Origin of the sequence: Nitrosovibrio sp. Nv6 (genome assembly GCF_900110495.1) — a bacterium.
Taxonomy (GTDB): Bacteria; Pseudomonadota; Gammaproteobacteria; order Burkholderiales; family Nitrosomonadaceae; genus Nitrosospira.
The window spans coordinates 344,575-402,245 of record NZ_FODX01000002.1 but is presented as its reverse complement, the minus strand read 5'-3'; the positions used below and the strand labels follow the sequence as shown (position 1 = coordinate 402,245).

Below are 57,671 nucleotides of genomic sequence, written 5' to 3'. Positions count from 1 at the left end.
AACGTTCGGGGCGCAGCGATCCCTGTGCCGTTATGATCCCTTTACTATCACGAACCACGCTGTCTGGTTGTGTCAACGCCAATAAGCCCTTCGCACGGGCTTCGCTATTAATGGCATAGGTGCGCGCGCCGCTCTCCTTCCTTATTTCCAGCGTGTCATAAACTTCTCCTTCGAGTCCGCCGGAGGTTATCGAATAACTGATATCGACGCGAGGCGGGACATCGGCCGCGCAGGCAGAGAAGGCAGAAAAAGCAGCAAGACCTAAGCCCCCTGCCAAAGCTATAAGTGATTTTTTCATCTATTTAATCCAGGTGAAGGTGAATATAAAACTGCGTCATCAAACCGGGCTTTGCTCACGTTTACATGATTTTCCGAGAGCGTGAGCCGGCCTTCAATAAACCAGCGCACGGCTTCTGGGTAAATGCGGTGTTCCTGTTGAAGCACTCGTGCCGCAACCGTTTCTTCGGTGTCATCCGGCATTATCTGAACTGCGGCCTGAATAATGATCGGGCCACAGTCCATTTGCACGGTGACAAAATGGACCGTACAGCCATGTATTTTTACGCCGTCCCTCAAGGCCTGCCGGTGGGGATTCAAACCCGGAAAGGCAGGCAGCAGAGACGGATGAATGTTCAGTATTTTTCCCTGGTAATGATTAACAAAATCATCTCCAAGAATGCGCATGAAGCCGGCAAGTGCAATCAGATCCGGGCTATATGCGTCGATTGTTTCCATCAACGCAACATCGAACGCCGCGCGCTCGGGGTAGGACCGCTGATCCAGCACGATGGTTTCACAACCGTGCATCTTTGCGATTTCCAATCCCGGCGCATTAGGCCTGTTGCTGATAACCGCGGCTATCCTGGCCGGCAGTTTTGCTTCGATCAGCGCTTGCATGTTGCTGCCGCGACCGGAAATGAGGATGACGATGGATTTCATGGTGTCAACAGCGGGATCCGGGTTACCTGGACGCAGTTTATTTTTACCTGCTCCGCCAATCACTCAATGATTGTTTGAGCTTCGTCTGCGTTGCGCCGTCGAATCGCGCCTATGCGCCGCACAGTTTCCCCCGAAGACTGCAAAAACCGCATCGCGCTGTCGGCATTTTCCGGTGCTACGATCAGCACCATGCCGATCCCGCAATTAAACACGCGGCGCATCTCACTATCAGCCACGTTGCCTTGCTGTTGCAGCCAGCGAAAAAGAGGCGGCGCCTCCCATGCCTCTGTTTTCAGTACCGCGGTGACACCATCGGGCAGGACACGCGGGACATTTTCCACTAAACCGCCGCCTGTGATATGCGCCATCCCTTTAACCGGCAGAAGCTTCATGAGTTCGAGCAACGGCTTTACATAAATCCGGGTCGGCCTCATGATCACATCAACTAACGCTTCACCATGGAAATCGGTGGACAAGTCCATGTTATTTTTTTCGATGATCTTGCGAATCAACGAGTAACCGTTGGAATGGGCGCCGCTGGAAGCAAGTCCTAATACCGCATCGCCTTCCTGAATGGTCAGGCCGGTAATGAGATTCTCTTTCTCGACCACGCCTACCGCGAAACCTGCAAGGTCGTACTCTCCTTCCGGGTACATGCCTGGCATCTCGGCGGTTTCGCCGCCGATCAAGGCGCATCCCGCTTGTTCGCAACCTGCCGCGATACCCTTCACCACCCGGGTTGCCGTATCCACGTCCAGTTTCCCGCATGCGAAATAGTCCAGAAAGAATAGCGGTTCCGCGCCCTGTACCAGAATGTCGTTGACGCTCATCGCCACCAGATCTATACCAACGCCATCATGCTTGCCAGACTGGAATGCAAGCTTCAACTTGGTACCCACGCCGTCGGTCCCTGACACCAGCACCGGATTGCGGTATTTTTTGGAAATTTCGAAGAGGGCCCCGAAACCGCCTATGCCGGCGAGCACCTCCGGACGCATGGTACACTTGGCATGGGTTTTGATATTCTCCACCAGGCGGTCACCCGCTTCAATGTCCACACCCGCCGCGCGGTAGGAGAGAGGGATGGAGCCCGGATTTTCCTGTCTGGATGAAGTCAAGTTGAGTTCTCGCCTGGTTGCGGTTAGAGTGCGATTTTCAAAAATGGCAATTTTACCGTAAATGTATGGCTGCGCATGAACGCAAGCGATACCTAGGCAATAATCATTCATAAATGAAGCAACTCTTGCTGGACATCGCCCCCCCGGCACAACCCACTCTCGCTAATTTCGTGCCGGGACGCAATACCGAACTGTTGCAGACCGTCAGTAACATTCTTGTCGGACGGGAAGACGAACGCTTTGTTTATCTATGGGGAGGGTTGGGATGCGGCAGAAGCCACTTGCTTCGCGGCGTAGCGGGAGCATGCGCGCGCAACAAATTGAACACAGCGTTTTTTGCCTGTGATGAAAATACCCATTTTGTTGACGGCAGCGAAGCCGATTGCGTGATAGTGGATGATGTGGATCGTCTCGATGCCGAAGCCCAGATCGGTATGTTTAATCTCTATAATCATATTCGCGACGAGGGTCGTGCGTTTTTGTTGGTGAGCGGTCCTGCCGCTCCCGCGCAATTGAAGCTACGCGAAGACCTCGTCACTCGACTGGGATGGGGTTTGGTGTACCAGGTTCATGAACTGACTGATGAGGAAAAAATGGAAGCCATGAAAAGCCATGCAATCAGCCGCGGACTCGATTTGTCGCAGGAGGTATGCGAATACTTGCTGCGGCATGAGCGACGCGACTTGCCCTCCTTGATGGCAACGCTTGATGCCCTTGACAGCTATTCGTTGGCCAATCAGCGTAAAGTCACCGTTCCCCTGGTGCGCGAACTATTGCAGGCAGCCTCATGAATCTCGCGCTGTTCGATCTCGATAATACGGTTTTGGCCGGCGACAGCGACTTTCAGTGGGCGCAATTCCTGATAGAGCAGCGCGTGCTCGACCGAGAAGTTTACGAAGCCCGAAATGTGGAATTTTACGAGCAGTACAAAGCCGGCACCCTCGATATACACGAGTTTCTGGATTTTCAGTTAAAGCCACTTTCCCGTCATCCCCGGGCACAACTGGATGCCTGGCACCGCGAATTCATGGAAAAAAGGATTCTGCCGTTGATTACGCCAAGCGCGCGGGAATTGATTAACAGCCATATGCTCAGCCGTGACCTTTGCGTCATCATTACCGCGACCAACAGCTTTGTGACCGCGCCGATCGCCAGGGCGCTCGGAATAAACCATCTCATTGCCACCGAACCGGAGCAAAAGGACGGCGAATTCACGGGCCAGGTTTCCGGCTTGCCATGTTTTCGAGAGGGTAAGATAGCACGATTGGAAAGCTGGCTGGACAAGCACAATCTGACCTGGCTGTCGTTCCTGGAAAGCTGGTTCTACAGCGATTCATTGAACGATCTGCCGCTGCTCAATAAGGTCACCCGCCCGGTGGCGGTAGATCCTGATCCAACACTTAAGGCGCATGCGGAAAAAAACAAATGGCCGATCATCAGCTTGCGCTAGTGTTGGCGGCTGTTCTGCTCAATCTGACGCAGATTGACAAGAGTTGGCGAAAACGGCAAATGCGATAACATGCTGTCGCGTGTCGACCTGCGGCCCGGGAATATGAATGTTTGCCCATTGGCGTGACTTCCGCCAGATATCCCTTATTATTGCTGATTCTCTTCAGTCTGCTGGCTCTTGGCAGTCTGTTTACCGGATTGCTTTTCGGCAGCGTTGACATTCCTGTTTCCGGCATTATCCAGGCACTGCTGTCGCACGTGGACAGGAACGATAGCATCGTGCATCAAATTATCTGGCAGCTTCGCTTGCCGCGTGTGCTGGCTGCGTTTGCCTGCGGCGGTCTGCTGGCTCTTGCGGGGTCGCTGTTACAGGTATTATTACGTAACCCGCTGGCTGATCCTTATATCCTGGGGGTATCCGGCGGAGCCGCAGTTGGTGCGCTCCTCGCGATGCTGCTGGGATGGGGGCTCATGCTGATCAACGTCGCCTCCCTGGCTGGCGCATTGACGGCAATTGCCATTGTATTTGGCTTGAGTTATCGCGCCGGCGACTGGAATCTTTATCGACTGCTCCTGACAGGCGTAGTGTTGTCCGCTGGTTGTACCGCGTTGACCACGCTTATCCTGACCCTGGCGCCAGCCAGCGATGTAAAAGGCATGCTGTTCTGGTTGATGGGGGATATTTCCCGCGCAGAAGAGTCGCTGTCTGCCTGGACAACGCTGATTCTCGTAGCGAGCGTGAGCTTGCTCTTTTCCGGCAGTCTCAATGTTTTGAGCCTCGGCCAGATGAAGGCAAAAACGCTGGGCGTTGCAGTATTGCCGTTGCAGGTCGGGATCTATTTTTGCGCATCACTGGCGACCGTCGCGGCGCTGATGCTGGCAGGCGCAATCGGTTTCGTCGGTCTGATTGTGCCGCATGCTATCCGCCTGCTGGGCATCAATGATTTTCGCTGGCTGCTACCCTTGTCAATACTTTTGGGAGGCAGCTTTCTTACACTGGCTGATACTTTGGCCCGCACGTTGTGGGCGCCCCAGCAATTACCGGTAGGCGTACTGACAGCCTTGCTGGGTGTGCCGACGCTGTTGGTGCTGCTATCGAGAAAACGTTGATAGATTTATCCTGGACCGGCGCCAATAGCGGGCCCCGTGTTAACCGCGGCGTACGTTCATCGTAACCTGCTATCGTTTTTTATGCCAGTTCAAAAATGAGCGTTTGGGTTATTGATCGACCCAACGCCCGATCTTGCGATAGCCATACCGCATCCGCGCCATTGCCAACTCTTTCATGTATGGCTGCAGCGCCGTTTTGCGGGTCTTGCAACCGGCATGCCAGCCCCCGCTTCCTTCAGTACCGCAGCAATCTGCTCCACGCTGAACCGTTTCGTCTTCATACAAAACTCCTTTCTTCAAAAGTAAGTTTCGCTTAAGACTGACATCGTCGCTGGCTACATTTTTGCAGAGCCGGTCACCCTTCAGATTTGTACACCAAGGCCGTAAAACATCTAAGGATCCTGTAAGGATTCTGTTTTCCGACTTGACAATCTCGCAACAGCTTGCCCCGTGCACTGCATGGCTTTACAACCAGGGAGCGCATTTTGAATTAATTAACAAAAAAAAGTTTCAATCATTATTGCTGTGGCATTCGTTGCAGGCTGCGCCGATAGAGGGCAAATCCTGTATCTGTTAATACTTATAAAGACCTCTTGTGAAAGGATAGACAAAGTGTTCAGAAAAAAAAAGCTCAGTGAACCGCAAAACCAGATAACCGGACTCGTCGGTGTAGATACCCAAGTCCACGGCGATATCAACTTTCAGGGAGGGTTGCGAATAGATGGCCGTGTAATCGGAAACGTTACTGCATTAGGCGACAAGCCCAGCACGCTGGTAATGAGTGAGGGAGGGTTTGTTCAAGGTGCGATCCAGGTTTCGCACGCGATTATCAACGGTACTGTGATAGGTCCTATCCATACAGATGAGTATCTTGAACTGCAAGCCCAGGCCAAGGTCTCGGGAGTAGTGTCTTACAAAAACATGGAAACTCAGATGGGAGCAACGGTCAACGGCATGTGCCATCATCTGGATAACCCAAAACCCGGCAGTAATGTAGTGACTTTAATTCCCCCCAGCGAAGGCGACTCACCTTCGCTCCTGCGCTTTACGCTTGAGTTGGACGACCAATAAACGAGGTCCTTCCGGCAAAGCGCATGAGCGTGCACATACGGACTACAATCCCCAGAAGAACGCAAAATCGCTGCCTCAGGATTCCTGCATTCAAGGCAGGTGCTGTGCTTAAGGCCACGGATGCCCTGAATCAGTGTTACAGGCGCAAAACCGTATCGGGATTCTCGTCACCACTTTCGAGACCTCGAGGCCACGTGCCGGGAAAACATGTCACCCTGCTCCACCGTCAGGTGGAGAGATATGACATGGCGCAGGCGAGATGATAACCAGATGTAGGGTAGCAATACGCCTTCCCCGCAGCAAAACGAAACAAACCCAGTAACCCTTACCCTTAAAAGAGGAGAGACCATGAACAGGAACGAACTCATTGATGCAATGGCGGCGAAAACCGGCTCCACCAAAAACGATGCCAACCGCGCCGTGATGGCGTTGACCGAAATCATTGCGGATACTCTGAAAAAGGGTGATTCCGTCTCCCTGATCGGCTTTGGAACCTTCGAGATCCGTGAGCGCGCAGCGCGCACCGGCCGCAATCCCAGGACAGGTGAAGAACTTAAAATTGCCGCATCAAGGGTTCCGGCATTCAAGCCAAGTGCTCCACTCAAGGCCGCGGTCAACGGCGGATAAAGGGGGAGAGGGTATTTCGTATATGCGAAAATACCCTCTGGCCACTTCAGCAGTCCCTTCCATATCGATTCACGCCACCTTCTGCTCGCCTCTTTCCCTCATCATATCCATGAAGTAGGCGGTGCGTCCTGCCGGCTTGGCTGGCGGCGTGAAGTGCCACGTTTGACTAGCGGATTGGCGACAAACCCTAAGGAGCGCGAAACGTTCTCGAACGGCTGTTCTTCAGGGATAAGGTTCAGCCGCGCTGGATTATGCGGCATAATTCACCCTTTTCAGTTTCGCTGTAATGAATGCTGTCCAGTTATCGTCATGGCATCCCGCGCCGTCGTCCGTCTCAACCCGCGCTCGCGGCTGGTTGCAGAATCGCGGTTCGCTTACCCAGCTCATCCAGCAGCGCTGCTGTAGAGAGTTTAGCGTTAAACCTGTATTCCAGTCGCTGGCCAAAGTATGCGGAGACGAACTTGCCGTGATGAACTTGCGCCGGAATGAACTGGCCCTGGTACGGGAGGTATATTTGTATTGCGGCAGCACGCCGGTGGTATTTGCCCACTCGGTAGTGGCGAGGAAAGATCTGCGGGGCGCATGGCGCGGATTGAGTGGTCTCGGTAACAAGTCGCTAGGCACCGTATTGTTTACCAATCCTGTGATAAAACGCACACCGCTTCGATTCAAAAGATTGAATTCAGCGCATCCGCTTTTCACCCGTGCCTGTCGGGGTTTGCAGGCAAAACCGCCCGGTCTGTGGGCGCGGCGCTCCTTATTCAGCCTGCATGGGCAATCCATACTCGTTACCGAAGTATTTCTTCCTTCCATTCTGGAGTTGGCATAGTGACGTTAACACAGCGCCTGGGTCATTATGAAAAGCTGATGCGCCTGGACAAGCCCATCGGTATATTGCTGCTGCTGTGGCCGACATTATGGGGCCTGTGGCTTGCCGCCGGCGGTATACCCAACACGGATATTCTGGTGATATTTGTGCTGGGCACGGTACTAATGCGCTCCGCCGGCTGCGTCGTCAACGACTATGCCGACCGTAATTTCGATGCGCATGTCGAACGCACCAAAAATCGTCCCCTGGCCACCGGCAAGCTGAGCTCCAAAGAAGCCCTGCTGCTAGCTGCCGGATTAAGTCTGTGCGCGTTTCTGCTGATACTGCCGCTCAACCGGCTCACGCTTGAGCTGTCGGTGCTTGCACTTTTTCTCGCCGCAAGCTATCCATTCACCAAGCGCTTCTTCGCCATGCCCCAGGCGTATCTCGGCATTGCCTTCAGCTTCGGCATCCCAATGGCTTTTGCCGCGCAAACAGGGGAAGTACCCTGCATGGCCTGGCTATTGATGGCGGCGAACCTCCTTTGGGTAATCGCCTACGACACAGAGTATGCAATGGTGGACAAGATCGACGATCTCAAGATTGGCATCAAGACTTCCGCCATTACTTTCGGCCGGTTCGATGTGGCGGGCGTGATGCTGTGTCATATCATTTTTCTTGGCATGATGACCGCGATAGGAGTTATCCATCAACTGGGCGTTATTTACTATGCGGGTCTAGCGGCTGCGCTGGGACTGATACTTTATCAGTACCGCCTGATTCACGACCGCGACCGGGCGCACTGCTTCAAGGCTTTTCTTCACAACAACTGGGTGGGCGCAACGATATTTGCCGGCATTGCGTTTGATTACCTTCTAACGGCAACCTTATAAGCGATCCCCATGAAATACAAGGATCTGCGCGATTTCATCGCCCAACTGGAAAATCAGGGCGAACTGAAACGCATAAGCGCCGAAATCGATCCCCATCTGGAAATGACCGAAATCTGCGACCGGGTATTGAAAGCAGGCGGTCCCGCCATTCTGTTTGAAAAACCCAAGGGGCATACCATCCCCGTGCTCGGAAATCTGTTCGGCACACCCCGGCGTGTGGCGATGGGCATGGGGCAGGATTCGGTTGGCGCGCTGCGGGAAGTCGGAAAACTTCTTGCCTATCTGAAAGAGCCCGACCCGCCCAAAGGCTTGAAAGATGCATGGGATAAATTCCCCGTGCTGAAGCAGGTACTCAATATGGCGCCGAAAGAGCTTTCGCGAGCCCCGTGTCAGGAAATCGTATGGGAAGGCAAAGACGTGGATCTCGGCAGGCTGCCAATCCAGACCTGCTGGCCGGGAGATGTGGGCCCGCTGATCACCTGGGGGCTGACCGTCACCAGAGGCCCGCACAAGACGCGTCAGAATCTGGGTATTTACCGGCAACAGGTGATCGGGCCCAATAAACTGATCATGCGCTGGCTGGCCCATCGGGGCGGAGCGCTGGATTTTCGCGATTTTTGTCTTGCTAATCCCGGACAGCCTTACCCCATTGCCGTGGCGCTGGGGGCCGACCCAGCGACCATACTTGGCGCGGTAACGCCGGTGCCGGATAGTTTGAGCGAATATCAATTCGCCGGTTTGTTGCGCGGCGCGAAGACTGAAATCGTCAAATGTCTGAGCCATGATCTACAGGTTCCAGCCAGTGCCGAGATTGTGCTGGAAGGATACATCTATCCCAGCGAGACGGCTGTGGAAGGCCCGTTCGGGGACCACACCGGCTACTACAACGAGCAGGAAACCTTTCCTGTATTCACGGTGGAGCGCATCACCATGCGGCGCGACCCGATCTACCATTCCACCTATACCGGCAAACCGCCCGACGAACCTGCCATACTCGGCGTGGCGCTCAATGAAGTATTCGTGCCCTTGCTGCAAAAGCAGTTTACGGAAATCGTAGATTTCTACCTGCCGCCGGAAGGCTGCTCCTACCGCATGGCGGTGGTGAGCATGAAAAAGCAGTACCCAGGCCATGCCAAGCGCGTCATGTTCGGCGTGTGGAGCTACCTCAGGCAGTTTATGTACACCAAATTCATTATTGTCACCGATGATGACGTTAATATCCGTGACTGGAAGGAAGTCATCTGGGCCATTACCACGCGGGTCGATCCTGCGCGTGACACGTTGATTGTGGAAAATACGCCGATCGATTACCTGGACTTCGCCAGTCCGGTGTCCGGCTTGGGTGGAAAAATGGGGCTGGATGCTACCAATAAGTGGCCGGGGGAAACCGATCGCGAATGGGGTGCGCCGATTGTGATGGATGCGGTGGTGAAGACGCGGATTGATGGAATGTGGGAAGGGCTGGGATTGTGAATAACAATAAGGATAAGATTATCAAGCCGAGCATTACAATGCATAATTTATTTGTCGTACAGAGTAGGTTTTATGCTGTTATTCAATAATACAGTAATTGCGAATCCGAAAAGGCCCGGGAGAGCGTCTACTCTCCGCTCTATTTTCCCTTATTACGCTGGCTATTCGACTCAATTTGCAGAGCAGCTGTTAAATTCTTTAGAGTTGCAAGCTGACTCGGTAGTTTTGGATCCTTGGAATGGCGGTGGTACAACAACACATGCCGCGACAAAATTAGGATTTTCAAGCATCGGATTCGATTTAAATCCCGTCATGGTCATAGTTGCTAAGGCAAATCTTTTGCCGGCACATGAGGCAAGTAGTTTAATGCCTATTGCACAATCTATCCTTAAACAAGCCCTAGCACATCAAAATGATCATGCAGGTGAAGAGCCTCTTCGAGAATGGCTGTCGCCAGAAAGTGCCCGATGTGTGCGTCAGATCGAAGTAGAAATAAATAAAACATTAGTTTCGTACTCAGACCATAAATCGGTCCAGACAAGCGAAGGATTAAACGCCCTTTCCTCACTTAGCGCTTTTTTTTACGTTGTACTATTTAGAACAACTCGGAGGCTTTTGATAGATTTCGTTCCGAGTAACCCTACTTGGATAAAAAAACCAAAAAGCTTATACCGACGGAAGCGTCCCACATTTGAGAAGATACAAGCAGTATTTCTCAATGAAATAGATCAGATGGGCATGATGCTTCAAAAAATAGCCTGTTTTCCTAGGAAATATAAAGTGCCAATAATGCTAGGCTTGGGAAACGCCGAATCCCTAGCTCTAACATCTAATAGTGTGGATGCTGTAATTACTTCTCCACCTTATTGCACTCGTATTGATTACGCGGTTGCAACAGCAATTGAGCTGGCAGTTTTGAGGTTCTCTAATCAAAATTTCCAAGTACTCAGGAAATCGTTAATGGGCACTTCAACAGTTGAAGCCAAAAATATCAAAATTTCTGCCTTGTGGGGGAATACATGTGCCCAGTTTTTATCTGCAGTTTATTGTCATTCTTCAAAAGCTTCTCAAACTTATTATTATAAAAATCACTTACAGTACTTCAATTCTCTTTTTGAGAGCGTAAAGGAAATATCTAGAGTCTTGAAACCTGAAGGAGCGTGTTTCCTTGTTGTACAAGATTCTTACTATAAGGATATTCATAATGATGTGCCGACAATTACCTCAGAAATGGCTGCCGTTTATGGGCTTGACTTGCTCAGAAAAGACAATTTTGTATCAAATAGATCAATGGTGGGTTTAAATCACAAAGCAAAAAAATATCTTAAAACGCGGCAAACGACCGAAAGCGTTCTCTGCTTTAGAAAAACTTGAATGGGAATAAATATGGCAAGCCAACCTCAAGCTAGTGAAGTAGTAGAGCTAATTCAAGACGTCGATCTGCAATTAAGAAATGTCCATACTCAAAGTCTGGATATCTCATTTAATGAATTGGCAAGTATGGTTGCTGAGGGTGAGTTGGATATAAGCCCAGACTATCAAAGGCTATTTTTGTGGACAGAGGGTGCGCGATCAAGGTTTATAGAATCTCTATTGTTGGAAATGCCTGTACCACCTATTTATGTAGTTGAAGAAGATGATGGGAAGAAACTGCTTATAGATGGACTCCAAAGATTATCTTCATATCTTCATTTTAGAGGGATGCTTGACGCACCGCATTTAAAACCGCCAGTCGTCCAAGGTCAGCAATTAGAGCTACAAGATTGCGACATAATTAAAGCGCTGAACGGAAAGACATATGACGATTTAGGGACGGCATTACAAATCAAGCTTAAACGTTCATTTGTTCGAGTGGAGGTTGTAAGAAAAGGCAGTAACCCGAAATTTAAATATCATATGTTCAAACGACTAAACACTGGAGGTGAAGCACTAACACATCAGCAGCTGCGAAATTGTACAATAAGACTGTTAGACCCAAATTTCAATGACTTCATAATTAATTTAGCTGATTCAAATTCTGATTTTAAAGAATGCATTTCGACTATATCAGAAGTGCAATGGTATGGAGCTTATGATAAGGAGTTAGTTCTACGATTTTTTGCCTTTAAAAATTGGCGAGCCCAATTTAGGCATGATGTTGCGGATTTTTTGACAGAATATATGGAAGCTGTTTCTGATCCGGAGCATGCTGAGCCATTTGATTATCTTAGAGAGGGGCAAGTGTTCGCGAAGACGTTCCGAATACTTAAACTTACGCTTGGTGATAATTCCTTTAGCCGAGCAAATGGTAATTTGACAGCGCTCGTTAGAGCTTTCGGCGTCTACCATTACGAAGCTTTTACAATAGGTATCCAAGCGGTGATCGATGGGATAAATGAGAATGATCCAGAGCAAATAGGTAAGCTGACGAAGCTGCTAACACAAATCAAATTAGATCCCGTTTTTGTTGGATTAACAACGGGTGGTGGCAAAAATAGCCCTGGCCCTCTGAACGATAGAATCGCTTTCGTAGAGAAACGATTACAAGTCGGGCTATGAATATCGAAAGCTTCCGTGCTCAACTCGAGGGTGAGTTGACCTGGCGCACTCAAGAAATTTTATTTTTTCAAAACCAATGTGAAAAGTTAGATAGCGCGGAAGAAAAGGACAAGTTTCGTCGAGCATTAATTCTACTGCTTTATTCTAATTTTGAGGGATATTGTATATTTGGGTTTAGTTTATACATCAGTGCAATCAACGAGGCTCAGTTGGATTGTAAGGATGCAAACTACTCACTCGTGGCGGCTACACTGCATGATGTGTTTGTTACATTACGCGGAGTAAAAAAAGCTAAAGAATTCAAAAATACCGATCCAGATGACTCACGGTTACATCTCTTTGCCCGGGAGCGAGATTTTGTCGAGCACTCATCTGAAATCTTCAAACGCAAAGTTCTAATTTCAGATGATGTCGTAGATACTGAATCTAATCTTGGTCCCGTAGTCCTCAAGAAAAATCTATTCAAACTGGGCCTACCATATACAGAGTTTGAAGAGTACGAAAAGGAAATAGATCAGCTGCTGAAACTTAGGAACAAAATAGCTCATGGTGAGACGAAACAAGGTATTTCAGTAAAGCTGTATGAAACAATAAGAGCTTCCGCATTTAAAATAATGAGTGGAATAACAACTAATTTAACAAATGCAATTGGAAGCCAAATGTATTTATTGCAAAACGTAGTAGGACATGACTACCCTGGTTTTCGGGGATGACGTCACTGCCAGAAAGTTCTACTTTTTGCTTGTCTCTTAAATGGGGAAGCTTACGGGGTAGGGTCAGTAGCAGATTGCGGGGCGCGCTAAAGAGTAGGTGGCATCATTCCCCGATGAAATATCCATGCAACCCCATAAGCAATCGGGGCGATGATCCCGAACAAGGCAATCGCATAAAGCAATGCCAGTTTACCCATTCCTCTGAGTTTGCTGAAATCGGTTATGACGCCGATGCTGAGGAAGGTCAGCATGAACATCATGGTACGCATTGGCCCCTCTACCGCAGCCGACGTTTGATGCAAAGTTTTGGCAGTTTCAGGTCCGGTGGAAGCAATCATGATGTATGAAATCCACACTAGGAGATAGCCCAATACGAATTTGGGAAACCGGTGCCAGATTTCCATGAGTCCAACTTTGGATTGCCCCGGCTGGCGCTCCACTTTGTATACCCATACAAGCGCCAATACAAAAGCCCAGACGCCAATAAACATGTCAATCCAGATTTTAGTGGTCAGTGAAGCCATTAAAATCCAGCCTTCCTTCCATCTCACGCCCAGATTAGTTTCGGCATTTGCCCGCATCAATTCGTCAAGCATCGCGCCGGCTGCTGCATCGGCGCCATCGGTTTTGACCGTCAATCCCAGCGCAGACCCGTTAACGATGGGCTGATTTGGGGCTATTGCGGTATAAAAGCCGGGCAGGATGATGAGCTCGAACATGGCGAAGATCACAACCAGTATCGAGACGACGACTGGAATTACCGGACGGGCGCGGATGGCGCCGGCAGTGGCTATTGCAGCCGATACGCCGCAAATGGAAATGCCGGAAGCGAGTACGGCCGAAGCATCACGTGACAGATGGAACACTCTTCGGCCGAGAGCATAGACAATTGGCCAGAACAGCATATAGGCAACAAAGGTAGCCGCAACACCGGTTATGACCAGTTCTTTAATGAAACCGGCCGCCTCCATGGACATGATGCCAATCTTGATGCCCAGAAACACGATTGCCGTTTTGATGAACCATTCCGGTTTCGCGGCTTCACTGAGAAAACTTGCAGTACCTTTGAAAAAATTACCGATAATCAGCCCGATCACGAGGGCCAGCAGATAAGAGAAACCACCCCCAAGAGACAATCCCCAGGATAAGCCGAATTTGTCGAACTCATTAACAGGTACCTTGAAATGGGCTTCCTGTCCAATGATCCATATGGCCCAGGTCATTACAAAAAGTACGGTCCATCCGGCAAGGAACCGTTTCAGGTCGAATTTCATCGCTGATGCCGCCAGGCAGGTCAGCGTGGTGAATACCAGATAGGTTACGAGCCAGGACGATATTGGATGCCACCCCTGTTTGGCACTCGGTTTCAATGCGGTTTCAAGCGAAAATTCACCCCATACCCAGGTGCCGGGTTTTGCCATCCATCCAGTCAGATCCAATCCCCAGAGTGAACCGACGCTTGCAACGAACATTGTGAGCCCCAGCCAGACAGCCCACCAGTCCTCCGTTCTTGTCATGCCGGAATACCACTTTCTGTTCATTTGGCTTATTTCCTGCTCCTGTTTACTGCATTTTTAATATGGGTGATTTCAAATTCAACCGGACGTAACGATTGAAATAATGATAGGCGTACTGCCGTATCCAGGTCGGGATACAGCTATAGTCAAAAGCCATGAATACGGTAACGTGAACATTCTCGGGATATAATTCCCTATCCAGCAGGCATCTGGTCAGGTCCTGGTCCAGCTCCAGCAAAGTCTCTCCACAAGCTTCGAAACTTGGGTGGTAAGCGATCCACTTGATACCGTCATGTATCAACCGAACCTCCAGATCGGCTTTCATCCGTTTATCCGGGGAGCAGGAACAAGTCTACTAAAACACCCAGGATTAGAAGTCCCGCGAGACCGATACCTATACTCCACAAGCACAGCTGGGTTTCCCACTTTTCCCATGGCTCGGGTTCCCCCAGAACGGATCGATTGGATAATAACTTGCCGACATCTTCAAGGGACTGATTGTCAATCCCGTTCTTCATACCGTTTGTTGTCATCTTTTTCTCACAGATAAAGGGTCTGCTTCCATTTCTTCTAGACGAAATGAGTTCCCATCCCCGAGCATTACCGTAAACACCGGTCTCGCGGATGAAATCGAATATCGGATACTCCAACTGGACTATAGCTTTCGGGAGAATGGCTTTCAATAGGTAGTTTCTGATACCTCAGCGAGACCTCGGGTTTTACCTCAGGGCCAGACTCTGTTTCGACTCAGATTATCAAGCGTAATCCGACGGGGACGCGCGTTGGTCCGCACAAGCCGACAGAATAGATGCGGACTAATCGAATGGAATTATTACGAGACTGATGGGAATGAGGATATGAGCGCCTGACGATCTGTAAAAGCATTGATCGCAATTATTACGCCGAGCGCAAGTATGATGATGTGTAACCTGGCAGACTCCTCCTTTCGATGACGGATCAATGCACATTGCAATTACAAGGTGGCTCCTCGCACTGTGACACTTGTTGATTACCACCATGTAAACGTAGATGTTTACGCTGTCTTTGAGAGAAATGACCGTCAGTGCCCGCGCCCGCATGCGGACCGGTCCATTTATCTCCTGGTTTTAATCTTGCGATACATTACCCTTGGTTCATCGCCTACTACGCAGACTGTCAACACTCCGACACGCCGCAGAGCAGCTGATCGCAGCCCGACCAATGGCAGCAAGTCCGCTCGCAACTACCCCAGCAGATAGAGTCGAACGGCCAAGGGAGGCAGGTACGATTATCCTGGACAGTGCATCCCTCTCCCGGCGGTGTACAAGGCCGCTCAGAACAATTCGTTCCGTCAGGGCGGCAGCATCGCTGCGACCAACCCGTTTGTGCATCGCATCGACACGGGCCACATACCGGTGGCTGTGAAATGCAGCCACATTCTATCCTGCAAAACCTTATGCACTGAGCATGCTCCCTGCCAATGAGACCAACACAGCCCTCCCTGCATTCACCCAGGCAGGCCAGATCACACGCTTGTGGCTGTACGACGCTACCATCCGCATTAAAACCCGGCGTCGCCTGGTAATATCCTCTCGTCCTGTAGATCGAGGACTCGGCGGTAAAACCTGGTATCTTCATGTTCATTTCGCATCTCCTCTTAGCGTTAGCCCTTAAACGGGTTGCGGCTTTATCACGCAGCCCAACATTGATGCATCGCTTTGTTCGGTTACGGCTTCGCTTATCTCAACGAATTACAAACTCGTATCATTTGGAAGCCGGGTAAGAGTCAGTTTGGTTATTTGTCACTCGAACCGCAGTCGCGGCAGGCATTTCATTTATAGATGGCAATGCAGGAAAAACAAGTGCTTCGTATAGCTTCATACCGCGCAATGCGCGCCGTTTATTTTTCCCCTAAATCTGCTTATCCGGCTGCAGGCGGTCATTTGGGGCTAATGAAAATCCCGGCTTCCCACGATGAGATTACCCAGCAAATGACTATGATCAACCAGCCGCTTGGCGATCACATGTCTGACATCGCTCTCACATTGCCATACGCCATACACCGTTAAAAGCCTTGAGTTCAATGCCTCACGGCGGTGCTTCTGGACAACTTGGTTCCATACCACGACATTCGTTATCCCGGTCTCGTCTTCAAGTGTTACGAACATTACGCCATTGGCGCTTCCTGGGCGCTGCCGGCAGGTCACGATGCCGGTTGTTCGGACTAGCCGCCCCGCAGGGTAGTTATTCAGCTCCATTGCCGAATGCAGATTCATTCTGGCTAGTTTTGGACGCAACAGTGCAAGCGGATGCCGGCGCAGGGTAAGCCCCGTGCTGGCGTAGTCAGCGGTAATTTCTTCTCCTTCAGGCGCGGCCGGGATAGTTGGTAGCGTTTCTCTTACCGGAGCATTTCGCATCAGGTCTCGTTGTTTTATGTGGGAAGCTACGGCCCAGAGCGTTTGTCGCCGATGGCCTGAGAAGGTGCATAACGCGTCGGAACTGGCGAGAGCGCGCATTTCAGCAGTATTCAGCGATGCGCGGTTTGCCAGATCGGTCGTGTTTTCAAAAGATGAGCTTGTCCTTGCCTCGACAATGCGCTTGGCTGCTTCCAGGCTCATCCCTTTCACTCTGTTCAAGCCTAACCGGACAGCGGGTTGTATTAGCTGAGAAGACTGAGAAGAATTGTCTGCCTGTTCTTCAAGCGTGCAATCCCACTCGCTGACTATCACGTCCACCGGTCTGATATGAACGCCATGCCGCCTGGCATCCTGAATCAGTTGTGAGGCGCTGTAAAAACCCATGGGCAGACTGTTCAGCATTGCGCACAGGAAGGCGGCAGGTTCGTGGCATTTAAGCCAGGCCGACACATAAACCAGCAGCGCAAAGCTTGCAGAATGCGATTCCGGAAATCCATATTCGCCGAAACCCTCGATTTGGCGGAAGAGCCGTTCAGCAAATTCCAGGGTATAACCTCGACTGGTCATTCCATCGATTAACTTCTTATGGAAGGGGCCTAAGCCCCCTTTTCTTTTCCAGGCAGCCATGGATCGGCGCAACTGGTCGGCTTCGCCTGAGGTGAAGCCGGCGGCCAGCATTGCCAATTGCATTACCTGTTCCTGGAAGATCGGTACGCCAAAGGTGCGCTCCAAGGCGGTTTCAACTCCCTTGCCTGGATAATCAACGTCTTCTAACCCCTGTCTGCGGCGCAGATAAGGATGCACCATATCCCCCTGAATCGGTCCTGGGCGGACAATAGCGACTTCTATCACCAGATCATAGAAAGTCCGGGGCTTCAAACGCGGCAGCATGGACATCTGTGCGCGAGATTCGATCTGGAAGACGCCGATAGTGTCCGCCTTGCAGATCATGTCGAATGTTGCTTCATCTTTTGCCGGAATATCCTGCATCTGGAATGACGCGCCGCGCCTGGCGGAAACCAGATCGAGCGTGCGGCGGATGGCTGATAGCATGCCTAGCGCCAGCACGTCAATTTTCATCAGCCCTACCGCTGCCAGATCATCCTTATCCCATTGAATAATGCGGCGATCCGCCATGGCGGCGTTTTCGATGGGCACGATACGGCACAGCTTGTCACTTGAAATGACAAAGCCGCCTACATGTTGTGATAAATGTCGCGGGAACCCGTATAAGACTGGAATCAATTGAACCAGCTTCCGGATGATCGGACTGTCGGGATCGAAGCCATTCTCGGTCAGGCGCTGGCTAATATCCGAAGTTTTATCCCACCAGGCAAAGGAAGCGGATAGCCGCCTGATCCTTTCGACATCCAGCCCCAAAGCCTTGCCAATGTCCTGAATGGCGGAACGCGTACGGTAGGTAATGACCGTGGCGGCAATGGCAGCACGGTCCCGGCCATATTTCTCGTAGATATACTGGATGACTTCCTCGCGCCGCTGATGCTCGAAATCGACATCGATATCGGGAGGCTCGTTGCGTTCCCTGGAAATAAACCGCTCAAACAGCAGGCTGCTGCGTTCCGGATCGATCTCGGTAATACCCAGGCAATAGCAGACTGCCGAATTGGCCGCCGATCCCCGCCCTTGGCAAAGAATACCTTGCGACCGGGCGAATCTTACGATATCGAATACCGTCAGGAAGTAAGGTTCATAGTCCAGATCGGCGATTAGTTCTAATTCATGTTCGACCTGTGCTCTGACCTTGTCTGAAGCGCCGTGCGGAAAACGTTGCCCCATGCCTTCCTCAACCATGCGCCGCAGGTAGGCCGCGTTTGTTTCGTTTGTCTCCACCAGTTCTTCAGGATATTCATAACGCAACTCATCCAGCGAAAAGGTACAACGTGCCGCAAGTGAAACCGTCTCCTGCAAGAGTTTCGGCGGGTAGGCTTGCCCCAGCTGCAATCTTGTGCGCAGATGCTGTTCCGCATTAGGCTGCAATTCATAACCGCATTCGCTCAGCGGTTTGCCGAGACGGATGGCGGTCATGGTATCTTGCAGAGGTTTGCGGGAACTGTCGTGCATATGCACGTCCCCCGCGGCGACAAGTGGCATGCCCGTGATATCCGATGCCTGCCGTATTCTCTCGAACAGCAGATCTTCCCCGGCATGAAGCAATAGCTCGACAGCGGCCCAGCAGCGTTCCGGGAATAGCGACATTGCCCAGTTCATGTCTTCTATTAAAGAACTGTCCGCCTGATTGAAACGAGGGATCAATAAGACCAGGCAATCCTGCAGTAGAGCAAGATGAGGCGCATCGGGGCAGCTTTCGAAATCCGCGCGGCTTATACGGTAAGTCCCTTTCACGGCACGTTGCCTTGCCAGTGTTATCAGCTCGCATAGATTGCCGTAGCCATCCCGGTTCATGGCCAGGCAGACCAGACGTAATCCATCCTCCAGAATGAATTGGCTGCCGATCAGAAGATGCAGACCGGCTTTTTTGGCTTCGGAGTGGGCTCTTACCACTCCCGCCATGGAGCATTCATCCGTGATGGCCAGTGCGGTATAACCCAGGGTTACTGCACGCTCCACCAGTTCTTCGGGCAGGGACGCTCCCTTCAGGAAGCTGAAGCTGGAACAGCAATGAAGTTCAGCGTAAGGAGGGTAAGAGGGAACAGGGGAATACATGATTACCCGAATAGTCCCTGCAAATACCAGCTCTTGCTTTCTTTGCCTTTTTTATCTTTTTCTGCCGGAGTATGCTCGCAGTAGATCCATAACAATTGGCCAAGCTCATTTTCCGCAATGAAATAATTGCGTGCGATCAGCGCATCATCCCACCAGCCCGCCTCGATCCGCTCTGGCCCTTCAATCAGCTTCAACGGCGAGCCATAGACCGGTTGGTGGCGTTGCAGCTTCAGTTCCAGGGGGGGGTCCGCCAGCCAGGCAGGGCGAGCCCATTCCGTTGGGATTATTTCCCGATGTGTTTCCCTCAATCCACTTATTCCCAAAGGTTCAAATCTCTGGCTGCATTCCGGACGGTGGTCGGAGACAACTTTTAAACCCGTGATGGCTTGCGAGCCTAAACGGGAGGTAAGTTTCTCGATAAACCGGTTTAGTGAAGTTGCCTCCGATTGCGCGGTGGGGAACAGTTCCAGATTGCTATCCGCCCCCGTTGTTATTTCGTCGGCTATCAGCTCCAGTTCCCAAACCGGGACGATTATTTTCGTACGCTCCAGACGTTCGCGGAGCAAAATCATTAAATGCCTGGAATCACTGCTTTGTTCAGAAAGCCTTATGTTTATGGGAGTGGATTTGTGCGGCTGACGGAGGGAATATTCGTGGTGCAAAACAAATGAAAATGCCGAAACCGCCGCGTGTCGAGCAGCCAGCCAGCCGCACATCTGCTCGATCATACGTTGCACGGGAACCAGCAATAATTCGACACTTTCAACTTGTGCCATCAATCTCATTTTTTGCTGAAAATATTCCGGTACTTCCAGCCACTTTTGCGGATCGGGAGAGTCGCCATAGGCACGGTCCAGTTCTATCGGCAACTTCGGACCAAATCGGCGTGCTATTCCGCCGCGCGGCAACTGCTGTAACTCCGCCAGCGTTTTGCAGCCTATGCCGTGAATAACTTCAAGATGAGGCTGGGCCGATTCCAGCAAACTGACGGGCAGGGAATCGAGCATTGAACGGAACTTGGCACCTGCCCCGTTGATGACGGTTTGCGGCGATGCGGAGCGCGCCAGCAGCCATGCTCCCCCAGCGGTAGGAGCAACACCCGCGCAGAGTTGCAGGCCTTGCGCAGCCACTGCCCGGTTGAGTAATTGGCACAACTTTTTCAGACCGCCAAACAATTTCAGGCTGGCGGAAACTTCAGCAATGAGGCCGCTGCCTTGCATCACAATATTTGGCGTGAAACGCAAGGCAGCATATGCCGCTTCTTGCAGCGCTTTCATTTCTTCGTTCGGATCATGCTCCACCACTACCAGATCAGGAAAAAGAGACAAAGCACTGGCCAGGGATTGATGAGCCGTCACGCCCTGCTGTTGCGCCGGCTTATTGGCCTGCTGGATATACACTTGGTTACCCTTGCGAACAGTCACCGCCATTGCAGGAATCAACGCAGCGGGAAACCGGCGCTCAATCCAGTCAAGCGATAATGTCGGGCAATGAAGAGCGATCCACAGCATGGTGTCGGGCTGAAGCGGGCAAGGACGCAATGGAGCTGGAGAAGCTTCTGGTCCAGGGGAGAGAGATGCGAATCGGCAAGGCAAGCGGAGCCCCCCGGCGCTTCAGCAGGTACAAGGAGAGAGTATGTCTTCGCCCTGAATCGAGCAGTATTCTTAACGGGGCTGCGGAGGGTTCAAATTGCGCGCTTACCGGTCTGAACAGGAAAACGAGGCTGGTGGCGGTTCGCGCAATGATTTGCAGCCTGCGTGTCGTTTGCTGGCTTACCTCGGGTAGCCAGCCGATAACAGTCCCGAAGGCGGCGCTCTTGATGCCCTGTTCAAGCACCCATAATCGCTCGGCAGGCTTGTAAACCCTGGCAATCACAATACGCTGGCTATCGATGTCTAGGTGTTCCCATGCATGCATATAAGGAATATAAGGCGGACTCACCAATAGAATATTCCTCCCGCTCCGGGTGGTCTGCTCAAGCGATGGACTCAATAATCTTATTTCCCCCAGCCCTTCTGCCGGCAGCAATAACTCGATGAGATTGCGAGTAGGCCATCCCCCTCCGGGCAATTCCTTGTCCAGTTTATCGAAGCCGCTGGAAATAATCGGATCAGTTGAAGATCCCAATGCATCTCCACGCCAGATCCTGTTTTTGAATCGTGCTTCGATCTGTAAAAGCGATGGCGGAGTCGAGGATGCCGAGGGCGCCGAGGTCGAGGGGGCGAGCATTGACATGGCGCAACCTTCATCGATTACCGGCTGGAACCGAGGCGGTGTCCCGCAATCCGGTTTTTTCGGAACAGGCCGACGTAAAACCCGTAGATTTCCAGTTCCTGCTCGGGCCGGATGGGCGGGTAGTCCTTGCTTCGCCTGTCGTTTCGCGCTTCGAGGTAATAACCTTCCTGATCTTTGGACAGGACTTTGAGCGTGAATTCGTTATCCACGATTGCCAATACAATCTGACCGGGCGAAGCCGAATGGCTGCGTTCGATAATCACCATATCGCCCTCGAGTATTCCCAGATCAGTCATCGAATCGCCTTTGACGGGAAACAGAATGGTTTGAGAGGGATTCTCGATAAGATAATCGTCTATGCGCAGCAATTCAGGCTGAACATCCGAAGCCTGCTGGGGTAATCCCGCCCGGACCGTATGCCCGACCGTTCGCTCGAAAAAGCGGGGCCCCGGACGTAGCCGGCCACCCGGCGCATTTTCCAGAAAGCCTTCTTCCTTTAAACGCTGAACGATCTGATGTGTCCAGGAACGCGCCTTTCCGTTCCACAGCACAGACAATTGCGTTGTCGAGGGAATAATTTTTTCCCGGGCATAGTAATCCTGAAGCTTGCCGAGGTAGGAAAAGATATCCAGTTGCTGCATGATAAAAATGAATTGAGAACAATTGTCCTCATTATAGAGAACAATTGTCCTCAATTCAATTCAAGCGGATCATTTATTGGTGTAAACCCATTCAGACAATTGATCGGTTCCCCTGCTCAACTTGTGCTGGTTTTGCTATAATGCCCACATTTTTTATACGGGGTTTTGCTTTTTATTGTTTTTCCCATATAAAACCTCTGCAATCAGGCCGCCAGCGCTACGGTCGCAGTAGGGCTTGCAAGCACCACGAATGCCACCCCGTTGGCATTTAGTCCAATCGTTTCAGCCGCCTCGCCATTTTCTGTAATCGTTTTGTCAGCAAGGGCGCTTACACTCTGCGTAGTTCTGCAAAGCCTATGAGTAGATTAGGGGGTACTAGATGAAGCATTGGCGCATTCAGCAATCCGCCGGGGTGTCATATGGGTTTACGCTGCTTGAGTTGCTGGTTGTAATGGTCATCATCGGTTTGCTGGCGGGTTATGTGGCGCCCAAGTATTTTTCCCAAGTGGGAAAATCCGAGGTGAAGATGGCTCAAGCCCAGATTGATTCCCTCGAGAAAGCGCTGGATCAATATCGGCTGGACACCGGGCGCTATCCAACCACCGAACAAGGGTTGGATGCGTTGATGACACGCCCGCCCAACGAGCTGAAATGGCAGGGGCCTTACCTCAAAAAGCAAGTGCCGCCCGATCCCTGGGGGAAGCCATATGTCTATAAATATCCCGGCGAGCATGGGGACTATGATTTATTTTCCTACGGCAAGGATGGCCAGTCTGGCGGCACGGGTGAAGCAGCGGATATCACGAACTGGTAGGTTGCGATGCGATATGAAGTAAAAGCCGTACTGGCCGGACAGGGCATGGTATTCCTGGAACTCGATGCCGATAGCAGGGAAGATGCGCGTCTTCAAGTCATAGCCCTGGGCGGGGCAGTATTGAATATCCGGCGGAGATTCACCGGGTGGATGCCAAAGCCCAGATCACGTTTTCCCCTCGCACATTTCAGTCAGGAGCTGCTTTCCCTCCTGGTAGCCGGGCTCAGCCTGGTGGAGAGCATTGAGACGCTGGCTGATAAAGAGCAGGATACGGGTGTGCGCAAGATCATCGAGGGGCTTCTTGCGCGGCTCTATGAGGGAATTAACTTCTCGCGGGCACTGGAATTCTATCCGCAAGCTTTCCCGCCGCTCTACATCGCTACCGCACGGGCGAGCGAGCGCACCGGCGATCTGCCTGAAGCATTGACACGTTTTATCGCCTATCAGACCCAGATGGACCTGGTTCGAAAGAAGCTGATCGGCGCCTCGATTTACCCGGTTCTCCTGCTGATAATCGGGCTGCTGGTAGCGGCATTTCTGCTGATTTTCGTGGTTCCAAAGTTCAGCGCCATTTATGAGGATATCGGGGCGGACTTACCCTGGTTATCCGTGCTACTCATCCGATGGGGGCATTTCGTGCATGAGCAGGGCTGGCAACTGGCAGGGATTGCAATGGCCGTGCTAACCATTACTGTCTACGCGATAACCCGGTCATCTTTCAAAGTGCGGTTGGCACAACAATTATGGCGCATTCCAGCCATCGGAGAACGGATGCGGGTTTATCAGCTTGCGCGTTTTTACCGGACTCTGGGCATGTTGTTGCGTGGTGGCATTCCGATTGTCAAAGCGCTGGAAATGGTGGCTGGCTTGCTCGAGCCGCACTTCAGGCCAAGAGTTCAGGCTGCCGCCGCCCGCATCCGCGAGGGAAAAACAATTTCCAGTGCGATGGAGATGGAAGGGCTGACTACGGCGGTTGGCAATCGCATGCTGCGGGTGGGCGAGAGGACCGGCCTCATGGGAGATATGATGGAACGCATCGGAAATTTTCACGATGAAGAAATTGCACGCTGGGTGGAGTGGATGACCAAGCTGATCGAACCGTTGTTAATGGCTGTGATCGGTGGTGTGATCGGAGGAATCATCATCCTCATGTATATGCCGATATTCCAACTGGCGGGAAGTGTCGGGTGAGTAATTAATCAAGCGCTCTTCATGGCAGGTTGCACATCCAGATATCGATGGGTAACTGCTCTTTCAGGATGGATTGGCAAGTTCTGCGGCTATAGACTCTATTGGCCGTACCGAATAGCTGTTAATAATAAATAATATCCACCGTTCGGCATGAGCCGATACCAGCGGCAGAATTCAGCCGCTGAATTTCTACCTGGTCGCTCCCCATACTGGCGCTCTACGAGATTCCGCTCGTAAAAATAGAATTGCAGGCGGAATTTCACGTTTTTCTTGCGGTGGTCTGTTCCTGAATCGTTCAATAATAGTGTGAAGGGATTTGATTATGAACGCATCTGTCGGGGTAGCATTGAATAAGGAAAGTGATCTGGGGCAAAGGGAGTTCATATCACCGTTGCGCCCGGAAAAATCTGGCGAAGCGGGATTGGTTTCCCTGCCCTCGTCCGCCATGCCGATTGATGCCTATCAGCTTGCCGAGGCGCGCAGCGAGGCGTCGAAGCGAGGCGTTTCGGCGATCAGCATCCTGGAAGAAACTTGCGGATATGGGCCGGATCAACTCGTTGCGGAACTGGGCCGGTTGCTTCGGATGCCCGTGTTGACAATGGAGAGTCTGCGGTCGGCCACTCCCGCGTTCGAAATATTGCCTTTCAGCGAAGCCGTTACCAGGGAATGCGCTTTACTCCAGCAGGATGGGCGCCATATTTTCGCCATTGGGAACCCTTTTTCTCCCAGCTTGGGAGCCTGGGCCGAGGAATATATCGATGTCGCAGCGATATGGCATCTGGTCCATCCGGCCGATCTCTCTGCTTTTTTCGCACAGCAGGAGCAGACTATGCGCGCAATGGACAGCGTGCTTCCTGCGGCGGAACATGGCTCTGTACAGTCCGGCCAGGAAGATCTTTCGCTAAAGACGATAAACGAGGGCACCAGCCCCGTGGTGCGGCTGGTGCATTCGACGCTATATGACGCCCATAAATCACAGGCAAGCGATATCCACCTTGAAATGGTGGCGGGCGCATTATCCATCAAATACCGGATCGATGGCGTACTTACCACGATTGGCGTGATGCAGGGTGCAGATCTGGCGGAACAGGTCATCTCGCGCATCAAAGTGATGTCTGATCTGGATATTGCCGAGCGTCGCGTACCGCAGGACGGCCGCTTCAAGATTTCCATTCAGGGACGGGAGATCGACTTTCGCGTATCGATCATGCCCAGCGCTTTCGGGGAGGACGCGGTGTTGCGGATTCTAGACCGCCAGGCGCTGGCCGATCATGTTGAAGGCCTGACCCTTGATCATCTCGGGTTCGACCAAACCACCATCTCGAATTTACGCCGCCTGAGTTCGGAACCCTATGGCATGTTGCTCGTTACAGGTCCAACCGGTAGCGGCAAGACTACGACGCTTTATGCCGCGATTTCGGAAGTCAACAAGGGCTACGATAAAATCATCACCATCGAAGACCCCATAGAGTACCAGTTGCCCGGTGTGCTGCAGATACCTGTCAACGAAAAAAAGGGACTGACTTTCGTACGCGGCTTGCGCTCGATTCTGCGCCACGACCCGGACAAGATAATGGTTGGCGAAATCCGCGACCCGGAAACAGCGCAAATCGCCATACAGGCGGCGTTGACGGGTCATCTTGTATTCACCACGGTCCATGCCAACAACGTTTTCGATGTCATCGGCCGTTTTTCGCACATGGGAGTGGACCCCTACAGTTTCGTTTCCGCCCTCAATGGCATTGCCGCCCAAAGGTTGGTGCGTCTGCTTTGCACGCATTGCGCAGTGGAGGAGCGTCCGGACGAGCGGCTGATTGCGGAATCCGGAATTGATGCCGGGCAGGCTGGCGAATTCAAGTTCCGCAATGGCAGGGGATGCGGCCAATGCCGGGGAAGCGGTTATCGCGGACGCAATGCAATCGCGGAGATGCTGGTGTTGAACGATGAAATTCGCGAACTCATCGTTGCGCGCGAGCCCATACGCCGGATAAAAGAGGCGGCCAGGCGAAGCGGTACCCGCTTCCTGCGCGAAGCGGCGCTGAACATGGTACGGAATGGGCAAACGAGTTTACAGGAGGCCAATCGTGTCACTATTGTGGCGTGATCGGATTCAGGTTTTTTTTGCTCCTGGCCGAGTCGACCTGATACGTTCATATCGAGGGATAAAGCCGAAGCAGGCTGACCGGCGTGCAGCGGTGTGCGAGCGGATACCCGGCGCCCCGGTGTGGGAAGCGGTGCTTGCACAATTGAAACAGATGCTTGCCAATGAAACGGGCGCAGAACTCTCCATTATTATCTCCAATCATTTCGTGCGATACGCGGTGATACCCCCGCAGTCAAGGATCGAAACGCCCGAGGAATTGCACACCTACGCCGCTTTTCAAATGCGCGAGGTATACGGAGAGCGGGCGTCGGAGTGGTCGCTCAGCGTCAGTTCCTGGGATCCGGGGACGGGGGCTGTCTGTGCAGCGGTAGAGAACAGGCTTATCGAACAATTGCAAGAGCTTGCCGTCCAGTCCGGGATGAGGCTGAAAGGCATAGAGCCCTACCTCACCCGAGTATTCGATCACTGGCACAACCGCTTCGGTAACAGCCGGGCATGGTTTGCCTTGATAGAGACCGGCCGTCTTTGCCTGGCCTCACTGGAGGGTGGCGCATGGCGACGAATCAGCAATCAGAGGATGTGGCATCCACTGGAAGACGAACTGCTTGCGGCGCTTGAGCGTGAAGCACTGCTTTTTTCCACGCCCGGGGAGGCGGTGGAACCTGTCTATCTTTTTGCCCCTGAGCACCCGGAGTTTACCCTCCCAGATGATTGTGGGTGGCGGGTTGTTCCGCTGCAGACCGAAGGACCGCCTGCTCCGCTGCATTATCCGCATTTCCTGTCGGCTGCCGTGACCGGGGCAGCGTAAGTTGATGCGTCGCCTCAATCTGAAATTTCCAGCCGATGGAGGGATGGCAAGACAGGCGGGATACGGCCTGATGCTACTGGGTGTCGTTCTCTTCGCCAGCGTACTGTATCTGTTTACGGCGGCCATGGACGAGGTGGCCTATTGGGATTTGCGCATCGCCAGCATGGATCGGCGGATACAGCGCGAGACGACACCACAGGTTTTGTCAGGACCTCGGGGGCGTGAAATAAAGCAGGAGATAAAAAAAGCCAATGCCGTGATGAGCGAGATCGATCTGCCGTGGCAAGCGCTTTTCGATTCGGTCGAATATGCAGCAGGTCATGAGGTGGCTCTGCTGTCGTTTCAGCCTGATGCCGCCAGCCGCACCATGCGAATCGGTGGTATGGCGAAGAATATTCCGGCGATGCTCGATTTTGTCGCTGCTTTGGAGCGTGAACCTGCACTCCAGAATGCCTACCTGCTCAAGTATGAAGTCAAACGGGACGATCCACAACGACCCGTGGTGTTTTCTCTGACGGCTTCATGGGCATGAGTTTTCCCCGGAATATACTGCCGCGGATGCGTTGGCAGACGGAGCGGCTTGGCGTCGCCGGAAAAACCGGGGTTGGGCTGTTTGTGTTCTCGACTGTATTTTTCATTGCGGCAGTATTGCCGCAGCAGGCGGAATCCAGAGCGCTGATGATGAGAGCCGAAGCAATCGAGCAGCGCATGAAAGCGGAGCCGGTTCAGGAAAACCGCAAGGCTCCAAAAATAAAAGGTGACCGGGCATTGCAGGCTTTTTACGCTTTTTTCCCGAAAATCGATTCCTCACCGTTCTGGATCAAGGAATTGGTGCAGGTTGCGGCGCAACGCGGGGTGGAGATCACTGGCACTGAATATCGCATGGTACATGAAAAGGATGTGAAGCTGGTGCGCTATGAAATGATACTGCCGCTTCGTGGTAAATATGCCGACGTGCGGGGCTTTATCGCCGATGCGCTGCGTGCTGTGCCTGCAATGGCGCTGGCCGATGTTGCGCTCAAGCGCCAGGATGGGGAGTCCGAGTTGCTTGACGTGAATCTGAAATTCAACCTCTATTTGAGTACAGGCCAGTGAAACGGTTGGGGCAGGGACGCACATTCTGGCTGGGCGGCGCGTTGCTGGCAACGCTTCTGGCTACGCAATGGGTAAGCGGAGACGATAGCGGCGCGGATTGGCAGCAATCTGTACCTGAAGACAGGATCCCCTCGAAACGGATGCACATCGACACCGAGGAAAATGAAGCCGGGCAATTGCATCTTGAGCGCCTGGAACGCAGGAAATTCAGCTCACAGGCAGGCGACATTTTTAGTCGTCAATCGTGGGCGCCGCCTCCGCCTTCGCCTCCGGCTTCAATGAAACCGCAGCCGCCATCCCCACCACCGCTTCAATTCAAATACCTCGGCAAAGTTATCGATGGAAGCGAAACGCGAGTGTTTCTCGCCTTGGCTCAACGCAACTACATCGTCAAGCCTGGAGAGAGCATCAACAGTCAATACCGCGTGGATGAGATCAGCGATGAAAATATCACATTCACTTATCTTCCACTTAACGCAAAGCAAATGCTTTCCACCGCGAGTGGAACGGCAGGGAATACTCGACCGGAATGGGAAAATACATTGTAGTTGCCTTGATCCTGGCTACGTTTGCAGGATGCGCGACTAACCAGGCATTTGTCGAAGGCAAGAGGCTTATTGCCGAGGGCCAGACCGATATGGGTCTTGCCAGTCTGGAAGAGGCGGCGCGCCAGGAGCCGGATAACATCGAGATTCGCGCAGTGCTTTTACGCCAGCGTGAGGCAGTTGCCGGACGCATGCTGCTGGAGGCCGATAGCGCCAGATCATCCGGCGACCTTGCTGGCGCCGAGCAAGGGTACCGCCGTGTATTGGAGCTGAATCAGCATAACGAACGCGCCCGCGCAGGCCTGACGGCGCTCGACACGGAACGCAGGCATACGGCCCTGATAAAACATGCGGAGGCATTATTGGAGCGCGGTGATTATGCGGCTGCGGAACCCGAAGTCCGGTGGGTTCTCCAGGAAAATCCCCTGCAGCGGGATGCGCGCCGGCTGATGCAGCGGATATCAGACATGGAGCTCCAGTCAGGAAAAACGGGACCTGTCCTGAAGACCGCGTTCAAGCAGCCGATCACTCTCGAGTTCCGCGATACAGGCTTGAAATCAGTCTTCGAAATCATGGCGCGTACGGCGGGAATCAACGTAGTCTTTGATAAAGACGTCAAGCAGGATTCCAAAACCACTATTTTTGTTCGCGATACCAATATAGAAGACTTATTCAAGCTTTTGCTCATGACGAATCAACTCACGCACAAAGTACTCAACGAGAATTCCGTGCTGATCTATCCCAACACGCCAGCCAAGCAGAAGGAATACCAGGAATTGACGGTACGCAGTTTTTATGTTGCCAACACCGATGTGAAGCAGATCGTCGCGATGGTCAAGGGGTTGGTCAAAACCAAGGACATACATATTGACGAAAAACTGAATCTCTTCGTCATGAAAGATACGCCGGATGCGATTCGTCTGGTGGAGCGATTAATTGCGCTGAATGATCTGGCCGATCCCGAAGTCATGCTGGAAGTCGAAGTACTGGAAATCGGACGTAACCAACTGCTCAACCTGGGATTACAGTACCCTGACCGGATGAATGTGAACATGCTCAGCGCAGCCAGCGCTGCTGCCGGCGCTCCTTTTCCACCCTTTGAGATCAGCAGCGCCGGCATTAACGGCAATGGCTCCAACCTGGATCGGCTGACAGGATTCATCGCCAACCCGGCATTGATTGTCAACCTCAAGCGGCAGGACGGCATCATCAACGTACTCGCCAATCCGCGTATTCGTGTCAAAAACCGTGAGAAGGCAAAAATCCTGATCGGGGACAAAGTGCCGGTGGTGACCACTACCGCGACCGCCAATGTGGGGGTTGCGTCCTCTGTGAGTTACCTCGACGTCGGGCTCAAGCTGGACGTGGAGTCTACCATTTCGCTTCAGGATGAGGTATCGATGAAGGTCAGCCTCGAAGTAAGTAACATCGTGCGGGAAGTGCCGGTGACGGGGGGAGGATTGGCCTATCAGGTAGGCACGCGTACCGCAGCGACCACGCTTGCGCTGCGGGATGGAGAAACCCAGGTTCTGGCAGGACTGATCAGCGACGATGAACGCACCACGCTCTCGAAGGTTCCGGGTCTTTCGGCGCTGCCCTGGATCGGTAAGCTGTTTATCAATCAGAACACGACTCGCAACAAGACCGAAATTGCGCTGCTGATCACCCCTCGCATCGTGCGTAATATCGCGCGGCCGGCAAGAGCGGCGAGCGAACTTCATTTCGGCACGGAAAACACGATAGGAATGCTGCCGGTCACCATTGGCAAGGTGGCGCCGCGAGCGCTGGCCATGTCATCCTCTTCGGGTGGGAGCGCAGCGGCCAGGAGCAATGCGCAGCCTCCTTCCACTTTACCCGATGCGTTTCAGGCGAATGTCCCCAACCCTGCGTTTCCTGTGGTTATGCTTGCGGCGCCGGAACAGGTAGCGGCAGGCAAGGAATTTGCGGTAAGCGTCAGCTTTGCCGACGCCGTTGGGTTGCCTGCAGCCGAACTGGAGCTGAATTACGATATCACCGCACTTGAAGCGCTTGATGAGGGTGAGAACTCCGGAACCCGCCTGTTGAAGCTGAGCCAGGGAGGAGGAGCCGCGGAATTGCGATTCAGGGTAGTCGCGCAAAAGCCGGCCACCACCCAGGTCGCTGTTAAAAACCTCAACTTCCCGGGCGAAAGCAGCGGTCTTTCCGCTCAGGTTGCGTTGCCACCTGCTGCCAATATTGATATCCAGTGATATGGCGAGCAGGGTTTCCCTAAAAAACCCGGCAGCTCAGGGTGGCTTTAGCCTGATCGAAATGATGGTAGCTGTCGCTATCATGGCCGTGCTTGCCTCCATGGCGACACCCTTGTATGAGCTCGCGGTAAAGCGTGCAAAAGAGCAGGAATTGCGGACCGGATTGCGGCAAATCCGGGAAGCGATCGACGCATACAAGCGTGCGGTCAACGACGGGCGTGTAGCCAGGAAAGCCGAAGAGTCTGAGTATCCACGCAAACTGGAAGATCTGGTTGATGGTGTGCCGGACATGAAGGAACCGGAAAAGCGCAAAATCTATTTCCTGCGGCGGTTACCGCGTGATCCCATGTCTGACGATCCCGGCTTGACCGATGCCGGTACCTGGGGCAAGCGCGCTTATGAAAGCCCGCCGGACAGCCCGCAGGAAGGCGATGACGTCTTCGATGTATATTCGCGTTCGCAAGAGATCGGTCTGAATGGGATTGCTTATGATAAATGGTGAGCCGGACAATGCTGATTCCGGATTTATTATGAAGCGCAAACACAAACCAAATGGCGGCGTAGCCAATGCTGTTTCGCCCAACGGCCGGCGTCATGGCGGTTTTACCCTGATCGAATTGCTGGTGGTGATGGCGATCATTGCTATTCTTCTTACCATTGCAGCGCCTAAATATTTCAATTCGCTGGACCGGTCCAGGGAGACGGTGTTGCGCCAGGATCTGAACGTCATGCGCGATGCCATTGATAAATTCAACAGCGATACCGGACAGTATCCGGAGGACCTTGCCGAGTTGGTGGAAAAGCGGTATTTGCGTGCCATTCCAGTTGATCCTCTGACTGACAGCGCGGATACCTGGGTGGCCGTGCCGCCACCTGACGGGGGAACCGGTGTTTACGATGTGCGCAGCGGCTCGGCGGATCAGGCAAAGGATGAAACCTCATATGGCGCCTGGTGAAGCGTGCTGGATGGGTGGCATGGACTTGCGGAAGAAGCATGCGCAGGAAAAGGGGTTTACCTATTTATGGGTAATTTTTTTGGTCGCGGTCACCGGTCTCGCCTTGGCGGGCGCAGGCCAGTTATGGCGTACCGAGGCGCGGCGGGAAAAGGAAAAAGAGTTGATGTTCGTGGGCGAGCAGTTCAGGCGCGCGATCGGCTCGTACTACGAGAGTTCGCCCGGGACCAAGCGCTATCCGGATTCACTGGAAAAACTGCTGTCGGACGATCGTTTCCCGACAGTCAAACGTCATTTGCGCAAGATTTTTATTGATCCGATGACGGGGGCGGCCGAGTGGGGACTGATCCGGCAGCCGGGCCACGGAATTACCGGTGTATACAGCCTGTCGGCTCGGGCGCCACTGAAGCGGGCTAACTTCCACGAACGCTATACAGCTTTCAAAGAGGCGGAAAGTTATCGCGATTGGAAGTTCGTCTACCTGCCGGGCGACGCGGGCGGGGCCCTGCCGCAGCCGAAACCCGGCCCGCAAGCACAATCCCCGTCCGATACAAAACCATCTCAGCCCCAACCCCAGCCCGAAACAGAGCCGCAACCGGAACGACGGCTACCGCAAATACAACCTGAATCGCAACCGGTGTGGGATCCATTCTCTCGCCGGCAGCCAGACTCTCCTTCATCTGATCCAGCGGTTCCAGTAGATTCCGGTGCACAATGGCCGGGCGACTCCAAACAGTAGTAGCCGTGATGCTGTCCACCGGCTGAGCAAGGCTGAGGCAGTACAGGTTTAAAAGAGCGCAGGGGAAATTCTGGTTCTCGTGATTTCTGCAAGCCCCAAGCATGCAGAATGCACTTCTTGCGTATTTTCTTGTCTGCCCGCCGCGGAGAAGGGATAATACCAAGTTCACTGCTGCACGCCTGTGCCTTGCGCGGAAATGGCGAAGGTGTACAACGTACCAACGTACAAGGGACGGTATAGAGGCGCTTTTTTAGGATATTCAGGGTAGAAATCTTCATCCATGCTGTTGATGATCGATAATTACGATTCCTTTACCTACAACCTGGTGCAGTATTTTGGCGAACTGGGTGAAGAGGTGGTGGTGTTTCGCAACGATGAAATCACGCCCGATGAAGTGGTGGAATTAAGACCTGCGCGCATCGTGATTTCACCCGGGCCCTGCACACCCAGTAGAGCGGGTATATCGATACCGTTGATCGAGCGCTACAACAGCCAGGTTCCCGTGCTGGGCGTGTGCCTTGGCCATCAGAGCATAGGGCAGGCTTTTGGCGGGAAAATCGTTCATGCCAGACATCTCATGCATGGCAAGACTTCACCCATTTTCCACAATAGCGCCGGCGTATTTCATGGCTTGCCCAATCCGTTCTGCGCGACCCGCTATCATTCGCTCGTCATTGAGCGTGAGAGCCTTCCGGATTGCCTGGAAATCACTGCATGGACCGAAGATGGCGAGATCATGGGCGTGCGCCATAAAACGCTGGCGATCGAGGGTGTGCAGTTTCATCCGGAATCCATTCTTACCGAGTACGGGCACAAGTTGCTGGAAAATTTCCTGGTGCAGCGGGCAGCTGCATGAATGACTCGTGAAGAAGTTGCATGAAGTAGGTGATGCCATTCCCAAAAAGGATTCATTATGAAGCCGCAGGAAGCGCTGACCCGTATCATCGAACATCGTGAAATCTTTCACGACGAGATGCTCTCGCTCATGCGTCAGATCATGCGTGGAGAGTTATCGCCGACGCTCATCGCTGCTATCGTAACCGGATTGCGGGTGAAGAAGGAAACCGTCGGCGAGATCACGGCTGCTGCACAGGTAATGCGCGAGTTTGCCACCCGGGTGGAAGTGGCTGATGAACCTCATCTCGTGGATACATGCGGGACAGGCGGCGATGCAGCCCACACTTTCAATATCTCCACCGCAGCGGCTTTTGTCGCAGCCGCCGCCGGCGCGCGGGTCGCCAAGCACGGCGGGCGCTCCGTTTCCAGTAAATCGGGGAGCGCGGATGTACTTGAAGCCTTGGGTGTCAATCTCAACCAGACGCCCGGCCAGGTAGCGGAGGACATCAGGGAAATCGGGCTGGGATTTATGTTTGCGCCCAATTTTCACAGCGCCATGAAACATGCCGCGCCGGTGCGGCGCGACCTCGGCGTGCGCACCCTGTTTAATATCCTGGGGCCGCTGACCAATCCTGCCGGGGCAAAAAACCAGTTGCTGGGTGTATTTCATCCCGATCTCGTCGGTATACTGACGCGGGTATTGCAGCGTCTGGGTAGCCATCATGTGATGGTTGTGCACGGCGGAAACAGTCAAGGCGGGCTGGATGAGATCACCATAGCTGGCGAAACCCGGATAGGTGAGCTCAGGGACGGCGAGGTGATTGAATACGCCATTAAACCGGAAGATTTCGGCATAAGGACCGCCGCCATCGAAACAATACAAGCACGAGATAGCGCCCAGTCCAGAGAAATGCTGATGTCGGTACTGGATAATCAGGCAGGTCCGGCACTTGACGTAGTCGTGCTTAACGCAGGTGCGGCGATATATGTTTCGGGTGTGGTGGAATCGCTGAAGCAAGGCGTGGAAAGTGCGCGCGCGGCAATAGAGTGCGGTGCAGCCAAAGCAAAATTACTGGAACTCGTCGAATTCTCGAATCGGGAAAATCGCGGTGAAGTTACGCTGATTTAGGGCATGGCTACCAACATTCTGCAAGAGATTCTAACCGTCAAGCTACAGGAAATCGCCGCGGCAAAGAGTGCGGCGCCCCTTCGCGCGCTGCGCCACCAGGCGGAGGCTGCGCCGCCACCCCGTGATTTCACTGAAGCGCTCCGCGATAAAATTACCGGCGGATCAGCTGCGGTCATTGCGGAAATCAAGAAAGCCAGCCCCAGCAGGGGCATATTGCGTGAGCAGTTCGACCCGGCCGCCATTGCCGCAAGCTATGCGCAAAATGGCGCCGCCTGCCTGTCAGTGTTGACCGATGCGAAATTTTTCAGTGGCAGCGCGCGGTATTTGCAGCATGCAAAAGCCGCCTGCAATCTGCCGGTACTGCGCAAGGATTTTATGCTGGAAGAATATCAGGTGGTCGAGGCCCGGGCAATGGGAGCAGACTGCATCCTTATCATCGTCGCAGCCTTTCGCGAGTTTTCTCTTCTGACTGGAGAGCGTCAGCGAAATGAAGACATGGTTACCCGAATGCTCGAGCTCGAATCCCTTGCTCATGCCTTTGGCATGGGGGTATTGGTGGAAATCCACGATGGCGCGGAACTGGAGCTGGCGTTGCAATTGAATTCCCCGCTGATCGGTATCAACAATCGCAATCTTCATACATTTGAAACCCGCCTGGACACCACGCTGCAATTGCTCGAGCGAATTCCGCCTGGACGCATCGTGATTACCGAAAGCGGTATACACACGCAGGCCGATGTAGCTCTGATGCGCGGTCATCAGGTTAATGCCTTCCTGGTGGGCGAAGCTTTTATGCGCGCCGTGGATCCCGGCGCTGAATTGGCCCGATTGTTCGGCTAATCTGCCCGGGCAGCACGCATCGGCAACACATTTCAGCAGTACGACTCGGCAGTACAATTCGTATCGGCTCGGAGTCCGCATCTGCCTGAATCCCCGCTTAAAATGATTTTGTTGCAAAAAAGCAACACATGCCTCTTCGATATACCGAAAGTCTCTTTATTTCCTTGCTAGGCGTTGTTGCGTTAGGCACAATCTCTCAACCCTCTCATTTAGGGAGGTCCAAGCAGCGGGATACTACTCCACCGAAATAGGGTCGGTGAGAGGCCCCACCGTTTCAACTTTAAAGGAGATTTTCCACATGAAAAAGAAACTGATTGCACTGGCTGCTGCTGGTGCACTCGCGGCCCCGGTGGTTGCATCCGCTCAGGGGACAAACGTCACGATTTTTGGTCGGGTGCAAGCTGAATACAGTCTCGTCGACTTTGCCGGCCAACCCAGCCAGGGATCGCTTCAGGACAACGCCCGCTCGTCACGTTGGGGTCTGCATATCACCGAGGATCTGGGCAATGGATTCAAGGCAAACGCCCGTCTGGAAATGGGGTTGAACGCGGGTTCCGGTTCGGCCACCACACCGCGTGAGCAATGGGTCGGTCTTTCCAGCAATCATTGGGGCGATGTCAAATTCGGCCGTGTTCAGTCGCCATTCAAGGATTTTGCCGGCGGCATGACAATTGATCCGTTTGCCTATACGACCCTCCAAGCCAACGGCGCCGGCGGTACCATGTCTGGTGGCGCAAACGGTCTGGGCTCAGGTGCAAACGGTTTTGTCAACAGCGCCATCCGTTATGACTCCGCGAGCATAGAAGGCTTCTCCTTCGCCGCGCTGCTTATGCCTGGTGATGCAAATACGCTTGATCCTCTCCAAACGGGCAGCGTCGTCTCCGGTTTCCTTCCTGGTGGATTGGGCAGCAACGGCAATACCGGCGGTAGAAACGGCGAGTTCGACGGTCAGGCTGCTGCAAAGTATCATGCCGATTTCATGGGCATGGGATTTGACATATTCGGCGGTTATTCCAGGGACAATGCCAACAACATACAGAAAAGCATAGGCCTGAGAACAGAAGAAGTATGGCGGGTTGGTGCTTCATGGGCCTGGGAAAACTTCAAGCTCAGCGGGCAGTATGAAGATATCAACAACGCAATTGGTTCCGCGACCTGTACCACCGCTTCTGCCCTTGTGGCAAACCCGCTTGACGCTGCTGGTTCCGGCACGGGACAGTGCAACTCCGCGATGAACTGGGGCGGTGACGGTAATATTTGGCATGCAGGCGCCCAATACAGATGGGGCAACACCACCCTGGTGGCGCAAGGCGGTATGACTAAAGCCCACGCAGGCGGTGTCAACGCGGCAGCAGCGCGCAAAGCTGATAGCTTTACAGTCGGCGCGATCCACAATCTGAGCAAGCGCACGAGCATTTTCGGTGGTTATCAGCATGTTTACGTAACCAACCCCAACGGCGCAGCTGTAAATGATCTGGGCGGTGTTGTTAGCTACAATCAGCCATCCTATGCAACCGGTAACCGTTCCACCTACACGATCGGTGTCCGTCACAACTTTTAATTGAGTCAAATCAGTTAAGAATGGGGCGCTCAGGCGCCCCATTTTTTTACGTTTTTTGCAGGAAAATAGAAATGCGCGATGCCGCTCTCGGCCGCGCGTGGCTTGGATTAGAGAGGTTCTTAACCTTGAAAAAGTTGTGTGTTTAGTTTATGAAATATACGTGCTAATATACTGACGCAAAACGAAGGAATAGACCTGAACCGTACCCGCCGAATATCCGCTCGTACCGACAAAACGGCACGACAGGTGAAAATTCAGGTTCCGGCTGCCGGCAGTGCTTATGTAATTTCGAATGCGTAAGGAACTGTAGTGTTTCGCCCATTTTCACTTGCAAGGGCCCCGTGGAATGGCATCTTCGAAGAATGAAAAGGATGTCGGGCCTATCGAGTCCAGGTTAAAAATAACAGGAAAAGTTCGCACGGTTATCGTGTGTGCGGACCAACAGTCAGTCTATTGAAGTTTTTTGGAGGATTTGTTCATGGGAGTTCCTATACGTCAACAGATAGCTGTAGGCACTTATCTGCTCAAGCAAAAGCTGAAAGGGGTAAAAAAATACCCTATGGTTCTTATGCTGGAGCCTTTGTTTCGTTGTAATCTGGCCTGCGCGGGCTGCGGTAAAATTGATTATCCCGACCACGTTCTTGACCAGCGCCTTTCGGTCGAACAATGCATGGAGGCTGTTGATGAGTGTGGGGCGCCGATGGTATCCATCCCCGGCGGCGAACCGCTGATACACAAGGAAATGCCGGAAATCGTTGCGGGTATCATTGCGCGGAAGAAGTATGTTTACCTGTGTACGAATGCCCTTCTGTTGAAGAAAAAGATTGGCGACTATACGCCATCTCCTTATCTGACCTTTTCCATCCATCTGGATGGCCTGAAAGAGAGGCATGATGCCTCCGTTGCCCAAGATGGAGTTTTTGACCGGGCGGTGGAGGCTATAAAACTGGCGGTAGCTAAAGGGTTCAGGGTCACGGTAAACTGTACCCTGTTTCAAGGTGAGACTCCGGAGGATGTTGCGGAATTTCTGGATTATGCGATGGAGTTGGGTATCGAGGGCGCAACCATTGCACCGGGATTCAGCTATGAACGGGCTCCGAAGCAGGATATCTTCATCAAGGGGAAAGATACCAAGAACTTGTTTCGGGGTATTTTCAAGATCGGCAAGACGCGCAATTGGAAATTGAATCATTCCTCGCTTTATCTTGATTTTCTTGCAGGTAACCAGAATTATCAGTGCACGCCTTGGGGTAATCCAACGCGGAACGTGTTTGGATGGCAAAAACCGTGTTATTTACTACCGGATGAAGGATATGCGTCCAGTTTTCAGGAATTGCTGGATGACACGCCATGGGATAAGTACGGTAACAGCAGTAATCCAAAATGCGCCCAGTGCATGGCGCACTGCGGCTATGAGGCTACCGCCGTTGAAGATATGCTACAGCACCCCGTGAAGGCGCTGCTCACTTCTATCAGGGGCCCGAAAACAACCGGTCCCATGGTAGCCGAGCCGACCCCCAAATGGGCAGCGGAAAAGCCGAAGCTTCCAAAAACACTCGCTGGAATTCCTGTCAAGGTCGAGTGATAATCAGCGCAAACAGTCATGCCATCACAGCGCCCCGGTCCGGTAGTTCGCCGCGGGCTTTGATGGCAGTTAGCGCACTTGCTATAAAGGCTGTCAATATGAAAGTCCTGCGCGCAATCAAATCTGTATTGCAACTTCAGATAGCAGTGGTCATGCTTCTGATCATGTCGCCCTCCTCGGCGGAAACGCAGGATGCGGCCGAACCTCAGCAGGTTGTAAACCGCCTGCACGAAGCCTTGATCAAGGCGATGCGCGAGGGCGCGAAACTTGGGTATCAGGGGCGCTACGAGTTGCTGGCTCCTGTCGTTGATCAAACCCACGACCTCGATTTTATTGCCCGTACCGCATTAGGAGCCAATTGGTCTCAATTGGACGCCAAGCAGCAGCGTACTTTTACGGAGGTTTTTCGGAAGCTCAGCATTGGCACTTACGCGGGTTGGTTTAAAAGTCATGAGGGTGAGCGTTTCGAATTTCTGGAGCAACAATCCATGCCGCGGGATCAGGTAATGGTCCGTACCAGGCTGGTCCAATCGAGTGGCGAACCTGTACGTTTCGACTACATCCTGCGGAAGGGTAACGATGGTTGGCGCATCGTCAATGTTCTGGCCGACGGTGTCAGCGATCTTGCGCTGAAACGCGTCGAATATCGCGCCATCCTTCAGCGCGACGGTTTCCCCACGCTCATCGACATGCTCAAGAAAAAGATCCTCCTGACTGAACAGGATTAAACACCTGGGCAGCACGGGGGATCGATCGCTCCAAATTGCTTCCTGAAGCATGACCACATCAAACAAAGCTTCCCATAGCCGCATCTACGACCTCTTCGCGCGCTGGTCCACCATTTCCTATCGTTACGGCGGCTGGGTTCTTCTCATAGCGCTGCTGGTAGCCGTGGCAAGCGGCATATATGTTTCGCGCAATCTGGGTATGAATACCGATACCACAGAGATGCTCTCGGAGCACCTGCCGTTTCGCGTCAATATGAAGCATTACAATGAAACGTTTCCGCAGGATATGGAAACGCTACTGATAGTGCTGGATGCTCCCACACCAGAGCAGGCTCGCATGGCGACAGAACGTCTCGCTGCGCGGCTAAAAAAGGATACCGCGAATTTTCATGATGTCTATGCTCCCAATGCCGGCGATTTTTTTGAGCGCAATGGCTTGCTCTACGAAAGTGTTCCGGAGCTGGAACAGATCACTGACCGGCTTGCGGCAGCACAGCCGCTGATCGCGCATATTGCCCAGGAACCCACCTTGACGGCTTTTGCCGATGTGCTGACGCGGGCGGTGGAGGAGTTGCATAAGGGACGCAGCATGGAGCTGCGACCGGTGTTAAGCGGGATAAGCGCGACGTTGGACGCACGGCTTCGCGAATCGCCCAGGGCGTTATCCTGGCAATCACTGTTCAATGCCGAGCCACAGAAAAGCAAGTACCAGGAGCTGATCGTAGTAAAACCGAAGCTTGATTACAGTCAATTATTCCCGGCGGAACAATCCATAGCAGCCCTGCATGCTGCCGCAAAAGACGTCGGGGTGACGGGGGAAGGCCCGGTTCGATTGCGAATTACCGGTGAAGTAGCGTTGGCAGAAGAGGAACTCAACAGTTCGCTGCGCGGTATGGAATATGCGGGAGTAATCACGTTCGTAATGGTGGTGGTAGTGCTCTATTTCGCGATGCGGACCCCTGGACTGATAATCAACGTACTTGTCTGCCTGACATTGGGTCTCATCCTCACTGCGGCGTTTGCCACTGTCGCCGTCGGTCACCTGAATATAATCTCCATCGCATTTGCGGTGCTTTACATTGGTTTGGGTGCGGACTTTGCTATCCATTTTCTGCTGCGGTATCGTGAAATTCTGGAAAATGGCGCTCCGCCGGTTGAGGCCATGCACGTATCCGGCGGTGATGCCGGAGCCGCACTGACGGCATGCACAATCACAAACGCCATCGGCTTTTACGCGTTCATGCCTACGGATTATAGCGGAGTAGCGGAGTTGGGACTCATCTCTGGTACCGGCATGATCATCAGTCTGCTTGTTACGCTTACCGTCGGCCCTGCCCTGTTGCGCTATCTGCCGAGGCGGCTTCCAGCGAAATCGATTGCGAAAGCCTCTGTGGGCAAGGTGCTCGAGCTATCGTTGAAGTGGCATAAAGTTACCTATGCCGTAACTTTGGTCGCATCGATTGCCGCACTTGCAATATTGCCCCAGGTAAGGTTTGATTACAATTTGCTGAATATGCAGGATCCCCAGGGAGAAGCGGTAAAAACTTTTCGGGAACTGCTTGCGGAAGCTGATCGTTCACCCTGGCACGCAACCGCACTGGCTGACAATCGTAAGGATGCAGAACGTCTGGCTCAGCGGTTGACTGAACTCCCTGAAGTGACTAATGTAGTCACGATCCTCGATTTCGTGCCGGCGGAGCAGGACGAGAAGCTCCAGCTTATCGAGGAAATGGCGCTTACGATGGGACCGATTACCTTTTCAAGCCAGGCTGCGGGGAAGGGCGATGAAATCCCGGTGCAGCAGCGTAAAGCATTGGAGGCGCTGGCTGTTGCATTAGACCGATTTATTGCCGAGCGTCCCGATCACTCTGCTTCGGCAACTGCCCGTGAGCTAAAATCGTCCCTTGCTGCACTGTTTGCCCGTCTTGACGGCGCCACCCTCGACGAGAGGCGCAGCCTGCTCAATTCGGTGGAGAACGATCTGCTCGCGACGCTGCCTTCCGCTTTGCAGAGTCTGCGCACCGCTACCGAGGCTACTCCATTTGGTCAGCAGGATTTGCCGGCATCTTTAGCCAGCCGGTGGCATAGCCGGTCAGGTGACTATAGATTGGTAATCTATCCAGCAGAAGATCTTAACGACAATGAGGCGCTGCGGCGTTTTGTGCGGGCAGTGCAGCAAGTGGCGCCGAACGCCACGGGCGCGCCCATGGTGAGTCTTGAGGCAGGCGAGGCCGTGGTGCGAGCGTTCGTTCAAGCGTTCCTGCTGGCGCTGGTCGGGATTATCATAGCGTTGTTGATAATATTGCGCAGTGTAAAGTACACTTTGCTGGTTCTGCTCCCACTTTTGCTGTCCAGTTTGTTTACTGCCACATTCACCGTCCTATTGAACGTACCGTTCAACTTTGCCAATATCATCGCCTTGCCGCTGCTGCTGGGTCTTGGTATCGACAGCAGTTTGCACATGGTGCACCGAAGTTTGAACAAGGAGCTGGTGAGCGAAATTCTGATTCATACCAGTACTGCGCGCGCCATTTTTTACAGTGCCTTGACCGCCCTGGTTGATTTCGCAAGTCTCATGTTTTCATCGCATCGGGGTACTGCCAGTATGGGAATAATGCTTACTGTGGGGCTCACTTTTACTCTCATCTGCACTCTGGTGATACTGCCCACATTGCTGCGCCCTCCGGTTCAGCGTGTAGAAGCGTGATCGTCCGATAACTTATGTCTAGTTCGGCAATTATTGTTTATACTTCGCACCTTGTAATGGTTTAATCGCATTGGGAAACACCGCAAATCTCAGGATACTCCAGAACTAACAAGATTGGCCGCTCCTTACTGATCATGACGCATAGCCGGACAACCGCTCTATTGCTAGTATGCGCATCACTGTTTACGGGTTGCGCCACCATGCGTACAAACGATGCAAGCATAGACCCGGTAGATCCCAATGAGGAAACCAATCGCAAATTCTATAACTTTACGGACACGATAGACCGGAATGTTCTGGCGCCGGTTGCCGATGTCTATATAAAGTATGTGCCTGACCCAATGCAGCGTTCGATCGGAAACTTCTATGACAACCTTGCATACCCGAATGTTATTCTGAACGATTTTTTACAAGGTAAGGTAAAGCAGGGCTTTCAGGATAGCCTGCGATTTGTCGTCAATTCGACAGTTGGTCTGGGTGGACTTTTTGATATGGCGGCGCCCATGGGCTTGCCGCAGCATGACGAAGACTTTGGGCAGACATTGGGTGTTTGGGGCGTTGACACCGGGTCTTATCTTTTTGTCCCCCTGATCGGGCCCAGTACCTACCGCGATGCGCCAGGTATTCCCGTAAGTGTTTTCAGCAATCTTTTATTTTATGCCGGTACCGTTGCCAGCACCGCAATTGTCGGTCCGGTCACGGTTTTAAGCATTATTGACAGACGCGCGAGGTTGTCAGGTCCCATGCGCGTCCGTGACCAGGCGGCCCTGGATCCTTATCTGTTTGTCCGCGAGGGATTTTTGCAGCAGCGCAAGCATTTGATCTATGACGGCGACCCGCCCCCCGAGACCTACGACGATCCAATGTTCGACGATACTGTACGGAATGAGGCCGCAGTCGAGCCATTACGTTGATGCTCGATCTGGGAATGGAGCGCTCTTATCCGAAGGTCACAGGTACTCGCGTCATGAATGCATTTAACGGTTCATGCAAAAAAAGTTATTTCCGTAACTACTTTTACGCCAAACGGCTGGGCTTATCCGGTCCCGCCTAAGGCAATGCAGGTAAAAATATGAACAGATTTGGAGGTGCCGCCAGATTGTCTTCGCGAGATCGACATCAGAACTCAACTATTACAACAACACCCCTGGAAGATGGATTGGCCGCGGCTCGTAATGCGTTGCTGTCCCAGCAGAAAGAGGATGGTCATTGGTGTTTTCCGCTGGAGGCGGACTGTACGATTCCAGCCGAGTATGTGCTGATGATGCACTTCATGGATGATATCGACGTCGATCTGGAGGTCAGGCTTGCCCGGTTTATCCGTGAAAAACAGGACCCTGCACATGGCGGCTGGCCGTTGTACTACGGCGGCGAGTTCGATCTGAGCTGTACGATCAAGGCTTATTATGCCCTGAAAATCGTCGGCGATTCACCGGATGCGCCGCACATGAAGCGCGCGCGGGCAGCCGTTTTGAAACACGGGGGCGCAGCCCGGGCAAATGTTTTCACACGGATATTGCTCGCGATGTATGGCCAGCTCCCCTGGCGCGGCGTTCCATTTGTACCGGTGGAAATCATTCTGTTGCCCCGGTGGTTTCCTTTCCACCTGAGCAAGGTGGCATACTGGTCTCGCACTGTCACGATACCGCTATCCATTCTATGCAGTTTGAAAGCCCACGCGGCGAACCCGCGCAAGATTCACATCCGTGAGCTGTTTACAGTATCTCCGGAGGAAGAACGGAACTACTTTCCAGTGCGCACCAGCCTCAATCGTCTGTTTCTGGTACTGGAGCGGACTGCTTCGCTATTCGAGCCGTTCATTCCGCACGCTCTGCGCCGCGTTGCGCTGCGCCGCGCGGAACGCTGGATCGTGGAGCGGCTCAACGGCGATTCCGGTCTTGGAGGCATCTTCCCCGCCATTGTAAATGCAGGTGAGGCACTGGCATTGCTGGGCTATCCTTACGAGCATCCTTATCGGGAGCAGTGCCGTCAGGCACTGCGCGGACTGCTGGTGGATGAAGGTGAGCGCGTCTGGTGCCAGCCCTGCGTATCGCCCGTGTGGGATACCGTTCTGACATGCCTCGCCATCCAGGAGGATGCCGATACCGATCAGAAGCCCATCCAAAAAGCGCTTGACTGGCTCATCCCCAGCCAGATACTCGACGCACCCGCGGACTGGCAGGAAGAACATCCCGACTTGCCGGGTGGCGGCTGGGCCTTCCAGTACGCCAACCCTCATTACCCGGATCTGGACGACACTGCCGCGGTGGCTTGGGCCTTGCATCAGGCAGACCCTCGCGCTTATGGCAAGAGCATAGTACGCGCTGCGGACTGGCTGGCCGGCATGCAGTCTCGCAATGGCGGTTTCGCAGCGTTCGACACAAACAATACTTATTATTATCTCAACGAAATTCCATTTGCCGATCATGGCGCCTTGCTCGATCCGCCTACCAGCGATGTGACCGCCCGTTGCACGGGTTTCCTCGCTTTATATGGCGAGTCCAGGCATAGGGATGCCGTGCAGCGAGGCCTGAGCTATCTGTTCCGCGAGCAGGAATCCAATGGCGCCTGGTTCGGACGCTGGGGAAGCAATTACATTTACGGTACCTGGTCCGTGCTGGAGGCCTTCCGTCTGGCCCGCGTAGATACCGGCCACCTCGCCATTCGGCGCGCGGTCCAATGGCTAAAGTCCGTGCAGCGCGACGACGGAGGCTGGGGCGAAAGCAACGACAGTTATGCCGAGCCTCAGAAGGCCGGCCGGTTTGAAAGGAGCACATCTTTCCAGACGGCCTGGGCGCTGCTGGGCTTGATGGCAGTAGGAGAAGAGCATAGTCAGGAAGTGCATCGGGGCATCGAGTACCTGTTGCGCGAGCAGAGCGGTGACGGGCTCTGGTACGAACCTTGGTTTACCGCCCCAGGTTTCCCGAGGGTTTTCTATCTGAAATATTACGGCTATTCGAAGTATTTTCCCCTGTGGGCCTTGACCAGATTCCATGCGTTGAGCCGGAAGATTTCTGCGTGAGGGCGGTTGGAATTGTCACGGCATTGCGAGTGGAAGCTCGCTGTATAACGGCGCACCGGCTGCCTTTCAATCAAAGGATCAGCCTGGGAGAGAACGCGGCAATATGGCTCTGCGGCATGGGCGAAGCGGCGGCCCGGGAAGCAGCAGAAGGGTTGAGGGCAGGTGGCGCTGCCGCCTTGATAAGTTTCGGATTTGCAGGCGCATTGGATGAAAACCTGCGTCCCGGAGATCTGATATTGCCGGAGTCGATCCACGCCGGTCACTCTTTGCAAATCGACTTGGGCTGGCGGGACCGCTTCCGGCAACGCCTTCCCCTGCACTTGCGTGTTACCGGTGGAGTATTGGCTGCGAGCAGAGCGGTTCTGACCTCGGCTATTGCGAAACGTGAACTGGCCCAAGCTACCGGAGCATGTGCGGTGGATATGGAAAGCGGTGCGGTGGCAGAGGCCGCGGCTCTTGCCGGCTTACCGTTCCTGGCAGTACGAGCGATCTCGGATCCGGTCGAGTTCTCACCCCCGCCAGCTCTGCTCGATGCGGTGCATCCCGATGGAAGCGCGGACCTGGGCCGCCTTCTGCCACTGCTGATGCGGCGATCCCTGGCTCTCGGCACGTTGCTGCGCCTGGCGAGAGACTCGCACGCCGCACGCTCCACTTTGTCGGTTGCAGCGCGATACGCCGACATGGAAATGGGTATTTCCCGACGCCTTCCCCCATCCGCTCACGGATATGTGGCAGACTAAGGGGAAAAGCAAGAGGACAAAGCGGATTTCGAGTCGATGCATAGCATCCGCCTATTTTTTTGTATGGAGCAAAAACAGATATATCGTGGATATATCACCCGAGAGCCAGGAAATATGAAATAAAGTCATTACATTACTTGAGAATTAACCTGGTTAAAGAGTAAAATATCGCCCTTTCCCATTGGGCATAATGGAGAGTAGCATGGCAGTCACAACCGATCAAAAAGCACAGGTGGTACGCGACTATCAACGAGCGACTGGAGATACTGGTTCTCCCGAAGTGCAAGTGGCGTTACTGACCGCTCGTATCAACGACTTGACCAATCATTTCAAGGCGCACGTCAAGGATCACCATTCGCGCCGTGGTTTATTGCGGATGGTAAGCCGCCGCCGCAAGCTGCTGGATTACCTGAAGCGCAGCAGCGACGATAGTTATCGTGCGTTAATCGAACGCCTTGGCTTGCGTAAATAGGTAGCCATTCCAGATGAGATGGCGGCCGGATCAATTGAACTGCTATTTTCCAGGAGCAGAGTCAACAATTCGGCCATATCGGTTGACGCAAAAGCGAAACCGGATGATTTTATTGAAAAAGGTAGTTAATTGAAAATCAAGAAAAGCATTACATACGGGTCCCATCAACTAACATTTGAAACCGGCGAAATAGCAAGACAGGCACACGGCGCAGTAATCGTTACCATGGGTGATACCGTGGTCCTTGTGACTGTGGTGGGTGCAAAAAACGCCAAACAGGGACAGGATTTTTTCCCGCTGACCGTGGATTATCAGGAAAGAACCTACGCTGCCGGTAGAATACCGGGTAGTTTTTTCAAGCGCGAAGGTCGTCCATCCGAGAAGGAAATCCTTACATCCCGCCTGATCGACCGTCCCATTCGTCCTCTATTTCCCGAAAATTTTTACAATGAAGTACAGATCGTCGCCACTGTCCTGTCGTCGGATAACGAAGTGGATTCCGATATACCCGCCATGCTTGGCGCATCTGCAGCATTGGTCCTTTCCGGTATTCCCTTTCAGGGGCCTATAGGCGCTGCTCGCGTCGGCTATGTCAACGGTGAATATATCCTGAATCCCGCCACTAGCCAACTGAAGCAAACCCAATTGAATCTGGTGGTCGCAGGTACGCAGCAAGCTGTGCTGATGGTGGAGTCCGAGGCGATGGAATTGCCCGAAGATGTCATGCTTGGCGCCGTCATTTACGGCCATCAACAAATGCAGGCGGCGATCAGCGCCATCAACGAGTTGGCGGACGAAGCGGGAGTGACCGCATGGGATTGGGCGCCTGCAATACGAGATTCTGCCCTGTCGGAGAAAATTGCCGAACTGGCGGAAGACGATTTGCGTGCCGCATTCCGCCTAAAGCAGAAACAGACACGGTCCGAAACCATAGACAGCATCTGGACAAGGGTGTTTACCGAAGTCGGCGTCGATGCCGAAGGCGGGCCCGATGCTCAGGCTGTGAAGGAAGCGTGCTTTGCTCTGGAATCGAGGATCGTGCGTTCCCAGATTCTGGATGGTGAGCCTCGTATAGACGGGCGCGACACCCGCACTGTGCGCCCCATAACGATCCGCAACGGACTGTTACCGCGGACACACGGCTCTGCTTTGTTTACTCGCGGGGAAACCCAGGCACTGGTCGTTGCAACACTGGGCACGGGACGTGATGAACAGAAAATTGATGCGCTGCAGGGAGACTACTCCGAGCGTTTCATGCTTCACTATAACATGCCGCCGTACGCCACTGGCGAGACTGGCCGCGTAGGGACCCCCAAGCGCCGTGAAATCGGTCACGGGCGTCTTGCCAAAAGAGCGCTGGTTGCAGTGCTTCCTTCTCCTGAAGAGTTTGGTTATTCACTCCGGGTCGTATCCGAGATTACAGAGTCGAATGGTTCCAGTTCCATGGCGTCGGTTTGTGGGGGTTGTCTTGCCTTAATGGACGCCGGTGTGCCACTGAAGGCGCATGTGGCGGGTATCGCCATGGGCCTGATCAAGGACGGCAACAGATTTGCCGTGCTGACTGATATCCTTGGGGACGAAGATCATCTGGGCGATATGGATTTTAAAGTAGCCGGAACGGAAAAGGGCATCACCGCGCTACAGATGGATATCAAGATCCAGGGGATTACCAGGGAAATATTGCAGGCTGCGCTGATGCAAGCCAAGGAAGGGCGCATGCATATTCTCGAGATCATGAAACAGGCGCTGCCGACGACGCGTGAGGATATTTCAGAACATGCGCCGCGTATCATCAAGATAAAGATCAACCCCGAGAAAATCCGTGACGTGATCGGCAAGGGTGGCGCGGTGATACGCGCGTTGACTGAAGAGACCGGAACCACAATTGATATCGCTGACGATGGCACTGTTATGATAGCCTGTATTAATGCCGAAGGCGGCGAGATGGCGAGAAAGCGTATCGAGGACATTACTGCCGAGGTTGAGGTAGGGAGAACATACGACGGAACCGTTTTGAAGCTTCTGGATTTTGGCGCAATCGTTAGTGTTCTGCCCGGCAAGGATGGTTTATTGCATATTTCGCAAATTGCAAATGAGCGGGTCAATAACGTTGCGGATCATCTCAAGGAAGGTCAGGTGGTGCGCGTAAAGGTCCTGGAGGCCGATGACAAGGGCCGCCTGCGTCTCAGTATGAAGGCGATTGCGGCCGAAGTTAGCGACACTGCGGCAACATGAATATAGCTGGGTCCTGATCGTGGTTTCGTGAACAAAACAGATTCACTACTGTTTCCGCCGACCACGTTAAGCGGGCAGTGCAGATACAGTAAGGTTTCTTGGATGACATAAAAAAGCCCCGATCGCGAGATAGGGGCTTTTTTTAATGATGTGTGATCAAGGTGCGGTAAAAACCAGCCGAATATGGTTTTATTTAGCTACCTGCTTTTCTCTTATCTCGTCCAGAGTTTTGCAGTCAATGCAGAGAGTGGCGGTGGGACGCGCTTCAAGTCGTTTAAGGCCAATTTCCACGCCGCAACTTTCACAGTAACCGTAATCACCGGTATCTATTTTGGCGATGGTCTCCTCGATTTTCTTGATCAGCTTGCGTTCACGATCACGATTCCGTAACTCCAGCGCCATGTCTGATTCCTGGCTGGCGCGATCATTAGGGTCGGCGAAAATCGTGGCCTCATCCTGCATGGTGTGAACAGTTCGGTCTATATCCTGCCCCAACTCAACCTTAATACCCTCCAGAATGCTTCGAAAATGCATAAGCTGCTGGGAGCTCATGTAGCTCTCTCCCTTCTTCGGTTTATAAGGAATGGCTTGTTTACGCAGTTCTTGCGGCATTTGTAGTATTCCCTCTATATTCCCAGTTACGTATAAAGACGCTTTTACAGAAAATTACATTATACAGCAAGTAGATTTAATGTCCGGCTGAAGTATCATGCACCAAAGTCAATTCGAACTCCAATAAGAATCTGAAGGAGAACATAAAAGATAAATTCCGGGAAAACCGGATCGAGGGGCAATTTGAAAGCGCATGGTTCATATTGAACTCCTGTTGAAAGCCTCCACGGTTTCCAGTTCGCCAGTTCGCATGAAATCCTCCTTACACGACAGCGGGAATTCTTGCAGAATTCAGATTACTTGAATACCCCCCGGAAAAAATAAATATGGCGTCCCCTTATACGGTTCAAGCCGAGCTATCGCTATAGCCACTTCCCTTTTCCTTATGGGTCCTGTTCATCGAAAAGTACGGCATTGTGCCCCCACTTGTCTCGAAATATATGTTAAATTTCATAAAACTAAAACGCGCAACTTCCAACGAGCAATAACGCAGTATCCCCTCATTCCATATAGGAGAACACCATGTCTAGAAAGAAATCCATCATATCCGTAGCAGTTGGTTCCGCTTTTGCCGTTACGCTCGGCGCTGTGCCTGTTGCTTCAGCGGATTACAACCCTTTTGGCATGCAACTGCTCGACAAGGGCTATATGATGAGCGACGCCCATCAATATAGCGATAAGAAAGACGGCGAAGGCAAGTGCGGTGAAGGCAAATGCGGCGAAGGCAAGTGCGGTAATGGTAAATAGCTAAAAATTACCTGCGTGGGCAAGCCATTTGGTAGCTGCCCATTGTGAAGTCGGGAAAGCGGGAACGGGGAACGTTTCCGCTGCGTGGTGTCCTCTTATGGAGGCCGGTGCCTGCTCTTCTCAAATTGTGACATAATATTTCGTCCAAAATTTAGGAGACGATACTATGCGCAACAAAAGAACCATGATTTCCCTGGCGGTGGGCTCCGCCTTTGCCGCTACACTCAGTGCTGTACCCCTCACCTCGACGGCCGCTAGCCCTTTCGAAATTCAATCCCTGGATAAGGGGTATATCCTGGCTTATGCGGATAGGGTGGACCCCAATAAATACGGTGGAGCGAAATCCGGTGAAGCGAAATCTGGCGAAGGTAGATGCGGCATGTCGATGGTAGACGTCAACAAGGATGGCAAGGTCACCAAGGATGAATTTCTCAAGCATCACGAAGCAATATTCGACAGAATAGACGCCAATAAGGATGGCGCTGTCGATCAACCTGAAGCCGACAGCTATGGGGGGACCAAACCGGGTCCCAGCTCAGCGCCGCCCACAGCGCCACATGGCGGGATGAAGAAGTAACATCTCCTTGCCATGAAAGCCTTGGATCTGGCCAGTGTGGGACTGGGTTTTCGGCGCGAGTTAATTCCAGCGTTAAAAGCCCGTGTTCCCGATGCCATCGATTTCTTCGAAATCGCCCCGGAAAACTGGATTGATCTCGGCGGTGTGGCCGGACGTGATTTGCGCGGCTTCACTGAGCGCTACCCGTTTGTTTGTCATGGGCTCTCACTATCCATCGGTAGTCCAGCACCATTGGACGAAGTGTTACTGCAAAAGATTCGGCAATTCCTGGATCAGCATCACGTCCTCTTGTATACCGAGCATCTTTCCTACTGCTCGGACGACGGGCATCTATACGATCTCCTTCCAATACCGTTCACTGAAGAAGCAGTGAGCTATGTTGCTGCCCGCGTTCGCCGCGCGCAGGATATTCTGGAGCGCCGCATCGCGCTGGAAAACGCCTCGTTTTACTTGCGCGCGCCCATCACAGAAATGAGCGAAGCGGATTTTATCCGTGCTGTATTGACGGAAGCGGATTGCGACCTGCATCTCGACGTCAATAATGTCTACGTCAATAGCATAAATCACGGCTATGATCCGGTTGAATTCATCCGGACCATGCCAACCGAACGTATTGTTTACATGCATATGGCCGGCCATCATAAGGAGGCGGATAATATCATTAACGATACGCACGGCGCGGACGTTATCGACCCTGTATGGTCATTGCTCGATCAAACGTATTGCATTCACGGCGTCGCGCCCACGCTGCTGGAACGTGACTTCAATATCCCTCCCCTGCACGAGCTGATGCGTGAAATCGAACGCATTGGTCTTGTCCAGACCCGGCATGCCGATGCAAGCCATGTCCGCGCCGCTTCCTGAGTTTCAGCGTTTCCAGTACGCTTTCACTGCGCATATCCGCGACGCCAAGGCGAACCCTTGTCCACGCGGCATTGAAGCGAGGCGTATGCGGATATACAGGAGGCTGGTTTACAATAACCTTGAGAGTTTTCTTCTGGCTTGTTTTCCCGTATTAAGAAAGGTGCTGGGGGCACGCCGATGGACGCGGCTCGTGCGTGGCTTCCTCGCCACACATCGCAGCCACTCTCCTTTTTTTCGCCAAATTCCGGATGAGTTTGTCCAATTCCTGCAGAGCGATGGGGCTATACCTGCGAATTATCCGGAATTCGTGCTGGAACTCGCGCATTACGAATGGGTAGAGCTTGCGCTTTCTGTTTCAACGGACGCTCCCGGCTGGGACGCGATCGATCCCGAAGGCAACTTGCTGGAACAGCGCCCGGTTTTAAATCCGGTGCTTGCCAACCTGCGGTATAACTGGCCTGTACATCGTATTGGTCCGCGCGTTCGAGTCACCCCAGGAGAAACTTACTTGCTGGTATTCCGTAATTCCAGCGACCAGGTTCGATTTACTGAAATCAATGCATTTACCTCACGTTTGATAAATCTTCTTGCGCCTGCCGAGCAGACGGGCCGAGCGGCACTTGAAATCGTCGCCGCTGAAAGCCGCCATCCCTCGCCCGGAATAGTGATTCAAGGAGGGCTGGAAATCATGCGCGATTTACAAGTGCGTGGCGCACTGCTGGGCGTTTCTAAATAGTGGCTTTATTGTTCCATTGCGAATCCACCGGTTGCCAGGCTGAACTATTACGCCCTTGCATTGCAAATACCGCGCCAAGCGTTTTTATTTCGCGCGGGAGCCCCGCGCGCGCATGAAATCCCATCCGGCAAACCTCGGAAAAATTTCCGATCTTACAGTGGCTCACTACAATGAACGTGCGGAGGCCTTCTGGGAGGGCACGAAAGACCACGACGTCGGGCAAAATATTGCTGCGTTGCTGCAGCACATCAAAGCCGACCCACCTTGCAAGATATTGGATTTTGGCTGCGGGCCGGGCCGCGACCTCAAGTTTTTTTCGCAACTCGGCCATATCGCAGTGGGACTGGAGGGCGCCGGGCGTTTTGTCGAAATGGCTCGCAGCCATAGCGGCTGTGAAGTCTGGCACCAGGATTTTCTAAAGCTCGACCTGCCGGACAAGTACTTCGATGGCGTATTCGCCAATGCTTCGCTGTTTCATGTTCCAGGTTCTGAACTGCCACGTGTACTGAAGGAGCTTTGGGCGACATTGAAACCGGGCGGTATATTATTTCAGTTCCAACCCGCGCGGCAGCGGCGAGGAGGGCTGGAATCGGGGACGTTACAGCGTATACCACGATATCGAAAGCTGGAGACGCTACATGGCCGACGCGGATTTCGTCGAAGCAGCCCATTACTACCGCCCGGAGGGTTTGCCACGCGAACAGCAACCGTGGCTGGCCAGCGTCTGGCGTAAAGCGGCTGGATAACAGCAAGCTGCCGTATACTCACATGTCATTAAAAAAAGATGTAGTAGTGATAGGCGCTGGTGCGGCGGGGATGATGTGCGCCATCGAAGCCGGAAAGCGCGGACGTTCAGTATTGCTGCTGGATCATGCGAGCAAGCTGGCCGAAAAAATTCGTATCTCCGGTGGAGGACGGTGTAATTTCACCAATCGCCACACAGGCCCGGACAACTTCCTCTCGCACAACCCGAATTTCTGCCGATCCGCACTAGCCCGCTTTACCCCCCAGGATTTTGTCGCTTTGGTGGAAAAACATCACATCTCTTATCACGAGAAGAAGCTGGGGCAATTATTTTGCGACGGTAGCTCCCAGCAAATCATCGATCTGCTGCGGCATGAGTGCGACGCCGCAGGCGTTGCATGGCAGATGCCATGCCGGGTAAACAATGTGGGCCGTGTCAACGGGGCCAGCGCTGGATTCATGCTGGAAACCGACCGGGGGACATTAACCTCCGACACATTGGTGATCGCAACCGGAGGCCTTTCCATCCCCCAGATCGGTGCAAGTGCTTGCGGCTATCGTATCGCAGAGCAGTTCAATATCACCATTACGCCGCTGCGACCGGCGCTGGTCCCGCTGATCTTCGCACCCGAACAATTGGATGGCTTTTCGACACTTCCCGGAATTGCGGTCGATGCGGCAGTGAGCTGTAACGGAGCTCGTTTCCGCGACGGTCTGTTAATCACACACCGTGGTTTGAGCGGCCCAGCGATATTGCAGATTTCTTCATATTGGCAGCCGGGGATACCGATTCATATCGACCTCTTACCGGATCTTGACTTCACCTCATGGCTTCTTGATCAAAGACATAGCAGTGCGCTGTTATCCAATTTGTTAACTCAACATCTCCCTCGCCGGCTTGCAGAGGCCTGGGTCAAGGCGACCGTGCCCGAACGGGCAGAGGTCCCGGTAAACAGGCATGGTAACAAGGCCTTGAAGCAGATTGCTGCACAGCTGCACGACTGGCAGGTTGTCCCGGACGGCACGGCAGGCTACAAGAAGGCGGAAGTGACGCTGGGCGGGGTGGATACCCGCGAGTTGTCATCCAAAACCATGGAAGCGAAAAAAGTGCCCGGACTTTATTTTATCGGTGAAGTAGTTGACGTGACGGGACATCTCGGCGGATTCAATTTTCAGTGGGCCTGGGCGTCCGGCTATGCGGCGGGACAGTTCGTGTAGTTCCGCTTCCATTTCATCAGTGTCAGCGGTACATTCGACCCTCATCCCTCTCATGGGTACGGTCGCCGGAATATCCCGTCGAAAAGGATGTATTCCAATGGTTCGAAGGCGGTACTACTCAGCTGGCATGTTACCCGGACCCGTTCGCCCTCTTGCTTCCCTGCTAGATCGGAATGAGAAAAATCGGATTAACGGCCACGTCCGCCCGAACGATGCAGTGCGGGTGCGCGCCCGCCAGTCGGTCCGCCCATAGGTGCCCGGGCCACATGGGCTTTGGCACCTGGCTGGCCTCTTCGTTGACCATGTCCGGATAGCCCGGGCAGCCCGCTTCGTATAGGGCGCTGTCCCCCGCCGCTACCATTGACAATCGGTTCGGCCCTGATGCGGGGGTCTGGCTCGAAACCAGCGATAACTTTGCTGGATAGCTCCCGTTTGATCAACCTTTCGATATCCGTCAGCAGCTTGCGCTCATCCACACATACCAGTGAGACAGCATCCCCTTCTGCCCCGGCGCGGCCAGTACGCCCGATGCGATGCACATAATCCTCCGGCACGTTAGGCAATTCAAAGTTGACCACATGGGGTAATTCGCTGATATCGATTCCGCGGGCAGCAATGTCGGTCGCTACCAGGACCTGCAGGCTGCCGGTCTTGAATTCCGCCAATGCCCGAGTGCGCGCCGACTGGCTTTTGTTGCCGTGTATGGCAAGCGAGGGAATGCCATGCGCGACCAGATGCTCAGCCAGTTTGTTGGCTCCATGCTTGGTGCGGGTAAATACCAGCACCTGCGACCACTGGTGCTGCGTGATAAGATGGGCAAGCAGTTCGCGCTTTCGTTCACGATCCACGGGGTGAACGATATGCGTCACGTTGTCGGCAGTTGCATTACGACGCGCGACTTCAATTTTCACGGGCTTGTTTAGCAAGCCGCCGGCCAGCGCCTGGATCTCGTCCGAAAAGGTGGCGGAGAACAGCAGATTCTGCCGCTGTTTAGGCAACAGCACGAGTATCTTTTTTATATCGCGAATGAAACCCATGTCCAGCATGCGATCGGCCTCGTCCAGCACAAGGATTTCAACCTGCGACAAATCGAGCGTTTTTTGCTGCACATGATCCAGCAAACGCCCCGGAGTGGCGACCAGAATATCCACGCGACTTTTCAGGCGGGTGATCTGTGGATTGATACTGACTCCGCCTATCATAATCATGGAGCTCAGCTTCAGGTATTTGCCATACTCCCGCACGCTTTCCTCCACCTGCGCCGCTAGCTCGCGTGTGGGGACGAGAATCAACGCACGTATGGGCGGCCGGCCGCTGGATGGCCCCTTGACGCTTTTGTCGGACAGGCGATGCAGGATGGGCAAGGTAAATCCAGCGGTCTTGCCAGTGCCGGTTTGCGCCCCGGCCATCAAGTCGCCACCAGCCAGCACTGCGGGGATCGCTTGTAACTGGATGGGAGTCGGATTGGTATAGCCGCATTCAGTCACGGCACGGATAATTTCATCGGACAGGCCGAAGGTAGAGAAAGACATAGAACTCCAAGGTAACATCGGCCTGTCGTCCCGGTTATGAGACGCCAGTCTTAGGCAGACGGGTAAAGTTTGAAAAACGGAAAGGACGGCGTGAAGACGTGGAGCGAACACCGCAGGTGGGGATTGTAACAGATTACGTCCCGATGCGCCGACTGGCCTAGATTATTTCTCTACACAAAGCCGGAATCAGTAATTGCTGAATCGGCACGAGTTTGCCCCGCGCACGATGGGAGGGCTGTTCAGCTCGCTTTAAAGCACGTAGCGGGCCAAATCCTCGCTTTGGGACAAGCTTTTGAGCCTGGCATCCACATAGGCGGCATCAATGACAACCGTATTACCGCGATGTTTTTCGGCATCGTAGGAAACCTCTTCCAGAAGCTTCTCCATCGCGGTATAAAGGCGCCTTGCGCCGATATTCTCGGTCGTTTCGTTGACGGCAAAGGCAATCTCTGCCAAGCGCTTTACCGCATCGGGTGTAAATTCCAGCTTGATTCCTTCAGTTTCCAGGAGCGCCTCGTATTGCCGTGTCAGACATGCATCCGTATTGGTGAGGATTTGTACAAAATCGTCAGCGCTAAGACTTGCAAGTTCGACACGAATGGGAAAGCGTCCCTGCAGTTCAGGAATCAGATCAGAAGGCTTGGCGAGGTGGAATGCGCCGCTTGCGATAAAAAGAATATGATCGGTCTTGATCATCCCGTACTTGGTGGAAACCGTGGTACCTTCCACCAATGGCAGCAGGTCACGCTGGACCCCCTGGCGCGATACGTCGGCTCCGGTACTTTCGGAGCGGCTCGTAATCTTATCGATCTCGTCAAGGAAGACGATGCCGTTCTGCTCAACGTTCTGCACCGCGCCCAGCTTCAGCTCTTCATCATTGACGAGTTTGGATGCTTCTTCATCGATAATGAGTTTCATTGCCTCGCCAATTCTCAGCTTGCGTGTTTTTTTTCTCTCCCCGCCCAGATTCTGGAACATCCCTTGAATTTGAGTAGTCAATTCCTCCATGCCGGGCGGAGCAAAGATTTCCATATGGCTGTGCGCCGCCGCCACCTCGATTTCGATTTCCTTGTCATTGAGCTCTCCCTCGCGCAATTTCTTGCGGAACTTCTGCCGGGTGGCATTTTCCCCGTCGGCGGCTTCCGCTTGCAACCCCATTTCCCTTGCTGAGGGCAGCAGTACGTCGAGAATACGCTCTTCGGCGTGATCTTCAGCGCGGGCGCGCATTTTATGCGTTTCCCGTTCACGCGACAATTTGACCGCGGACTCCGCCAGGTCGCGAATAATGGAATCCACGTCGCGCCCGACATAACCCACCTCGGTGAATTTGGTTGCCTCCACCTTGATGAAAGGCGCATCGGCCAGTTTCGCCAGACGGCGGGCGATTTCGGTCTTGCCTACGCCGGTAGGCCCGATCATTAAAATATTTTTTGGCGTGATCTCCTGGCGCAAGGGGTCCATTACCTGCTGCCGGCGCCAGCGATTCCTGAGGGCAATGGCGACTGATCGCTTGGCGGCATCCTGCCCGATGATATGCTTGTCCAGTTCTTGGACGATTTCCTGTGGAGTCAGTTGAGACATGATTTCAGGTCAATGTTAAATGCAAGAAATGAGAAATATCGGATAGGCGAAGCGTCGCATCTTGCCTGGGTATTCATTTGAGAGGCGTTGCTTTTGTTCCCTGGGCTCCACCTCTTGTTTCACCTTATATGCCTGATCTACCGCTCAGGGTTTTCACGTTTCAAGCACCTCGATTACATGGTTCTGATTTGTATAGATACATAGGTCGCCCGCGATGGACAGGGATTTCTTGACGATTTCCAACGGCATCATACTGGTATTCTCCAGAAGCGCGCGAGCGGCGGAGTGAGCATAAGACCCACCGCTACCAATCGCAGCAATCCCGAACTCAGGCTCAATCACATCACCCGAGCCCGTAATGATGAGGGTTGTTGATGGATCGGCTACGACCAGCATCGCTTCCAGTCGCCGCAAAATGCGATCCGTGCGCCAGTCCTTCGCCAGTTCCACGGCCGATCGCATAAGGTGGCCCTGATGCCTTTCCAGCTTGCCTTCAAAGCGCTCAAACAAGGTA

The 57,671-nt window shown here is 53.2% G+C and carries 53 protein-coding genes and 1 pseudogene (2 of these 54 only partly in view); 40 read left to right on the top strand and 14 right to left on the bottom strand.

The genetic code is table 11. From position 1 onward, the window contains the following. The 3 genes in view from BMX66_RS08520 to purM are tightly spaced (at most 59 nt apart) and all read right to left on the bottom strand, a layout consistent with a single transcriptional unit that may run on beyond the window. Positions 1-298, bottom strand: partial view of a DUF3108 domain-containing protein gene (locus tag BMX66_RS08520; protein WP_090880889.1) — the start only. 458 nt of this gene lie to the left of the window's left edge; only the first 298 of its 756 coding nucleotides appear in the window; the start codon lies at positions 296-298; its stop codon lies beyond the left edge, outside the window. Beyond that, positions 295-939: a phosphoribosylglycinamide formyltransferase gene (gene purN / locus BMX66_RS08515; RefSeq protein WP_090881126.1), complete on the bottom strand. Its 645-nt coding sequence runs from the start codon at positions 937-939 to the stop codon at positions 295-297. Before purN ends, BMX66_RS08520 begins: the two co-directional genes overlap by 4 nt. 59 nt (positions 940-998) lie before the next feature. Beyond that, on the bottom strand, positions 999-2,057 hold the full coding sequence (gene purM / locus BMX66_RS08510) for a phosphoribosylformylglycinamidine cyclo-ligase (RefSeq protein ID WP_304528644.1): 1,059 nt from the start codon (positions 2,055-2,057) through the stop codon (positions 999-1,001). A 113-nt stretch (positions 2,058-2,170) separates the two neighbouring features. Between purM and hda the strand changes: the two genes are divergently transcribed. The 11 genes and pseudogenes from hda to BMX66_RS08455 all read left to right on the top strand — a co-directional run bounded on the left by hda (position 2,171) and on the right by BMX66_RS08455 (position 12,739). Continuing rightward, the gene (hda, locus tag BMX66_RS08505) at positions 2,171-2,848 is read left to right on the top strand and encodes a DnaA regulatory inactivator Hda (protein WP_090880883.1); all 678 of its coding nucleotides are present in this window, start codon (positions 2,171-2,173) and stop codon (positions 2,846-2,848) included. Beyond that, positions 2,845-3,507: a histidinol-phosphatase gene (locus BMX66_RS08500; RefSeq protein ID WP_090880880.1), complete on the top strand. Its 663-nt coding sequence runs from the start codon at positions 2,845-2,847 to the stop codon at positions 3,505-3,507. Before hda ends, BMX66_RS08500 begins: the two co-directional genes overlap by 4 nt. Before the next feature lie 122 nt (positions 3,508-3,629). Then, on the top strand, positions 3,630-4,616 hold the full coding sequence (locus BMX66_RS08495; RefSeq protein WP_090881124.1) for a FecCD family ABC transporter permease: 987 nt from the start codon (positions 3,630-3,632) through the stop codon (positions 4,614-4,616). Between the two features lie 612 nt (positions 4,617-5,228). Beyond that, positions 5,229-5,687: a bactofilin family protein gene (locus BMX66_RS08490; RefSeq protein ID WP_090881121.1), complete on the top strand. Its 459-nt coding sequence runs from the start codon at positions 5,229-5,231 to the stop codon at positions 5,685-5,687. Between the two features lie 297 nt (positions 5,688-5,984). Further along, positions 5,985-6,314 (top strand): annotated as a pseudogene (locus BMX66_RS08485) (HU family DNA-binding protein); the annotation flags it as partial. Positions 6,315-6,600: 286 nt separating this feature from the next. After that, positions 6,601-7,143: a chorismate--pyruvate lyase family protein gene (locus BMX66_RS08480; RefSeq protein WP_090880874.1), complete on the top strand. Its 543-nt coding sequence runs from the start codon at positions 6,601-6,603 to the stop codon at positions 7,141-7,143. Beyond that, positions 7,143-8,015 (top strand): 4-hydroxybenzoate octaprenyltransferase, encoded by an 873-nt coding sequence (gene ubiA, locus BMX66_RS08475; RefSeq protein ID WP_090880870.1) that lies wholly within the window; start codon positions 7,143-7,145, stop codon positions 8,013-8,015. The genes BMX66_RS08480 and ubiA overlap by 1 nt, the downstream gene beginning before the upstream one ends. Positions 8,016-8,024: 9 nt before the next feature. Continuing rightward, the gene (ubiD, locus tag BMX66_RS08470) at positions 8,025-9,488 is read left to right on the top strand and encodes a 4-hydroxy-3-polyprenylbenzoate decarboxylase (RefSeq protein WP_090880867.1); all 1,464 of its coding nucleotides are present in this window, start codon (positions 8,025-8,027) and stop codon (positions 9,486-9,488) included. 72 nt (positions 9,489-9,560) lie between these two features. Then, the gene (locus tag BMX66_RS08465; RefSeq protein WP_090880864.1) at positions 9,561-10,862 is read left to right on the top strand and encodes a DNA methyltransferase; all 1,302 of its coding nucleotides are present in this window, start codon (positions 9,561-9,563) and stop codon (positions 10,860-10,862) included. A 12-nt stretch (positions 10,863-10,874) separates the two neighbouring features. Continuing rightward, complete coding sequence (locus BMX66_RS08460) at positions 10,875-12,026, top strand: DUF262 domain-containing protein (RefSeq protein WP_090880861.1); 1,152 nt, start codon at positions 10,875-10,877, stop codon at positions 12,024-12,026. Beyond that, positions 12,023-12,739 (top strand): MAE_28990/MAE_18760 family HEPN-like nuclease, encoded by a 717-nt coding sequence (locus tag BMX66_RS08455; protein ID WP_090880857.1) that lies wholly within the window; start codon positions 12,023-12,025, stop codon positions 12,737-12,739. The genes BMX66_RS08460 and BMX66_RS08455 overlap by 4 nt, the downstream gene beginning before the upstream one ends. A gap of 86 nt (positions 12,740-12,825) precedes the next feature. On the opposite strand, the gene BMX66_RS08450 is transcribed toward BMX66_RS08455, so the two are convergent. The 7 genes from BMX66_RS08450 to BMX66_RS08420 form a co-directional block, all read right to left on the bottom strand. Beyond that, complete coding sequence (locus BMX66_RS08450) at positions 12,826-14,280, bottom strand: putative sulfate exporter family transporter (RefSeq protein WP_255398870.1); 1,455 nt, start codon at positions 14,278-14,280, stop codon at positions 12,826-12,828. Between the two features lie 22 nt (positions 14,281-14,302). Continuing rightward, positions 14,303-14,581, bottom strand: coding sequence for a DUF5395 domain-containing protein (locus tag BMX66_RS08445; RefSeq protein WP_090880851.1), 279 nt, complete (start codon positions 14,579-14,581; stop codon positions 14,303-14,305). Between the two features lie 4 nt (positions 14,582-14,585). Next, positions 14,586-14,789, bottom strand: a complete 204-nt coding sequence (locus BMX66_RS08440; protein ID WP_090881118.1) for a hypothetical protein — start codon at positions 14,787-14,789, stop codon at positions 14,586-14,588. A 1,395-nt stretch (positions 14,790-16,184) separates the two neighbouring features. Then, on the bottom strand, positions 16,185-19,337 hold the full coding sequence (locus BMX66_RS08435; RefSeq protein WP_090880847.1) for an error-prone DNA polymerase: 3,153 nt from the start codon (positions 19,335-19,337) through the stop codon (positions 16,185-16,187). 2 nt (positions 19,338-19,339) lie between these two features. Next, positions 19,340-20,848, bottom strand: a complete 1,509-nt coding sequence (locus BMX66_RS08430) for a Y-family DNA polymerase (protein ID WP_090880843.1) — start codon at positions 20,846-20,848, stop codon at positions 19,340-19,342. Then, on the bottom strand, positions 20,808-21,572 hold the full coding sequence (gene imuA / locus BMX66_RS08425) for a translesion DNA synthesis-associated protein ImuA (RefSeq protein ID WP_255398869.1): 765 nt from the start codon (positions 21,570-21,572) through the stop codon (positions 20,808-20,810). The genes BMX66_RS08430 and imuA overlap by 41 nt, the downstream gene beginning before the upstream one ends. Positions 21,573-21,589: 17 nt before the next feature. Then, positions 21,590-22,213 (bottom strand): LexA family protein, encoded by a 624-nt coding sequence (locus BMX66_RS08420; protein WP_090880840.1) that lies wholly within the window; start codon positions 22,211-22,213, stop codon positions 21,590-21,592. Positions 22,214-22,592: 379 nt separating this feature from the next. Between BMX66_RS08420 and gspG the strand changes: the two genes are divergently transcribed. The 23 genes from gspG (at position 22,593) to pnp (ending at position 48,546) form a co-directional block, all read left to right on the top strand. Continuing rightward, positions 22,593-23,027 (top strand): type II secretion system major pseudopilin GspG, encoded by a 435-nt coding sequence (gene gspG / locus BMX66_RS08415; RefSeq protein WP_090880837.1) that lies wholly within the window; start codon positions 22,593-22,595, stop codon positions 23,025-23,027. 6 nt (positions 23,028-23,033) lie between these two features. Beyond that, positions 23,034-24,218, top strand: a complete 1,185-nt coding sequence (locus tag BMX66_RS08410) for a type II secretion system F family protein (RefSeq protein ID WP_090880834.1) — start codon at positions 23,034-23,036, stop codon at positions 24,216-24,218. A gap of 445 nt (positions 24,219-24,663) precedes the next feature. Beyond that, positions 24,664-26,322 carry a GspE/PulE family protein gene (locus BMX66_RS08405; protein ID WP_090881113.1) on the top strand — a complete coding sequence of 553 codons (1,659 nt, stop codon included), beginning with the start codon at positions 24,664-24,666 and terminating at the stop codon, positions 26,320-26,322. After that, the gene (locus BMX66_RS08400; protein ID WP_090880831.1) at positions 26,303-27,130 is read left to right on the top strand and encodes a hypothetical protein; all 828 of its coding nucleotides are present in this window, start codon (positions 26,303-26,305) and stop codon (positions 27,128-27,130) included. Before BMX66_RS08405 ends, BMX66_RS08400 begins: the two co-directional genes overlap by 20 nt. Positions 27,131-27,134: 4 nt before the next feature. Then, complete coding sequence (locus BMX66_RS08395; protein ID WP_090880828.1) at positions 27,135-27,662, top strand: fimbrial assembly protein; 528 nt, start codon at positions 27,135-27,137, stop codon at positions 27,660-27,662. Next, a complete protein-coding gene (locus BMX66_RS08390) occupies positions 27,659-28,225 on the top strand; it encodes a hypothetical protein (protein WP_090880825.1) in 567 nt (188 codons plus the stop codon). The genes BMX66_RS08395 and BMX66_RS08390 overlap by 4 nt, the downstream gene beginning before the upstream one ends. Then, the gene (locus BMX66_RS08385; RefSeq protein ID WP_090880821.1) at positions 28,222-28,773 is read left to right on the top strand and encodes a secretion system X translation initiation factor; all 552 of its coding nucleotides are present in this window, start codon (positions 28,222-28,224) and stop codon (positions 28,771-28,773) included. Before BMX66_RS08390 ends, BMX66_RS08385 begins: the two co-directional genes overlap by 4 nt. Further along, positions 28,755-30,998 (top strand): secretin N-terminal domain-containing protein, encoded by a 2,244-nt coding sequence (locus tag BMX66_RS08380; protein WP_090880818.1) that lies wholly within the window; start codon positions 28,755-28,757, stop codon positions 30,996-30,998. Before BMX66_RS08385 ends, BMX66_RS08380 begins: the two co-directional genes overlap by 19 nt. Position 30,999: 1 nt before the next feature. Next, positions 31,000-31,500, top strand: coding sequence for a type II secretion system protein (locus BMX66_RS08375; RefSeq protein ID WP_090880816.1), 501 nt, complete (start codon positions 31,000-31,002; stop codon positions 31,498-31,500). A gap of 28 nt (positions 31,501-31,528) precedes the next feature. Next, entirely contained in the window at positions 31,529-31,954 is a 426-nt protein-coding gene (locus BMX66_RS08370; RefSeq protein WP_090881110.1) for a type II secretion system protein, read from the top strand. Continuing rightward, positions 31,941-32,690, top strand: a complete 750-nt coding sequence (locus tag BMX66_RS08365) for a type II secretion system protein (protein WP_177168759.1) — start codon at positions 31,941-31,943, stop codon at positions 32,688-32,690. The genes BMX66_RS08370 and BMX66_RS08365 overlap by 14 nt, the downstream gene beginning before the upstream one ends. Positions 32,691-32,970: 280 nt before the next feature. After that, a complete protein-coding gene (locus BMX66_RS08360) occupies positions 32,971-33,546 on the top strand; it encodes an anthranilate synthase component II (protein WP_090880813.1) in 576 nt (191 codons plus the stop codon). Positions 33,547-33,603: 57 nt separating this feature from the next. Continuing rightward, a complete protein-coding gene (gene trpD, locus BMX66_RS08355) occupies positions 33,604-34,656 on the top strand; it encodes an anthranilate phosphoribosyltransferase (protein WP_090880810.1) in 1,053 nt (350 codons plus the stop codon). A 3-nt stretch (positions 34,657-34,659) separates the two neighbouring features. Further along, a complete protein-coding gene (gene trpC / locus BMX66_RS08350) occupies positions 34,660-35,496 on the top strand; it encodes an indole-3-glycerol phosphate synthase TrpC (RefSeq protein ID WP_090880807.1) in 837 nt (278 codons plus the stop codon). Between the two features lie 298 nt (positions 35,497-35,794). Beyond that, the gene (locus tag BMX66_RS08345) at positions 35,795-37,057 is read left to right on the top strand and encodes a porin (protein WP_090880804.1); all 1,263 of its coding nucleotides are present in this window, start codon (positions 35,795-35,797) and stop codon (positions 37,055-37,057) included. A 478-nt stretch (positions 37,058-37,535) separates the two neighbouring features. Continuing rightward, positions 37,536-38,642, top strand: a complete 1,107-nt coding sequence (gene hpnH, locus BMX66_RS08340; RefSeq protein ID WP_090880801.1) for an adenosyl-hopene transferase HpnH — start codon at positions 37,536-37,538, stop codon at positions 38,640-38,642. Between the two features lie 98 nt (positions 38,643-38,740). Further along, a complete protein-coding gene (locus tag BMX66_RS08335; RefSeq protein WP_090881107.1) occupies positions 38,741-39,370 on the top strand; it encodes an HpnM family protein in 630 nt (209 codons plus the stop codon). A gap of 49 nt (positions 39,371-39,419) precedes the next feature. Beyond that, positions 39,420-42,077: an MMPL family transporter gene (locus BMX66_RS08330; protein WP_090880798.1), complete on the top strand. Its 2,658-nt coding sequence runs from the start codon at positions 39,420-39,422 to the stop codon at positions 42,075-42,077. A 200-nt stretch (positions 42,078-42,277) separates the two neighbouring features. Then, a complete protein-coding gene (locus BMX66_RS08325) occupies positions 42,278-42,991 on the top strand; it encodes an MlaA family lipoprotein (protein ID WP_255398868.1) in 714 nt (237 codons plus the stop codon). A 158-nt stretch (positions 42,992-43,149) separates the two neighbouring features. Further along, positions 43,150-45,099 carry a squalene--hopene cyclase gene (gene shc / locus BMX66_RS08320; RefSeq protein WP_090880792.1) on the top strand — a complete coding sequence of 650 codons (1,950 nt, stop codon included), beginning with the start codon at positions 43,150-43,152 and terminating at the stop codon, positions 45,097-45,099. Continuing rightward, positions 45,096-45,839, top strand: a complete 744-nt coding sequence (locus tag BMX66_RS08315; protein ID WP_090880789.1) for a phosphorylase family protein — start codon at positions 45,096-45,098, stop codon at positions 45,837-45,839. Before shc ends, BMX66_RS08315 begins: the two co-directional genes overlap by 4 nt. Before the next feature lie 202 nt (positions 45,840-46,041). After that, a complete protein-coding gene (rpsO, locus tag BMX66_RS08310) occupies positions 46,042-46,311 on the top strand; it encodes a 30S ribosomal protein S15 (protein ID WP_090880786.1) in 270 nt (89 codons plus the stop codon). A 129-nt stretch (positions 46,312-46,440) separates the two neighbouring features. Then, entirely contained in the window at positions 46,441-48,546 is a 2,106-nt protein-coding gene (gene pnp, locus BMX66_RS08305; RefSeq protein ID WP_090880783.1) for a polyribonucleotide nucleotidyltransferase, read from the top strand. 189 nt (positions 48,547-48,735) lie between these two features. On the opposite strand, the gene dksA is transcribed toward pnp, so the two are convergent. Further along, a complete protein-coding gene (gene dksA, locus BMX66_RS08300; RefSeq protein WP_090880779.1) occupies positions 48,736-49,158 on the bottom strand; it encodes an RNA polymerase-binding protein DksA in 423 nt (140 codons plus the stop codon). A 522-nt stretch (positions 49,159-49,680) separates the two neighbouring features. On the opposite strand from dksA, the gene BMX66_RS08295 reads away from it, so the two are divergent. From BMX66_RS08295 to BMX66_RS08270, 6 genes are all read left to right on the top strand, one after another. Further along, positions 49,681-49,905: an HvfA family oxazolone/thioamide-modified RiPP metallophore gene (locus tag BMX66_RS08295; RefSeq protein ID WP_177168758.1), complete on the top strand. Its 225-nt coding sequence runs from the start codon at positions 49,681-49,683 to the stop codon at positions 49,903-49,905. 166 nt (positions 49,906-50,071) lie between these two features. After that, entirely contained in the window at positions 50,072-50,482 is a 411-nt protein-coding gene (locus tag BMX66_RS08290) for an EF-hand domain-containing protein (RefSeq protein WP_090880776.1), read from the top strand. A gap of 12 nt (positions 50,483-50,494) precedes the next feature. After that, the gene (locus BMX66_RS08285) at positions 50,495-51,346 is read left to right on the top strand and encodes an HvfB family MNIO-type RiPP peptide maturase (RefSeq protein WP_090880773.1); all 852 of its coding nucleotides are present in this window, start codon (positions 50,495-50,497) and stop codon (positions 51,344-51,346) included. Beyond that, on the top strand, positions 51,327-52,082 hold the full coding sequence (locus BMX66_RS08280; RefSeq protein WP_090881104.1) for an HvfC family RiPP maturation protein: 756 nt from the start codon (positions 51,327-51,329) through the stop codon (positions 52,080-52,082). The genes BMX66_RS08285 and BMX66_RS08280 overlap by 20 nt, the downstream gene beginning before the upstream one ends. Before the next feature lie 112 nt (positions 52,083-52,194). Further along, positions 52,195-52,815, top strand: a complete 621-nt coding sequence (locus BMX66_RS08275) for a class I SAM-dependent methyltransferase (protein ID WP_255398867.1) — start codon at positions 52,195-52,197, stop codon at positions 52,813-52,815. A gap of 35 nt (positions 52,816-52,850) precedes the next feature. Continuing rightward, the gene (locus BMX66_RS08270; RefSeq protein ID WP_090880768.1) at positions 52,851-54,044 is read left to right on the top strand and encodes a BaiN/RdsA family NAD(P)/FAD-dependent oxidoreductase; all 1,194 of its coding nucleotides are present in this window, start codon (positions 52,851-52,853) and stop codon (positions 54,042-54,044) included. Positions 54,045-54,232: 188 nt separating this feature from the next. On the opposite strand, the gene BMX66_RS08265 is transcribed toward BMX66_RS08270, so the two are convergent. From BMX66_RS08265 to hslV, 3 genes are all read right to left on the bottom strand, one after another. Further along, positions 54,233-55,576: a DEAD/DEAH box helicase gene (locus BMX66_RS08265; protein WP_090880765.1), complete on the bottom strand. Its 1,344-nt coding sequence runs from the start codon at positions 55,574-55,576 to the stop codon at positions 54,233-54,235. A 249-nt stretch (positions 55,577-55,825) separates the two neighbouring features. Then, positions 55,826-57,157, bottom strand: coding sequence for an ATP-dependent protease ATPase subunit HslU (gene hslU / locus BMX66_RS08260; RefSeq protein ID WP_090880762.1), 1,332 nt, complete (start codon positions 57,155-57,157; stop codon positions 55,826-55,828). A gap of 153 nt (positions 57,158-57,310) precedes the next feature. Further along, a protein-coding gene (gene hslV, locus BMX66_RS08255; protein ID WP_090880759.1) for an ATP-dependent protease subunit HslV crosses the window boundary here: on the bottom strand, positions 57,311-57,671 show its 3' portion. It continues 179 nt past the right edge of the window; 361 of the gene's 540 nt are visible here — the last part of the coding sequence; its start codon lies off the right edge, out of view; its stop codon occupies positions 57,311-57,313.

Coding starts and splice junctions, on each gene's coding strand:
- hpnH (WP_090880801.1), top strand. CDS start 37,536: ATGGGAGTTCCTATACGTCAACAGATAGCTGTAGGCACTTATCTGCTC.
- BMX66_RS08435 (WP_090880847.1), bottom strand. CDS start 19,337: ATGTATTCCCCTGTTCCCTCTTACCCTCCTTACGCTGAACTTCATTGC.
- BMX66_RS08335 (WP_090881107.1), top strand. CDS start 38,741: ATGAAAGTCCTGCGCGCAATCAAATCTGTATTGCAACTTCAGATAGCA.
- BMX66_RS08410 (WP_090880834.1), top strand. CDS start 23,034: ATGCGATATGAAGTAAAAGCCGTACTGGCCGGACAGGGCATGGTATTC.
- BMX66_RS08285 (WP_090880773.1), top strand. CDS start 50,495: ATGAAAGCCTTGGATCTGGCCAGTGTGGGACTGGGTTTTCGGCGCGAG.
- BMX66_RS08275 (WP_255398867.1), top strand. CDS start 52,195: ATGAAATCCCATCCGGCAAACCTCGGAAAAATTTCCGATCTTACAGTG.
- BMX66_RS08360 (WP_090880813.1), top strand. CDS start 32,971: ATGCTGTTGATGATCGATAATTACGATTCCTTTACCTACAACCTGGTG.
- BMX66_RS08450 (WP_255398870.1), bottom strand. CDS start 14,280: ATGAACAGAAAGTGGTATTCCGGCATGACAAGAACGGAGGACTGGTGG.
- hslU (WP_090880762.1), bottom strand. CDS start 57,157: ATGTCTCAACTGACTCCACAGGAAATCGTCCAAGAACTGGACAAGCAT.
- BMX66_RS08330 (WP_090880798.1), top strand. CDS start 39,420: ATGACCACATCAAACAAAGCTTCCCATAGCCGCATCTACGACCTCTTC.
- BMX66_RS08460 (WP_090880861.1), top strand. CDS start 10,875: ATGGCAAGCCAACCTCAAGCTAGTGAAGTAGTAGAGCTAATTCAAGAC.
- purN (WP_090881126.1), bottom strand. CDS start 939: ATGAAATCCATCGTCATCCTCATTTCCGGTCGCGGCAGCAACATGCAA.
- BMX66_RS08420 (WP_090880840.1), bottom strand. CDS start 22,213: ATGCAGCAACTGGATATCTTTTCCTACCTCGGCAAGCTTCAGGATTAC.
- BMX66_RS08375 (WP_090880816.1), top strand. CDS start 31,000: ATGGCGAGCAGGGTTTCCCTAAAAAACCCGGCAGCTCAGGGTGGCTTT.
- gspG (WP_090880837.1), top strand. CDS start 22,593: ATGAAGCATTGGCGCATTCAGCAATCCGCCGGGGTGTCATATGGGTTT.
- BMX66_RS08430 (WP_090880843.1), bottom strand. CDS start 20,848: ATGCTGTGGATCGCTCTTCATTGCCCGACATTATCGCTTGACTGGATT.
- BMX66_RS08480 (WP_090880874.1), top strand. CDS start 6,601: ATGAATGCTGTCCAGTTATCGTCATGGCATCCCGCGCCGTCGTCCGTC.
- BMX66_RS08440 (WP_090881118.1), bottom strand. CDS start 14,789: ATGACAACAAACGGTATGAAGAACGGGATTGACAATCAGTCCCTTGAA.
- BMX66_RS08290 (WP_090880776.1), top strand. CDS start 50,072: ATGCGCAACAAAAGAACCATGATTTCCCTGGCGGTGGGCTCCGCCTTT.
- imuA (WP_255398869.1), bottom strand. CDS start 21,572: ATGTCAATGCTCGCCCCCTCGACCTCGGCGCCCTCGGCATCCTCGACT.
- rpsO (WP_090880786.1), top strand. CDS start 46,042: ATGGCAGTCACAACCGATCAAAAAGCACAGGTGGTACGCGACTATCAA.
- BMX66_RS08295 (WP_177168758.1), top strand. CDS start 49,681: ATGTCTAGAAAGAAATCCATCATATCCGTAGCAGTTGGTTCCGCTTTT.
- BMX66_RS08380 (WP_090880818.1), top strand. CDS start 28,755: ATGGGAAAATACATTGTAGTTGCCTTGATCCTGGCTACGTTTGCAGGA.
- BMX66_RS08465 (WP_090880864.1), top strand. CDS start 9,561: ATGCTGTTATTCAATAATACAGTAATTGCGAATCCGAAAAGGCCCGGG.
- dksA (WP_090880779.1), bottom strand. CDS start 49,158: ATGCCGCAAGAACTGCGTAAACAAGCCATTCCTTATAAACCGAAGAAG.
- ubiD (WP_090880867.1), top strand. CDS start 8,025: ATGAAATACAAGGATCTGCGCGATTTCATCGCCCAACTGGAAAATCAG.
- BMX66_RS08365 (WP_177168759.1), top strand. CDS start 31,941: ATGGCGCCTGGTGAAGCGTGCTGGATGGGTGGCATGGACTTGCGGAAG.
- BMX66_RS08395 (WP_090880828.1), top strand. CDS start 27,135: ATGCGTCGCCTCAATCTGAAATTTCCAGCCGATGGAGGGATGGCAAGA.
- BMX66_RS08325 (WP_255398868.1), top strand. CDS start 42,278: ATGCGTACAAACGATGCAAGCATAGACCCGGTAGATCCCAATGAGGAA.
- BMX66_RS08455 (WP_090880857.1), top strand. CDS start 12,023: ATGAATATCGAAAGCTTCCGTGCTCAACTCGAGGGTGAGTTGACCTGG.
- shc (WP_090880792.1), top strand. CDS start 43,150: ATGAACAGATTTGGAGGTGCCGCCAGATTGTCTTCGCGAGATCGACAT.
- BMX66_RS08405 (WP_090881113.1), top strand. CDS start 24,664: ATGCCGATTGATGCCTATCAGCTTGCCGAGGCGCGCAGCGAGGCGTCG.
- BMX66_RS08270 (WP_090880768.1), top strand. CDS start 52,851: ATGTCATTAAAAAAAGATGTAGTAGTGATAGGCGCTGGTGCGGCGGGG.
- BMX66_RS08345 (WP_090880804.1), top strand. CDS start 35,795: ATGAAAAAGAAACTGATTGCACTGGCTGCTGCTGGTGCACTCGCGGCC.
- BMX66_RS08265 (WP_090880765.1), bottom strand. CDS start 55,576: ATGTCTTTCTCTACCTTCGGCCTGTCCGATGAAATTATCCGTGCCGTG.
- trpD (WP_090880810.1), top strand. CDS start 33,604: ATGAAGCCGCAGGAAGCGCTGACCCGTATCATCGAACATCGTGAAATC.
- BMX66_RS08445 (WP_090880851.1), bottom strand. CDS start 14,581: ATGAAAGCCGATCTGGAGGTTCGGTTGATACATGACGGTATCAAGTGG.
- BMX66_RS08370 (WP_090881110.1), top strand. CDS start 31,529: ATGAAGCGCAAACACAAACCAAATGGCGGCGTAGCCAATGCTGTTTCG.
- trpC (WP_090880807.1), top strand. CDS start 34,660: ATGGCTACCAACATTCTGCAAGAGATTCTAACCGTCAAGCTACAGGAA.
- BMX66_RS08390 (WP_090880825.1), top strand. CDS start 27,659: ATGAGTTTTCCCCGGAATATACTGCCGCGGATGCGTTGGCAGACGGAG.
- BMX66_RS08280 (WP_090881104.1), top strand. CDS start 51,327: ATGTCCGCGCCGCTTCCTGAGTTTCAGCGTTTCCAGTACGCTTTCACT.
- hda (WP_090880883.1), top strand. CDS start 2,171: ATGAAGCAACTCTTGCTGGACATCGCCCCCCCGGCACAACCCACTCTC.
- BMX66_RS08500 (WP_090880880.1), top strand. CDS start 2,845: ATGAATCTCGCGCTGTTCGATCTCGATAATACGGTTTTGGCCGGCGAC.